This is a genomic window from Streptomyces sp. NPDC001443 (assembly GCF_053597355.1).
The window spans coordinates 57,672-114,157 of sequence record NZ_JBSFIA010000026.1; the positions used below are offsets into that span (position 1 = coordinate 57,672).

Annotated in this window: 51 protein-coding genes (2 of these 51 cut by a window edge); 24 read left to right on the forward strand and 27 right to left on the reverse strand. The window is 69.7% G+C overall.

Annotation, left to right across the window (positions count from 1 at the left end; genetic code table 11):
• The 4 genes from ACWC24_RS25355 to ACWC24_RS25370 all read right to left on the reverse strand — a co-directional run.
• Positions 1–740, reverse strand: the 5' portion of a protein-coding gene (locus ACWC24_RS25355) for a zinc-dependent alcohol dehydrogenase (RefSeq protein WP_450665159.1). Its footprint begins 199 nt before the window's first position; 740 of the gene's 939 nt are visible here — the first part of the coding sequence; the start codon lies at positions 738–740; its stop codon lies beyond the left edge, outside the window.
• Between the two features lie 13 nt (positions 741–753).
• On the reverse strand, positions 754–2,691 hold the full coding sequence (locus ACWC24_RS25360; protein ID WP_450665160.1) for a flavin-containing monooxygenase: 1,938 nt from the start codon (positions 2,689–2,691) through the stop codon (positions 754–756).
• 213 nt (positions 2,692–2,904) lie between these two features.
• Complete coding sequence (locus ACWC24_RS25365; protein ID WP_450665161.1) at positions 2,905–3,642, reverse strand: hypothetical protein; 738 nt, start codon at positions 3,640–3,642, stop codon at positions 2,905–2,907.
• A gap of 581 nt (positions 3,643–4,223) precedes the next feature.
• Positions 4,224–5,018, reverse strand: coding sequence for a FadR/GntR family transcriptional regulator (locus ACWC24_RS25370; RefSeq protein WP_450665162.1), 795 nt, complete (start codon positions 5,016–5,018; stop codon positions 4,224–4,226).
• Between the two features lie 196 nt (positions 5,019–5,214).
• Here ACWC24_RS25370 and ACWC24_RS25375 point away from each other — a divergent pair, with 196 nt between their 5' ends.
• The 4 genes from ACWC24_RS25375 (at position 5,215) to ACWC24_RS25390 (ending at position 9,879) form a co-directional block, all read left to right on the forward strand.
• Positions 5,215–6,345 carry an acyl-CoA dehydrogenase family protein gene (locus tag ACWC24_RS25375; protein WP_450665163.1) on the forward strand — a complete coding sequence of 377 codons (1,131 nt, stop codon included), beginning with the start codon at positions 5,215–5,217 and terminating at the stop codon, positions 6,343–6,345.
• On the forward strand, positions 6,342–7,532 hold the full coding sequence (locus ACWC24_RS25380; RefSeq protein WP_450665164.1) for an acyl-CoA dehydrogenase family protein: 1,191 nt from the start codon (positions 6,342–6,344) through the stop codon (positions 7,530–7,532). Before ACWC24_RS25375 ends, ACWC24_RS25380 begins: the two co-directional genes overlap by 4 nt.
• 87 nt (positions 7,533–7,619) lie before the next feature.
• Entirely contained in the window at positions 7,620–8,810 is a 1,191-nt protein-coding gene (locus ACWC24_RS25385) for an acyl-CoA dehydrogenase family protein (RefSeq protein ID WP_450665165.1), read from the forward strand.
• 139 nt (positions 8,811–8,949) lie between these two features.
• A complete protein-coding gene (locus ACWC24_RS25390) occupies positions 8,950–9,879 on the forward strand; it encodes a cyclase family protein (protein WP_450665166.1) in 930 nt (309 codons plus the stop codon).
• A 107-nt stretch (positions 9,880–9,986) separates the two neighbouring features.
• Here ACWC24_RS25390 and ACWC24_RS25395 read toward each other — a convergent pair whose 3' ends face one another.
• Together ACWC24_RS25395 and ACWC24_RS25400 are read right to left on the reverse strand one after the other, a co-directional pair.
• Positions 9,987–10,757, reverse strand: a complete 771-nt coding sequence (locus tag ACWC24_RS25395) for a crotonase/enoyl-CoA hydratase family protein (protein ID WP_450665167.1) — start codon at positions 10,755–10,757, stop codon at positions 9,987–9,989.
• Positions 10,754–11,521, reverse strand: a complete 768-nt coding sequence (locus ACWC24_RS25400) for an SDR family NAD(P)-dependent oxidoreductase (protein ID WP_450665168.1) — start codon at positions 11,519–11,521, stop codon at positions 10,754–10,756. Before ACWC24_RS25400 ends, ACWC24_RS25395 begins: the two co-directional genes overlap by 4 nt.
• A gap of 222 nt (positions 11,522–11,743) precedes the next feature.
• Between ACWC24_RS25400 and ACWC24_RS25405 the strand changes: the two genes are divergently transcribed.
• On the forward strand, positions 11,744–13,306 hold the full coding sequence (locus ACWC24_RS25405) for a class I adenylate-forming enzyme family protein (RefSeq protein WP_450665169.1): 1,563 nt from the start codon (positions 11,744–11,746) through the stop codon (positions 13,304–13,306).
• Positions 13,303–14,553, forward strand: a complete 1,251-nt coding sequence (locus ACWC24_RS25410; protein WP_450665170.1) for an FAS1-like dehydratase domain-containing protein — start codon at positions 13,303–13,305, stop codon at positions 14,551–14,553. Before ACWC24_RS25405 ends, ACWC24_RS25410 begins: the two co-directional genes overlap by 4 nt.
• A gap of 27 nt (positions 14,554–14,580) precedes the next feature.
• Here ACWC24_RS25410 and ACWC24_RS25415 read toward each other — a convergent pair whose 3' ends face one another.
• A complete protein-coding gene (locus ACWC24_RS25415; RefSeq protein ID WP_450665171.1) occupies positions 14,581–15,384 on the reverse strand; it encodes an enoyl-CoA hydratase/isomerase family protein in 804 nt (267 codons plus the stop codon).
• A gap of 126 nt (positions 15,385–15,510) precedes the next feature.
• Between ACWC24_RS25415 and ACWC24_RS25420 the strand changes: the two genes are divergently transcribed.
• Positions 15,511–16,608, forward strand: coding sequence for an acyl-CoA dehydrogenase family protein (locus ACWC24_RS25420; protein WP_450665172.1), 1,098 nt, complete (start codon positions 15,511–15,513; stop codon positions 16,606–16,608).
• On the opposite strand, the gene ACWC24_RS25425 is transcribed toward ACWC24_RS25420, so the two are convergent.
• The 4 genes from ACWC24_RS25425 to ACWC24_RS25440 all read right to left on the reverse strand — a co-directional run bounded on the left by ACWC24_RS25425 (position 16,589) and on the right by ACWC24_RS25440 (position 21,746).
• Positions 16,589–17,644, reverse strand: a complete 1,056-nt coding sequence (locus ACWC24_RS25425) for an LLM class F420-dependent oxidoreductase (protein WP_450665173.1) — start codon at positions 17,642–17,644, stop codon at positions 16,589–16,591. The genes ACWC24_RS25420 and ACWC24_RS25425 overlap by 20 nt on opposite strands.
• Positions 17,645–17,715: 71 nt before the next feature.
• On the reverse strand, positions 17,716–19,368 hold the full coding sequence (locus ACWC24_RS25430; protein WP_450665174.1) for an AMP-binding protein: 1,653 nt from the start codon (positions 19,366–19,368) through the stop codon (positions 17,716–17,718).
• A 33-nt stretch (positions 19,369–19,401) separates the two neighbouring features.
• Positions 19,402–20,550 carry a thiolase family protein gene (locus ACWC24_RS25435; RefSeq protein WP_450665175.1) on the reverse strand — a complete coding sequence of 383 codons (1,149 nt, stop codon included), beginning with the start codon at positions 20,548–20,550 and terminating at the stop codon, positions 19,402–19,404.
• Positions 20,551–20,642: 92 nt separating this feature from the next.
• Positions 20,643–21,746: a CaiB/BaiF CoA transferase family protein gene (locus tag ACWC24_RS25440; protein ID WP_450665176.1), complete on the reverse strand. Its 1,104-nt coding sequence runs from the start codon at positions 21,744–21,746 to the stop codon at positions 20,643–20,645.
• Between the two features lie 72 nt (positions 21,747–21,818).
• Here ACWC24_RS25440 and ACWC24_RS25445 point away from each other — a divergent pair, with 72 nt between their 5' ends.
• Complete coding sequence (locus tag ACWC24_RS25445; RefSeq protein WP_450665177.1) at positions 21,819–22,988, forward strand: acyl-CoA dehydrogenase family protein; 1,170 nt, start codon at positions 21,819–21,821, stop codon at positions 22,986–22,988.
• Between the two features lie 47 nt (positions 22,989–23,035).
• Here ACWC24_RS25445 and ACWC24_RS25450 read toward each other — a convergent pair whose 3' ends face one another.
• Positions 23,036–23,797, reverse strand: a complete 762-nt coding sequence (locus ACWC24_RS25450) for a TetR/AcrR family transcriptional regulator (protein WP_450665178.1) — start codon at positions 23,795–23,797, stop codon at positions 23,036–23,038.
• Positions 23,798–23,950: 153 nt separating this feature from the next.
• Between ACWC24_RS25450 and ACWC24_RS25455 the strand changes: the two genes are divergently transcribed.
• Positions 23,951–24,817: a mycofactocin-coupled SDR family oxidoreductase gene (locus ACWC24_RS25455; RefSeq protein WP_450665179.1), complete on the forward strand. Its 867-nt coding sequence runs from the start codon at positions 23,951–23,953 to the stop codon at positions 24,815–24,817.
• A 302-nt stretch (positions 24,818–25,119) separates the two neighbouring features.
• The gene (locus tag ACWC24_RS25460; RefSeq protein WP_450665231.1) at positions 25,120–25,572 is read left to right on the forward strand and encodes a MarR family winged helix-turn-helix transcriptional regulator; all 453 of its coding nucleotides are present in this window, start codon (positions 25,120–25,122) and stop codon (positions 25,570–25,572) included.
• On the opposite strand, the gene ACWC24_RS25465 is transcribed toward ACWC24_RS25460, so the two are convergent.
• Positions 25,513–26,220: a TetR/AcrR family transcriptional regulator gene (locus ACWC24_RS25465; RefSeq protein ID WP_450665180.1), complete on the reverse strand. Its 708-nt coding sequence runs from the start codon at positions 26,218–26,220 to the stop codon at positions 25,513–25,515. The two genes, ACWC24_RS25460 and ACWC24_RS25465, sit on opposite strands and share 60 nt — an antisense overlap.
• A 170-nt stretch (positions 26,221–26,390) precedes the next feature.
• Here ACWC24_RS25465 and ACWC24_RS25470 point away from each other — a divergent pair, with 170 nt between their 5' ends.
• A complete protein-coding gene (locus ACWC24_RS25470) occupies positions 26,391–26,948 on the forward strand; it encodes a cysteine hydrolase family protein (RefSeq protein ID WP_450665181.1) in 558 nt (185 codons plus the stop codon).
• Positions 26,949–27,085: 137 nt separating this feature from the next.
• On the opposite strand, the gene ACWC24_RS25475 is transcribed toward ACWC24_RS25470, so the two are convergent.
• A complete protein-coding gene (locus tag ACWC24_RS25475) occupies positions 27,086–28,726 on the reverse strand; it encodes a flavin-containing monooxygenase (RefSeq protein WP_450665182.1) in 1,641 nt (546 codons plus the stop codon).
• A 188-nt stretch (positions 28,727–28,914) separates the two neighbouring features.
• Here ACWC24_RS25475 and ACWC24_RS25480 point away from each other — a divergent pair, with 188 nt between their 5' ends.
• The gene (locus ACWC24_RS25480) at positions 28,915–29,856 is read left to right on the forward strand and encodes an SDR family NAD(P)-dependent oxidoreductase (protein WP_450665183.1); all 942 of its coding nucleotides are present in this window, start codon (positions 28,915–28,917) and stop codon (positions 29,854–29,856) included.
• A 136-nt stretch (positions 29,857–29,992) separates the two neighbouring features.
• On the opposite strand, the gene ACWC24_RS25485 is transcribed toward ACWC24_RS25480, so the two are convergent.
• From ACWC24_RS25485 to ACWC24_RS25500, 4 genes are read right to left on the reverse strand one after another with little or no spacing between them, the layout of a single operon-like run.
• Positions 29,993–30,700 carry a TetR/AcrR family transcriptional regulator gene (locus ACWC24_RS25485; RefSeq protein ID WP_450665184.1) on the reverse strand — a complete coding sequence of 236 codons (708 nt, stop codon included), beginning with the start codon at positions 30,698–30,700 and terminating at the stop codon, positions 29,993–29,995.
• A 6-nt stretch (positions 30,701–30,706) separates the two neighbouring features.
• Entirely contained in the window at positions 30,707–31,162 is a 456-nt protein-coding gene (locus ACWC24_RS25490) for an HtaA domain-containing protein (protein ID WP_450665185.1), read from the reverse strand.
• Entirely contained in the window at positions 31,159–31,767 is a 609-nt protein-coding gene (locus ACWC24_RS25495; RefSeq protein ID WP_450665186.1) for a carboxymuconolactone decarboxylase family protein, read from the reverse strand. Before ACWC24_RS25495 ends, ACWC24_RS25490 begins: the two co-directional genes overlap by 4 nt.
• Before the next feature lie 4 nt (positions 31,768–31,771).
• Positions 31,772–32,527 carry an SDR family oxidoreductase gene (locus tag ACWC24_RS25500; RefSeq protein WP_450665187.1) on the reverse strand — a complete coding sequence of 252 codons (756 nt, stop codon included), beginning with the start codon at positions 32,525–32,527 and terminating at the stop codon, positions 31,772–31,774.
• A 361-nt stretch (positions 32,528–32,888) separates the two neighbouring features.
• Here ACWC24_RS25500 and ACWC24_RS25505 point away from each other — a divergent pair, with 361 nt between their 5' ends.
• The 3 genes from ACWC24_RS25505 (at position 32,889) to ACWC24_RS25515 (ending at position 35,459) form a co-directional block, all read left to right on the forward strand.
• Positions 32,889–33,050, forward strand: coding sequence for a hypothetical protein (locus ACWC24_RS25505; protein ID WP_450665188.1), 162 nt, complete (start codon positions 32,889–32,891; stop codon positions 33,048–33,050).
• A gap of 2 nt (positions 33,051–33,052) precedes the next feature.
• Positions 33,053–34,375 (forward strand): FAD-dependent oxidoreductase, encoded by a 1,323-nt coding sequence (locus tag ACWC24_RS25510; protein ID WP_450665189.1) that lies wholly within the window; start codon positions 33,053–33,055, stop codon positions 34,373–34,375.
• 262 nt (positions 34,376–34,637) lie between these two features.
• Positions 34,638–35,459 (forward strand): IclR family transcriptional regulator, encoded by an 822-nt coding sequence (locus ACWC24_RS25515; RefSeq protein ID WP_450665190.1) that lies wholly within the window; start codon positions 34,638–34,640, stop codon positions 35,457–35,459.
• Positions 35,460–35,686: 227 nt separating this feature from the next.
• On the opposite strand, the gene ACWC24_RS25520 is transcribed toward ACWC24_RS25515, so the two are convergent.
• The 3 genes from ACWC24_RS25520 to ACWC24_RS25530 form a co-directional block, all read right to left on the reverse strand.
• Positions 35,687–36,025 carry a hypothetical protein gene (locus ACWC24_RS25520; protein ID WP_450665191.1) on the reverse strand — a complete coding sequence of 113 codons (339 nt, stop codon included), beginning with the start codon at positions 36,023–36,025 and terminating at the stop codon, positions 35,687–35,689.
• An 11-nt stretch (positions 36,026–36,036) separates the two neighbouring features.
• Positions 36,037–36,951, reverse strand: coding sequence for a VOC family protein (locus ACWC24_RS25525; protein ID WP_450665192.1), 915 nt, complete (start codon positions 36,949–36,951; stop codon positions 36,037–36,039).
• A gap of 130 nt (positions 36,952–37,081) precedes the next feature.
• Complete coding sequence (locus tag ACWC24_RS25530) at positions 37,082–38,584, reverse strand: MFS transporter (RefSeq protein WP_450665193.1); 1,503 nt, start codon at positions 38,582–38,584, stop codon at positions 37,082–37,084.
• A 464-nt stretch (positions 38,585–39,048) separates the two neighbouring features.
• On the opposite strand from ACWC24_RS25530, the gene ACWC24_RS25535 reads away from it, so the two are divergent.
• Both ACWC24_RS25535 and ACWC24_RS25540 read left to right on the forward strand, forming a co-directional pair.
• Positions 39,049–40,587 carry an aldehyde dehydrogenase gene (locus tag ACWC24_RS25535; protein ID WP_450665194.1) on the forward strand — a complete coding sequence of 513 codons (1,539 nt, stop codon included), beginning with the start codon at positions 39,049–39,051 and terminating at the stop codon, positions 40,585–40,587.
• 65 nt (positions 40,588–40,652) lie between these two features.
• Positions 40,653–41,510 carry a mycofactocin-coupled SDR family oxidoreductase gene (locus tag ACWC24_RS25540; protein ID WP_450665195.1) on the forward strand — a complete coding sequence of 286 codons (858 nt, stop codon included), beginning with the start codon at positions 40,653–40,655 and terminating at the stop codon, positions 41,508–41,510.
• Between the two features lie 518 nt (positions 41,511–42,028).
• Here ACWC24_RS25540 and pntB read toward each other — a convergent pair.
• The 3 genes from pntB to ACWC24_RS25555 all read right to left on the reverse strand — a co-directional run bounded on the left by pntB (position 42,029) and on the right by ACWC24_RS25555 (position 46,117).
• Positions 42,029–43,468 carry a Re/Si-specific NAD(P)(+) transhydrogenase subunit beta gene (gene pntB / locus ACWC24_RS25545; RefSeq protein WP_450665196.1) on the reverse strand — a complete coding sequence of 480 codons (1,440 nt, stop codon included), beginning with the start codon at positions 43,466–43,468 and terminating at the stop codon, positions 42,029–42,031.
• Between the two features lies 1 nt (position 43,469).
• Complete coding sequence (locus tag ACWC24_RS25550) at positions 43,470–45,023, reverse strand: Re/Si-specific NAD(P)(+) transhydrogenase subunit alpha (RefSeq protein ID WP_450665197.1); 1,554 nt, start codon at positions 45,021–45,023, stop codon at positions 43,470–43,472.
• 107 nt (positions 45,024–45,130) lie between these two features.
• A complete protein-coding gene (locus ACWC24_RS25555; protein WP_450665198.1) occupies positions 45,131–46,117 on the reverse strand; it encodes a cyclase family protein in 987 nt (328 codons plus the stop codon).
• A gap of 530 nt (positions 46,118–46,647) precedes the next feature.
• On the opposite strand from ACWC24_RS25555, the gene ACWC24_RS25560 reads away from it, so the two are divergent.
• The 6 genes from ACWC24_RS25560 (at position 46,648) to ACWC24_RS25585 (ending at position 51,651) form a co-directional block, all read left to right on the forward strand.
• Positions 46,648–47,940, forward strand: coding sequence for a cytochrome P450 (locus ACWC24_RS25560; RefSeq protein WP_450665199.1), 1,293 nt, complete (start codon positions 46,648–46,650; stop codon positions 47,938–47,940).
• Positions 47,940–48,158 carry a ferredoxin gene (locus ACWC24_RS25565; protein ID WP_450665200.1) on the forward strand — a complete coding sequence of 73 codons (219 nt, stop codon included), beginning with the start codon at positions 47,940–47,942 and terminating at the stop codon, positions 48,156–48,158. Before ACWC24_RS25560 ends, ACWC24_RS25565 begins: the two co-directional genes overlap by 1 nt.
• Positions 48,155–48,550, forward strand: coding sequence for a Zn-ribbon domain-containing OB-fold protein (locus tag ACWC24_RS25570; RefSeq protein WP_450665201.1), 396 nt, complete (start codon positions 48,155–48,157; stop codon positions 48,548–48,550). The genes ACWC24_RS25565 and ACWC24_RS25570 overlap by 4 nt, the downstream gene beginning before the upstream one ends.
• A gap of 11 nt (positions 48,551–48,561) precedes the next feature.
• Entirely contained in the window at positions 48,562–49,710 is a 1,149-nt protein-coding gene (locus ACWC24_RS25575) for a thiolase family protein (protein ID WP_450665202.1), read from the forward strand.
• Positions 49,707–50,933 carry a CaiB/BaiF CoA transferase family protein gene (locus tag ACWC24_RS25580; protein ID WP_450665203.1) on the forward strand — a complete coding sequence of 409 codons (1,227 nt, stop codon included), beginning with the start codon at positions 49,707–49,709 and terminating at the stop codon, positions 50,931–50,933. The genes ACWC24_RS25575 and ACWC24_RS25580 overlap by 4 nt, the downstream gene beginning before the upstream one ends.
• Before the next feature lie 97 nt (positions 50,934–51,030).
• Positions 51,031–51,651, forward strand: coding sequence for a TetR/AcrR family transcriptional regulator (locus tag ACWC24_RS25585; RefSeq protein ID WP_450665204.1), 621 nt, complete (start codon positions 51,031–51,033; stop codon positions 51,649–51,651).
• A 530-nt stretch (positions 51,652–52,181) separates the two neighbouring features.
• On the opposite strand, the gene ACWC24_RS25590 is transcribed toward ACWC24_RS25585, so the two are convergent.
• Positions 52,182–53,738 (reverse strand): MFS transporter, encoded by a 1,557-nt coding sequence (locus ACWC24_RS25590; protein ID WP_450665205.1) that lies wholly within the window; start codon positions 53,736–53,738, stop codon positions 52,182–52,184.
• 307 nt (positions 53,739–54,045) lie between these two features.
• Between ACWC24_RS25590 and ACWC24_RS25595 the strand changes: the two genes are divergently transcribed.
• On the forward strand, positions 54,046–54,678 hold the full coding sequence (locus ACWC24_RS25595) for a TetR/AcrR family transcriptional regulator (protein WP_450665206.1): 633 nt from the start codon (positions 54,046–54,048) through the stop codon (positions 54,676–54,678).
• A 159-nt stretch (positions 54,679–54,837) separates the two neighbouring features.
• Here the strand turns inward: ACWC24_RS25595 and ACWC24_RS25600 are convergent, their stop codons facing one another.
• Entirely contained in the window at positions 54,838–56,064 is a 1,227-nt protein-coding gene (locus ACWC24_RS25600) for an NAD(P)/FAD-dependent oxidoreductase (RefSeq protein ID WP_450665207.1), read from the reverse strand.
• 139 nt (positions 56,065–56,203) lie between these two features.
• Positions 56,204–56,486, reverse strand: the 3' portion of a protein-coding gene (gene mftG / locus ACWC24_RS25605) for a mycofactocin dehydrogenase MftG (RefSeq protein ID WP_450665208.1). Its footprint extends 1,316 nt past the window's final position; the window shows 283 of its 1,599 coding nt (coding positions 1,317–1,599); the start codon falls outside the window, past its right edge; its stop codon occupies positions 56,204–56,206.

Here is a 56,486-nt window from a genome sequence, read left to right on the forward strand (position 1 = left end):
CGGGCCTCCTTCAGGAATGCCGCCATGAAGGGCCAGTTCAGGCCGGGAGGCAAGACGCCGACGGTCACCACGGTGCCCAGCGGGCGAACCAGTTCCACGGCTCTCGCCAGTCCGCTCTCACTGCCGCTCGCCTCGATGACGACGTCGTAGAGACCGGACGGGCAGGTGGCACCGAGGCGTTCACCCGCCTCTGTCTGGAAGAAGTGCTTCGCCACCACTGAGACTTCGACGGCGTCCATGCACTGGGCCGCGGTGACGGCCAGCATCCCGACCGGCCCCGCCCCGACCACGGCGACCCGAGCGCCGGGACCGACCCGGCCCTTGCGGCAGGCGTGCCACGACACCGCGCCCGGTTCGACCAGAGGTGCGTCGTCCAGGCACAGGCCCGGGGGCAGCGGGACCAGCGCCGCCGGTGCAGGCGCCCTGAAGTACTCCGCCATGCCCCCCGGCACCGTCATTCCGACGATGTCCCGGCCCGCGACCGCGCACAGGTTGTACCGGCCGGCCGCGCACCAGGCGCAGGCGCCGCAGCGGGCCACCGCCTCTACGGCGACGGGCCTGCCGTCCGCGGTGGTGGCGGCGATCTCGTGCCCGATGATCTGCGTGGTGCCCCGCTTCAGGTATCTCAGGTCGGAGCCGCAGATTCCCACCGCGGCCACTCGGACCCGCTCCCCCGGACCACCGGGCTCGTCCGTCTCGACGGTCTCGATCCCCGCCGGTGTTCCACGAACCGCTCGCATCGCGTACCGCCCCTCAGTCGAAGCGGTAGTCCTCCGGCCTGAACCGCGCCAGGAGTTCGTGGTACTCCTCGAGCCGCCACGGCACGTTGACCTGCTGGCGCCCGAACTCGTTCACGTAGTAGTTGCGGTCCTTGGAGCCGGGGTCGTACCAGATCAGCGAAAGCATCGCCTCGTCGAGCCGGCGGTTGTACTCCTCGAAGACGTCCTCACGGACCGTCAGGGAGCGATGTCCGCCCTGGATGAGCTGGATCAGCCCCTCGGCGATGTAGCGCGCCCATGTCTCCATCCACACGATGAGGGATCCGGACCGGTTCTGCGAGTTCGGGCCGTACATGATGAACAGGTTGGGGAAGTCCGGCACCGTGATACTCAGGTACGCGCGCGGCCCTCCGCCCGCCGGGTCGTTCCAGCGCTCCTCCAGGGTCGCGTCGCCCAGCCCCCGGTACTTGGTGGGCCACAGGTACTTCTGCGTGGCGAATCCGGTGGCCGTGAAGACGAGGTCGTAGTCGCGCTCCTTGCCGTCCACGGTGCGGATCCCGGTCGGGGTGAACCGCTCGATGGACTCCGTGACCAGCTCTACGTCGTCCTTCAGCAGGGAGGCGTACCAGCTGTTGTCCACGATGAGCCGCCGGGCCATGGGAGCGTGCTTCGGGATCAACTTCTCCCAGAGGTCAGGCCGGTCGCCCAGCTTCGCCTTGATGTACTGGGTGAGGCTCTCCCGGTAGCCGTCGTTGGCCTCGTTGACGAGACCGCCGGCGGCCTGCCACTCGGGGTCGGGCTCCTGGAGGACCTGACCGCCGAGCCGGAGGGTGGCGATGGAGTAGCAATACCAATTCCAGTAGTACGGCATCGTGTCGAGCAGCCAGCGTGTCTCCGGCGAGATGGGCTCGCCGTAACGTTCCCGCGGGCTGATCCACTGCGGGGTGCGCTGGAAGACACCCACCCGGCTCGCGCGGCTGCACACGCTGGACAGCATCTGGACCCCGGTGGAGCCGTTGCCGATGACGGCGACGTTGCGTCCGTCGAGCCGTTCCCGGCCGGTGCACTCGGCGGTGTGGACGATCTCGCCCTGGAACTCGTCGATACCCGGGATGTCGGGACGCTTGGGCGTGGCGAACAGACCGCTCGCGCTGACGACGGCGTTGGCCGTGAGCCGCTGCGACCGGCCGTCGACCACGACGTCGAGCGACCAGGTGCCCGTCGCCGTGCCGAAGGACGCCTCCTTCACATCGCTGTCGAAGCTGATGTGCTCGTGGACGCCGTACTTCTTGGCCACGTGCTCCAGGTACTCGCGCACCTCGCCGGCCCGCGCGAAGTACTCCGTCCATGGATAGTTCTTCTCGAAGAAGAACTGATAAAGGAAGTTGGTGGTGTCCACGCGTACGTCGGGGTAGGCGTTGATGCTCCAGGTACCGCCCAACTCCGGCCGCCGCTCGTAGACCGTGTAGGGGATGCCGAGGCGTTCGAGCTGTACGGCGACCGCGATGCCGCCGAAGCCGGCACCGATGACCGCCACCTGGAAGCCCTCGGGGATCTCCGGCTTGGCTACCGACCACCGGGCCGACCTCGGGTGCTCGTCGAAGGCGGCCAGGTCGCGTCGGTACACCCAGTCCCGGTCGGTGAGTTCCTCGTTCCGGAACGCCTCGTACATGCGGCGCAGGTCGTCGTCAGCCGGCGTTGTCTCGGTGAATCCGACCGGCTTGTTCAACAGGAACTCCACCGCCTTGGCCCGCAGGATCGGCACGGCCTCCTCGGCGAGCACGGTCTGGTTGAGCGCGCCTCCGTACATCGGGGTGGTCTTGAGCGGTAGTTCGAGCAACGTCTCGTCCCGGGTGGCCTGATACAGCGCGAGTCTCAGCGCGTTCAGGTCGGCGTCGTCCAGGGCCCGGTCCACGAACGCCTTGTCCACGCGCCGCGGCGCCTCCGTCGCGAACCCGCCTTCCTCGGTCATGCGGCCCCTCTTCCCTGTCGGCGTGCGTCCGTAGCGACGGACCAACATCCACAGAACTAGATTATTGAGTTAACTTAATCCACTCATCGATTCGACGGCAAGACGCATGCGTCCGGCGATCTCGACACCGTCGCGAAGGCACCCGATGGGCTCCGACAACGACGGCCGGGCCTCCCGCACACCCACGGGAGACCCGGCCGCTTCTCGTGCGTGTCAGGCCGTCGCGGGTACGGCCGTCCGCAGCTCGAGAGCCTCGCGCTCCTCCGACTTGACCGCCCGCAGCAGCACGATGATCATCGAGATCTTCCAGATGATGAACGCGATGGACGGGATCACCAGCGTGTACACCCCGTTCCAGGCGAAGGGGCCGTCGGTCGCCACATAGACGAAGACGCCCGGGAAAAAGGCCGCGGCCAGGACGAAGTTGAGCCAGCCGAACCACCGGGGGAAGATCGGGTCGGGCCGCTTGTCGACAAAGGCCGAGATGCCGATGACCACGACGTTGACGACGAAGATGACGGCGACACCGACATAGGTGAGCCAGAACTGGTCGCTCAGCAGCTGCATCAACTCGGGGCTGCGGTGCGGCCGATAGACCGCGGTGGCCAGCACCGCGAGCGGATAGACCCAACCCGTCGGCGCGACGACGGCCGTCGTCACCTGGATCATTGACAGCAGTCCCCAGCCGCCCTCGATCCGGCGCATCTGCAGGCTCGTGACGACCGCGAACGGATAGAAGAACGGGGCGAAGATGCCCATCGTGACCACGGCCCAGAGGATGCCGGTCCGATGCTCCGTCAGGAAGTCGGCCACCTGCTGGGCGTTGTCGCCCGGCGAGACGGGCGGGGAGAGGTGCCCGAAGACCGAGAATGCGAGCGTGTTGGCCACTAGCACCACCACGCCGCACCACACGGATATCCGGTAGTACCTGAACTTCAGCTTGTCGTCCACAGGGATCTCCCTTGATCCGTCGTGTACTCCTGAGGTACTGCCTGGCTGTCACGCACGAACCACGTCCCGTCGGCGCTCTGGATCGGCGGACGACGGTGCGCCGCCAGGACCCGGAACGGGAGCACAGAGGGGAACGGGACCCGCCTCACCGACCGCGCGGTGGCGGTATCGACGAGCGGGCCGTGCGTGGGGAGGGTCGGTGATGCCGTCGGAATCCGCCCCGAACCGGGGAGATCCACCGGTGTCCCGGCGACGCATCACAGCGGGAGCCCGTGCAGGACTAGCGAGCGCCTCCGGTGGCACTCCGCGACCGCGCGGCCGCGTGGAAGACGTCACTGGTACGGCACTTCGGCTTCGCCGTCACGATGACGTCGTCATCTCGCCGCATCGCGGCCCTCCCGGGATGTCGAAGTCGTCCCGACCGGCGAAAGAGCCGGTCGGCGGGATCCCACAGGAGGAGAGTAGGGAACGACAATCAGCCACCCGAGTCGCATCCCGCTGACCGGGACACATCTTGGCGGCAGTGCCGCCCCCGGACGCGGCGACGGCGCCGCGGGCGGTCCGGGAGGCTGACGGGTGGGTCAGGCGAAGAGGTCCACCACGGGCTTGTTGTGGAGGTCGTCCTTGAGCAGATAGGTGCCGGCGACCTTCATGTGGTTGCGCCAGTGGCGCTCGGCGCCGTCGGCGTCCTTGGCGTCAAGGAGGGTCACGAGGCGCTTGTACGCCCTGATGGCGCGGTGAAAGCGCTCGGGCGACTCCGTCCGGTCGAAGTTGCGCGCGACGCGCAGTTCGAGATGCGTCGCGACTATCTCCTGGAGAACCGCCCCCTGGACCGCCATCGTCTTGTTGCCACAGCGCTCCATGATGAGTTCGTGGAACCGGTAGGTGAGCCGCGACCACAGCGCCGGATCGGGGACGGCGTCGTCCTCGGCGTCCACCGCGGACTGCAGTTCCTCCACTACCTGACTGAGGTCGGCCAGGTCCTGCTTCGTACGACGCTTCGCGAGCATGCGCGCGCAGGCCGGCTCCGCGATCATCCGCGCCTCGTAGACGTCGTCCACGGTCGTCCCCTGCATCTGCAGGAGGAGCCCCACATGCCGGGCCGCGACGGAGAAGTCCGGGGCCATGACCTGAGCGCCGCCCCGACTGCCCCGGCGGACGCTGATGAGCTTCTCCGCTTCGAGAATGCGGAAAGCCTCGCGCAGGGTGGGTCGCGAGACACCGAACTGCTCCATGAGCTGGAGCTCGGGCGGCAGCTTCTCGCCGGCCTGCAGCTGACCCTGGACGATCCGGCGGCGCAACTGCGCGGCGATCAACTCCGCCGTCTTGGGCGCACGGACGGTCTGACCGATTTGCGACCCCAGTGTGGCACTCATGACAATGAGTGTACTTGATCAAAAACCCTCGTCACCGGCCATGTCGGCAAAGGACATCTCGCGGATTTCCCGAGTCTTCGCAGTTCCCGCCGAGTGGACACTTCGGCCGACGCTCCCCGGAAACAGCTTACTGATTTATCCGATAGCTGCTAACGTCCCCGTGCGTGAAGGCCATGACTACGGCGATGGACATGCGATGAGTCTCAGTCTCACCGAGGATCAGGAGGAACTGCGCCTTTTGGTGCGAGGCTTCCTCGACGACAAGGCCACGGGCCGACGACCGCCTCCGGCCGACAGCAGCCCGGAGGACTACGACGAAGACCTCTGGCGAGGGCTGTCCGGTCAGCTCGGACTGACCGGACTCACCGTGCCCGAACGCTTCGGCGGGACCGGCCTCGGGGCTGCCGAACTGGGCGTTGTCATGGAGGAGTTGGGCCGCGCCTTGGGCCCTGTCCCGTTCTTCGGCACGGTGGCCCTGGCCGGGCAGGTCCTCACCCACTGCGGCGACGGGGCGGCCATGGAGCGCTGGCTGCCCGGCATCGCCTCGGGGGCGCTCACCGCCACCCTGGCGATGCACGAACCGGACCGCCGCCCCTGGGACGGGACCCCGCTGACCACGACGGCCGTGCGGGACGCCGACGCCTGGCGCATCTCCGGTGCCAAGACGTACGTCGTCGACGGGCACACCGCCGGCCTGCTGCTGGTGACCGCGCACTGCCCGGACGGCCCGGGACTCTTCGCCCTCGACGCGGGCACCCCGGGCATGTCCGCGACCGCGCTGGACGCCCTGGACCCGACCCGGCCCCTGGCATACGTCACGTTCGACCGGGCCGAGGCGACCCGGATCGGCGACAGCGGGATCTCCCGGAAGCTGCGCACCGGGTACGACCTGGTCCGTTCGGCCGTCGCCGCGGAACAGGTCGGCGGGGCCGCCGCCTGCCTGGAGTCGGCGGTGGAACACGCGAAGACACGGGAGCAGTTCGGCCGGCCCATCGGTTCCTTCCAGGCGGTCAAGCACAAGTGCGCCGAACTGCTCGTCCGCGTGGAGTGCGCCCGGTCGGCGGCCAGATTCGCCGGATCCGTCGTCGGCACACCCGGACCCGAGGCGTCGATCGCGGCGTCCGTGGCCCGTGCCTACTGCTCGGAGGCGTTCACCCTGGCGGCCAAGGAGAACATCCAGATCCACGGGGGGATCGGCTTCACCTGGGAGCACCGCGCGCACCTGTACCTGCGTCGCGCCAAGTCGTCGGAGTTGCTGTTCGGGACGCCCCGCGAGGAACGCGCCCGCATCGCTCGGCTCACCACACTCGGAGGAACCCGCCCGTGACGTCCGATTCCGCCGCCTCCGCGACCGTCCCGGACGACATCGGCGCCTTCCGGGCCGGGCTGCGCGCCTTCCTGGACGGCGCTGGCCCGGGGCCCCGGCCCCGGGATCCCGAGGAACGCTTCGCCTGGACCCGCGCCTGGCAGGCCGCCCTCTTCGACCACGGCTTCGCCGGACCCGGCTGGCCCCGGGAGTACGGCGGGATGGACCTGCCCTTCGCCCATCAGGTCGTCTACCAGGAGGAGCTCGCCCGCGCGCGGGTGCCCGGCCCCGTCGGGACCGGCCTCGGCATCGCCGCGCCCACGATCATCAAGTTCGGCAGCGAGGAGCAGAAACGGCGCTGGCTGCCCGCGATGCTGCGTGGGGACAAGGTGTGGGCGCAGGGCTACTCCGAGCCGGAGGCCGGTTCGGACCTGCCGAGCCTGCGCACCACCGCGCGCCGTGAAGACGACACGTACGTGGTGAACGGCCAGAAGGTGTGGACCAGCCACGCGAGCCGGGCGGACGTCTTCTTCACCCTCGTCCGCACGGGAACGCGCGCGTCGCGCCAGCGCGGGATCACCTACCTCGTCGTCGACGCCCATGCCCCCGGAGTGGAGGTGCGGCCACTGCGCGACCTGACCGGCGGGCACCTCTTCGCCGAGGTCTTCCTCGACGACGTGCGGGTACCGGTCGCCGACCGGGTCGGCGAGGAGAACGAGGGCTGGCCGCTGGTCCGCACGAGCCTGGGCCACGAACGCGCCGCCGGGGCCATGAACCAGGCGGCGACCTACCGGCGGGTGCTCACCGAACTCCGGCAGCTCCTGGAGGAGAGAGGCGCGCTGGAGGACTCGGGGATCCGGGACCGGATGGCGGACTTCGAGATCCGGGTGCGCATCATGCACTACAACGGGCAGCGCACCATCTCCGACATCCTGCTCCGGGGGGAGCCTGGACCGGTCTCCTCCGTCTCGCGTCTGCACATCACCGCGTTCGAGCAGGACGTCCACGAGTTCGCGGTCGACGTGCTCGGCCCGGCCGCGCTGCTCGGCGCCGGATCCGGTGATGCGGTGCAGCGCGGCCGGTGGCTGTACGGCTTCCTGCGCACCCGGGCCTCCACGATCGGCGCGGGCACCTCGGAGATCCAGCGCAACACACTCGCCGAGCAGGTCCTCGGACTGCCCCGCGACCCCGGCATGCCCTCGGTCTGAGCCGGGACGTCAGGTCGCCGGGCGCGGGGCCCGCCCGCCCGCCCGTCCGGCACCGAGGACGCCACCCCATCCCCTTCAGGAGACACGATGCGGCTCGACACCAGCGCCGAACTCACGGCTTTGCGCGAAGAGGTGCGCGCCTTCATCCGCGCCCACGCCCCCGGCCGCAGGACCCACGCGGGTGTCCGGGCACCGGCCCCCGTCCTCGTCCCCGAAATACGGCAGTGGATCGCGTGCCTGCACGAAGCCGGGTATCTGGGCAGGTCCTGGCCGGTGGAGTACGGCGGTCTCGCCGACCCACGCCCCGAGCCCGCCTTCGTCGTCGCGGAAGAACTGGCGAGGGCGAGGGCCTGGGGGCAGATCGGCGCCGGCGCACTGGCCTCGGGGGCGCTTCTGGCCCACGGGACCGACGAGCAGAAGGCCCACTTCCTGCCCAGGCTGCGCTCGGGCAAGGACCTGTGGTGCCAGTTGTTCAGCGAACCCGAGGCGGGCAGCGACCTGGCGGGGCTGCGGACCCGGGCCCGCCGCGAGGGCGACCACTTCGTGGTGGACGGCCAGAAGGTGTGGACGACCAACGCCCAGCACGCCGACGTCGGCTACCTGCTCGCACGGACGAATCCGGAGGTCTCGAAGACCCGGGGCATCACCGCGTTCGCCCTCGACATGCGCAGCCCCGGCATCGAGATCCGTCCCCTCAGGGAGATCACCGGCACCGCCGACTTCAACGAGGTGTTCCTGGACGGCGTACGCATCCCAGCAGACCGGGTGATCGGCGAGGTCGACGACGGATGGCGGGTGGCCGGTGCGAGTCTGGCCCAGGAACGGGGTTCGGTCGCCGCGCGCAGCGCCGAACTCCTCCACGATCTGGACGAGCTGCTCGACCTGGCCTCCGCGACGGGTCCGGCCGGAGCGCCGGCCCTGGACGACGGCGCCCTGCGCGCGGATCTCGGCCGGCTGGCCACACAGGTGTACGTCGCCGACCTGATGAGCAAGGCCGTGCAGTCCCGGATGGCGGCGGCCACGGACGAACCGTCCGACCCGGCGGCGGTCAAGGTCTTCTACAGCGAGACCAACCTGGACGCCGTCTCGCTGGCCGTGCGACTCCAGGGCGAGGACGGGATCCTCGTCGAGGGCGACGACCGCGCGACGGCCGGAGGTTACTGGCAGGACGCCCTGCTCTACGCCCGCGCCTACACCATCGCGGGTGGAGCGAACGAGGTGCTGCGCACCACCATCGCCGAACGCGCGCTGGGCCTGCCTCGGGAGCCACGCGGCTGACCCACTTCCCTGCCCCTCCCCCGCTATGGCCGACGCGTGCGGGAGCGGGCCACCGGACCGTCGACGCCGGGCTGTCGCCGACCGGACCACCACGTCGTAACGAACCGAGCCGAGTCACCACCGACGAGAGGCGGACACCGTGCTGAGCGTTGCCGAGTTCGACACCCTGGCCGAGCAGGTCAGCAACTGGAAGCGCTGGGGCGCGGACGACCAGCTCGGGACGCTGAACCTCATCACCCCGGCCGTGGTGCGCAAGGGGACCGCGGCGGTGGTCACGGGTGAGGCGTTCTCGCTCTCGATGCCGCTGTCGCTGGACGGCCCGCAGAACGGCGTGGGTGTGCCCGGACGCATCAACCCGGTCCGGACCATGCTCGCGATCAACACCGTCATGGGGGACTCCCCCGACTCCGTCGCCTACAGCGACGACATCGTGGTGACTCCCACGCAGGCGGCGACGCATTGGGACGCGCTGTCGCACTGCAGCCACCGCGGTGTGATGTACAACGGTGTCCCGGCCGACGCCGTCGACGCGTCGGGAGCCACCCGGCTCGGCATAGAGGCGGCGGGCACTATCGTCTCGCGCGGCATCCTGCTGGACGTGGCCCGGCACGAGGGCGTCGACGTCCTGCCGGGCAGGTACCCGGTGACCCGAGCCGTCCTGGAGGCCGTCGAGGAGGCCCAGGGCACCCCCGTGGAAGAAGGCGACATCGTCCTGATCCGGACGGGCCAGGTGTCACACTTCCTGGCCGGGGACGTTCCGAGCTACCGGCGGCCCGTGCCGGCGCTCGACTACGACGCTCCCCTGTTCCTGCACGAGCGCCGGGCCGCCGCGGCAGCCATCGACAACATGCCCATGGAACTGCTGCCGTCGAACGTCGCGGACGTCATGCTGCCCGTGCACATCCTGTGCCTGGTCATGATGGGCATGATCCAGGGGCAGAACTGGGTGCTCGAGGACCTGGCGGCCGCGTGCGCCCTCGACCGCCGCTACACCTTCCTGCTCAACGCGACACCGGAGCGTTTCCCGCGCAGCACCGGCGGGCTGGTGAACCCCGTGGCCGTGCGCTGACGCACGGCCCGCCGGGCGGCCTGTGCCGCGGCAGCCCTCGGGCACCGCGGCACAGCCCGACGTTCATGTCCCGCCGACGTCCTGCGACGTCGGCCGGATGACGGGCCCTATTTCCCCACCCACACGGGATCCCTGCGCTCCACGAAGGCCCGCGCCCCCTCGACGGCGTCCTGGGAGGCGAACACGGCGTCGGAGAGCGGGGCCTGGCGGCTCCACACCTCCTCCTGGGGCCATCCCGGCGCCGCTCCGGCCACCGCCTTCGCACACCGGACGGCCAACGGCGCGTTCCCGGCGATCCGTCCGGCGAGCCCGAGCGCGGCCTCCAACGCCTGGCCATCGGGCACCACGCGGTTGACCAGTCCGAGCCGTTCGGCCCGCTCGGCGTCGATGGGGTCGCCGGTGAGCAGCATCTCCATGGCGACCGAACGCGGCAGGCGCTGCGGCAGCCGGATCATTCCGCCGCCTCTCGCCACGAGACCGCGCCGCACCTCGGGCAGGCCGAAGCGCGCGCCCTCGGCGGCGACCACCATGTCACAGGCCAGAGCGAGTTCGCAGCCGCCGCCAAGCGCCCAGCCCTCCACCGCGGCAATGATCGGCTTCTCGGGGGGTGCCTCGACCAGCCCGCCGAAACCCCGGCCCGGCAGCGCCGGTCTCTCCCCCTGAGCGAACCTCTTGAGGTCCATGCCCGCGCAGAAGGTCCCGCCCGCGCCCGTGAGCACCGCCACGGACAGGTCCGGAGAGGCGTCCAGCAGGTCGAGGGCCTCGGCGATCAGCCGGGAGGCCGCCAGAGTCATCGCGTTCTTCTGCGCGGGCCGGTTGACGGTGATCACCATGACCCCGTCCTGGTGCGAGACGAGGACTTCGGGCGCGGCACTCATCGGGGCCCCATGCGCAGAGCGCCGTCGATCCGGACGGTCTCGCCGTTGACGTAGGGGTTGCGTACGAGGGCGAGCGCCAGGTCGGCGTAGTCCGAGGCGTGGCCGAGACGCCTGGGGTGGGGGATGGTCTCGGCGATGCTCTGGCGGATGTCCTCGCGAAGCCGGGCGAGCATGGGGGTGTCGAACGTGCCGGGTGCGATGGTGTTGACCCGGATGGCCCAACTGGCCAGGTCGCGGGCGGCCACGAGGGTCATCGCGTGCACCCCGCCCTTGGAGGAGGCGTAGGAGGTCTGGCCGATCTGCCCCTCGAAGGCCGCCGCGGAGGCGGTGAGCACGATGGCGCCGCGGTCCCCGTCCTCCACGGTGTTGCCCGCCATGGCGGCGGCGGCCAGCCGCAGGACGTTGTAGCTGCCGACCAGGTTGACCTCCAGGACCTGCCGGTAGCTGTCCAGTCCGGCGGGCGCTCCGGACTTGTCGAGGATGCGCAGCCGGTCCCCGCCCCGGCCGGCGCAGTGCACGACGGCCCGGAGATTGCCGCTCTCCTGGGCCGCTTCGAGGGGTGCTCGCAGGCTGGCCTCGTCGGTGATGTCGGCCGCCACGAAGCGCACCGCGCCGCCGAGCGCTGCCGCCGTCTCGGCGCCGGGCGATTCAGGGAGGTCGGTGATCACCACCTTCGCGCCCGCGTCGACGAACGCCGCGGCGGTGGCGGCTCCCAGGCCGGACGCGCCGCCGGTGACGAGTGCGGTGATCGCGTCTAGTCGCATGCTGTTCTCCCGGGGTTCGGCCGGCGCGCGGGCCGGCACTTGGGCACGGTCTGTCTCTCCGATGGTCCGGTCATCAGGCATTTCAGATAGAAGATCTAGCTCTTCGCTGGCTCGTTTCGACACCTGACGGCAGGTCTCCCCTTGGCCCAACCTGGACAGCATCGGTAGAATCAAGTAACTAATTTACCTCAAACTCCAGACACGACACCCGTAGAAGGTGCCATGACGAAACAGGCCCAACTGCCTTCAGCAGGGATCCCGTTGCCCACGCTCTCGAACTGGCTCCGTCGCGTGATGGTCATCGACCCGGCCGCAACGGCGCTGACCTTCGCGGAATCGAGCTTTCCGTGGTCATACCTCGCCGACGTCACCGCCGACCTGGAAAGGCTGCTGGGAGACCTGCCTGCCGCCCGACGCATCGGACTCGTCCTGCGCAACAGGCCCGCCCAACTGGCCGCCCTGCTGGCGGTGATCGCCACCGGACGGCAGGTCGTCACGCTCAGCCCGCACGTCGGGGACGAGGGCCTCGGGGACGACATCCGCTCGCTGCAACCGGACGTGGTGATCGCCGACGAACAGGACTGGGCCCGGGCTCCGGTGCGCGCCGCCGCGGCGGACACCCGAGCCGTTCCGCTGCTCGTCACCCAGGACGCGGGCCTGGAGCCTCTCCCCGTGTCATGGATTCCCCGCCCCGCGGGACTGCCGACGGACGACATCGCCGTGGTGATGATGACCAGCGGCACGACCGGCCGTCCCAAGCGCGTCTCCCTGTCCTACACGCAGCTCACCGCCGCCTTCGACGCGGCCGGAACCGTGCTGGACGACAACGCCGGACCACGCCTGCGCAACGGATACGTCATCCTGTGGTCGTCGCTCGCCCACATCAGCGGGCTCTACTTCGCCATCGCCCACGCGGCCGACGGCCGGTCCGTCGCGCTGATGGAGCGGTTCCAGGTGGACGAGTGGGCCCGGCTGGTGCGCACGCACCGGCCGCGTCAACTGCGCCTGCCGCCGACCGCGATCCGTATGGTGCTGCGCGCGGAACTCCCGCCCGACACGTTCAGCAGCGTGCGCGCCGTCGGCTCGGGCACGGCTCCGCTCCCCCCGGACCTCGCGGAGGAGTTCGAGCAGCGCTACGGAGTGCCCGTACTCACCACCTACGGCGCCACCGAGTTCGCCGGTGCCATCGCCGGCTGGTCCGTCGCCGATCACCGCCGCTGGGCCGGCACCAAGCGGGGCAGCGTGGGCCGGGCGCACCGGGGCATCGAGCTGCGGATCGTCGACCGTACGACCCACGAGGTCAAGGCGCCCGGCGACACCGGCCTGCTGGAGGTCCGCGGCCCCCAACTGCCCTCCGCAGGAGAGGAATGGCTGCGCACCAACGACGTGGCCTCGCTCGACGAGGACGGCTTCCTGTTCATCCACGGCCGCGCGGACGACGCGATCAACCGCGGCGGGTTCAAGATCCCGCCGAGTGTGATCGAGGACGCCCTGCACCAGCATCCGGCCGTCAGCGACGCGACCGCCGTCGGGCTGCCGGACGAACGCCTCGGACAAGTACCCGTCGCCGCGGTCACGTTGTGCGGCCAGGCGAGCGAGCAGGACCTGCTGGACCATCTGGCGGCGCGCCTGACCCGCTATCAGATGCCGGTGCACCTGCGCATCCTGGACACCCTGCCGCGGACCCCTTCGCTCAAGGTCGATCGGCCCGCGCTCCAGGAGATCTTCACCGGCGAGCAGGCGGCGTACGAGCACCCTTCATCGAACCTGGGAGAGACAAGGTGACGATCCCGACGGACCGGCCGGACTACGGCCTGCTCACCGACGAGGCGGTCGAACGCTCACGCCGCCGCATCGGTGTCCCGCAGCGCCGCCTCCCCCCGCACAACCTGGAGGTGACGGCTGACGGGGTCCGTCACTTCGCACTGGGCTACGGCGACGACAACCCCCTGTGGTGCGACCCCGAGCACGGGCCCGCCACCCGCTGGAAGGGCGCCATCGCCCCGCCGAACTTCCTGTACACCATGGGCGAGAACGCCGTCGAGCAGGACGCCCGGGCCAAGGCGATCCTCAAGGGTGACCCGTTCGCCGGGCTCGGCGCCTACCAGGCGGTGATGGAGTTCGAGTACTACCGGCCGCTAAGGCTGGGTGACCGCTGCTCCTGCCTGCGCGCCCAGGTGGGTGTCCGGGTCAAGGCCAGTTCCTTCGGCGGCAAGGCCGCGCACGTGACCAACGACTTCCTGTTCGCCGACGGAGCGGGCCAGGTGGTCGCGGTGCAGCGAGGCACCTGGATCCACGCGGAACGGCACACCAGCCGGGAGAGGTCGGGCGGCAAGGACGCACTGGACTTCCCGCCGTACACCGCTGAGCAGCTCGCCGAGATCGACGCGGCCTACGACGCCGAGGAACGGCGCGGCACCCGCACCCGCTACTTCGAGGACGTCCGCGTGGGTGAGGAGATCCAGCCGCGGGTCAAGGGACCGCTCACGGTGACCGACGTGGTCGTCTGGCACGTGGGCTGGGGGATGCAGCTGACACCGCCGGGGGCGTTCTCCGTGGCCCGGCGGGTCAGGCGCAAGGCCCCGGGGCTGTACCCGCCGAATCCCCGGAACATCCCCGACACCGTCCAGCGGCTGCACTGGGAACCCGAACGCGCCCGGGAGCTGGGCATCCCCATGAGCTACGACTACGGCGGGATGCGCGAGACCTGGCTCACGCACGCGCTCACCGACTGGATGGGCGACGACGGCTGGCTCTTCAAGCTCCGCTGCGAGCACCGCAAGTTCAACTACATCGGTGACACCACCTGGGTGCGCGGCACCGTGGTGGACAAGGTCCAGGTGAACGGACGCAACGAGGTGCACCTGGAGGTGTCCTGCCACAACCAGCGCGGAGAGGTCTCGACGCCCGGCCGGGCCGTGGTGCTGCTGCCGACCCGCGAGTCCCCGGTACGGCTTCCGGAGCCGCCGGCCGGCGGACTGCGCGACCTCCTGGAGGTGGAAATCGCGCGGTTCGCCGACGGCACGGGCTGAGCGGGCCCAGCCGAGCGAGCGGGCTGATCAGCGCAGCGTCCACCGGGGCTTGACGAAGGTCTCACGCGAGACCTGCGGCTTGCCCAGCGGATTGCCGATCGTCGTGTAGTGCCAACCGACCGCCTGGGCCGTCTCACGGTCCAGGCCGTGGGTCTCCCAGATCGCTCGCACGGTGCCCTGGACCGCAGCCGGCGGCTTGGCCGCGATGGTGCGCGCCAATTCGTCGGCACGCTCCCACAGTTGCGGGTAGGGAACCAGCTCGGAAACCAGCCCGATCTCCCGTGCCCGCGCAGCCGACATCCGTTCGTCGAGACCCACCAGCGCCCACCGCAGCGCCTCCCCCAGCGGGATGCGCCGGGCCAGCCCGATGGGTTCCAGGGCGGACGTCATGCCGTAGCTCACGTGCGGGTCGAAGAAGGTGGCGTCGTCTGCGCCAATCACGATGTCGCAGTCGTTCAACCAGTAGAAGGCACCGCCGGCGACCATGCCGTGCACGGCGGCGACGACCGGCTTCCACACCCGGTTCTGCTTGGGGCTGAGCCCCCGGCCCGGATCCTCCTGGCTCCAGACGTTGTCCGCGAGGTGGATCCGGTCGTCGACGTCGGTGCCCGTGCAGAAGGCCCGCTCACCGGCGGCCCGGAGGACCACCACGTGGACGTCGTCATCGGTGCGGACACGTGCCCAGATGTCGCGGAACTCGTCCACCATGGCCTGGTTGAACGCGTTGAGCTTGTGCGGGCGGTTGAGCGTCACCGTGGCGACGTGTCCCGCCACCGCGTACAGGACGGTCTCGTAGGCGGGCTCGGCAAGGACGGGTTCCTGCTCGGGCATCTTCGCCCCTCTCCCCCTCGGTCGCCCCGGGGGTCTCTGGAAGCTGACATCCCAGATAGCTTAATCATTACACTGAATGGCAGGCTAGTGATCCATAGTCAGTACGACCGCGGAAGGACCGGCCCGATGGTGGATTTCGAACTCTCCGAGGAACAGGCAGCATTGCGCGAGGTGACGCGCGACCTTCTGACCTCGACCTGCCCTCCACAGCTCGTCAGGTCGGTCGTCGAGGAGGGCCAGGACACGGACGGCAAGCTGTGGGACCGGGGCACCCGGATGGGGTGGACGGGCCTGGCCACTCCCGAGGACCGGGGAGGTGCCGGGCAGGGCATGGCCGAGCTCTGTCTGGTGGCCGAGGAGCTGGGGCGCGCCGCGGCACCGGGCCCCTTCCTGGAGACCGCGGTGGCTTCCGCGTGCGCGGCGCGGATCGGCCCTGACGAGGTCCGCTCCGGCCTGGCGACGAAACTCGGCGAAGGGAGGCTGAAGGCGGCCTTCGCACACGGCGGCTCCCTCGAGGTACGCCAGGAGGAGCGGGGTCTGGTGCTGTCCGGCCGGGCCACGGCCGTCCACGCGGCCGGGTGCGCCGACCACCTGCTCACGGTGCTCACCGGAGAGGACCCGTATGTGCTGCTGCTACCCGCGTCGGCCGCGCACGTCGAGCGCCGCGCCACCCTCGACCTGACCCGGTCCTGGTACGAGGTCGTGTTCGACGATGTCGTCGTCGAAGCGGGGCAGGTGCTGTCCGACCGGCTCGACGAGGTTCTGCGGTGGACGGACGCGATGGCCGTGCTCACCGCCGCGGACGCCCTGGGCGCGGGCGAACGCCTGCTGGAGATGACGGTCAGCCATGTCACCGTGCGCGAGCAGTTCGGCCGGCCGCTCGGCGGTTTCCAGGCGGTCAAGCACCACGCGGCGGACATGCTGACCGCACTGCGCGGCCTGCGGGCCGCCACCTACTACGCGGCCATGTCCTTCGACGCCCGCCGCGAGGACGTCGGCCTGGCGACGGCCGTTGCCAAGGCATTCGCCAGTGAGCGGATGCCCGCCGTGGCGGGCGCGGCCCTGCAGTGCCACGGCGGCATCGGCTTCACCTGGGAACACGACCTGCATCTGTACCTGCGGCGGGTCACGGTCGACTCTCTGGTCCATGGCACCGCCGCCCACCATCACGAGCAGGTGGTGCGCCACCTCGAACGTGTGCAGGTCACCCGGCGAGCCGCTTGAGCAGGGCCATGTCCTCGACGCGCCGGTCGTGGGTGCCCGCGACCGGCGCGGCGTTGAGGCCCGTCACGCCGCTCTCGCGGAAGGCCGCCACCCGTTCCTCGACCAGGCCCGGCGGACCTACGAGGGCCAGGCCGTCGACCAGTTCCTCCGGCACCGCCGCGGCGGCCTCCGCCTTGCGGCCGGACTGGTACAACTCCTCGATGCGCGCCGCCGGTTCCTCGAAGCCGTACCTGGACACGAGTGCGTTGTAGAAGTTCCGGCCCGGGGCTCCCATGCCGCCCACGTACAGGGCGATGTAGTCACGGACCTGTTGGCGGCCGGCCTCGATCTCGTCCGCGTCCTCGCTGATGAGGACCTTCACGTCGGCGATGATCCGCAGCGGAGGCAGTCCGGCTTCCCGTAGGGCACGACCACGTTCCAGGGGCAGCCCGAAGACCTGTTTGGCGGCCTCCGGCAGGTAGAGCGTCGGCTGCCATCCCTCGCACAGTTCCGCGGCCAGCTGCACGCTCTTGGCGCCGAGAGCGGCCAGAACGATCGGGACGGCGGGCCGTACCGGATGGTTGATCAGCCGCAGCGCCCGCCCACCGCGACCGGTGCCGCCGCGCTCCGCGGTCAACGGCACCTGGACGAGCAGGCCGTCGTGGCGCAGCGGCTCCCGCCGCCAGACGGTCCGGCAGATCTCGATGACCTCGCGGACCCGGGTGAGCGGGGCGGTGTACGGGAGCCCGTGAAAGCCCTCCACCACCTGGGGTCCGGAGGCCCCGATGCCCAGCTCGAACCGTCCGTCCGAGACGAAGTCGAGCCCCGCGGCGGTCATCGCGAGCAGGGCGGGGGTGCGTGAGTACACGTTGAGGATGCCGGAGGAGATGCGCATCCGCTCGGTCCGGGCCGCGAGGTAGCCGAGCTGGCTGACCGAGTCGAAGGTGTACGCCTCGGGCAGCAGCACCGTGTCGACTCCCGCCTCCTCGAAGTCGCCCAGCCGCCGGGCGGCTTCGGCGAAGCCGCCCGAGTAGCTCATCAACAGGCCGATGTCCATGCGGTGCCTCTCGTCGTCCGAGCCGGAGCGGTCCGGCTGCGATCACTCTGCAAAACCCTCGTCCCGCCGGGTCAGGGACCGGGCTCCGGTTCGGTGGCGGCATCCGCTGCCCGGCTCCGGAGCCGGTTGCGGAGTTCGAACTTGCGGACCTTCCCCGACGGGGCGCGGGGCAGGTCGGCCACGACCTCGATGCGCTCGGGGGCCTTCTGCGGCGCGACCCGATGCCTGGCGAACAGCTCGCGCACCTCCTCGACCTCCAGCGCACCCTCGTCGAGCACCACGAAGGCCGCGACCCGCTCGCCGTAGCGCGGGTCGGGTTCGGCCACCACGGCGGCGTGCCGTACCCGGGGGTGGGTGGCGAGGATGTCCTCGACCTCCTTGGAGGCGATGTTCTCGCCGCCGCGGATGATGATGTCCTTGATCCGGTCGGTGACGGTCAGATGCCCGTCCTCGTCGAGGCGCCCCACGTCGCCGGTGCGGAACCAGCCGCCGGGCAGGAACGCGGACGCGTCGAACGCGGGGTTGCGGTAGCCGACGAACTGGCTCGGGCCCCGGGTGACGATCTCCCCGGTCTCCCCCAGCGGCAGGGGAGAGAGCCGGTCGTCGAGGATCTGCATCTCGTCGCCGAAGCGCACCAGACCGTCGGTGGTCGAACGCTGGCGCGCCGACGCGTCCAGGGGCGAGGTCGCACACCGCGGGTGTTCGGTGCTGCCGTACGCACGCGCGACGACCATGCCCGCGGCGTCGGCACGGTCGACCAGGGCGGGCGGTACGTTGGCCGCGCCGATCTGGACGAAGCGCAGACTCGAGATGTCGTGGCCGCTCTCCTCCGCGGCGGTCAGGAGGGCCTCCACGTGCAGCGGCGTGCCGCTGGTGATGGTGCACCGGAACTTCTCGATCAGCTCGACCGCGCGCGCCGGGTTCCAGCGGTCCATGTGCACGGTGTCGGTGCCCGAGACGATCCCGCTGCACGCCGCCAGGAGCCCGGCGACATGGCCCGAGGGCCAGGGGATGAGCCGGGTGTCCTCGGGGCCGGCCTCGTTCATCAGGTCGCCCTTGCGCAGCTCGTACAGCAGTGTGTTGTGGGTGTGCTGGACGCCCTTGGGCACCCCGGTCGTCCCCGAGGTGTAGATCACCGCGCACACGTCGTCGGCGTGGACGGCGGGCGTCGGCCCGTCCTCCGTCGCCGCCGAGAGCAGATCGGTCCAGGGGGTCGCACCGGGCGCCACCCGCTCGCCGATCATGACCACGTGTTCGAGGTCAGGACCGGCGTCGAGACCTGCCAGTCGGTCGACGAAGTCGATGGAGCGCCAGGCGTCCGGCAGGACGAGCACCTTGGCCCCCGCGTCCCGCAGGATGGCGCCCACCTCGGCCGATCCGTAGATGTGGGTGATCGGCAGGACCACGGCGCCGGCCAGCCAGGCCCCGAAGTACGAGACCACCAGCTCCAGCCTGTTCGGGATCTGCACCGCGACCACGTCGCCGGGTTTCACTCCCAGGCCGCGCAGCCCCGCCGCCGCGCGCCGGCCCAGCGCAAGGGCCTGCTCCAGGCTGCACGAGGCCGCCTCCGCCTCCGAGGCGAACACGAACCGCGTCTCGGGCACACGGCGCCCCGCGTCCTCGAGTGCCTCGGCCATGGTCCGCGAGGAGTAGTGGCCCTGCAGGTACCAGCGTTCCCGCAGCTCGGCGAGGTCGCGCCGGCGCTGCTCCGGTGTCACGTTCACTGCCGTCCCTTCGCTGTACGCGTTGCGGTCATGTCAGTCGGCGAGTTCGAAGACGGTGGCGTTGGCGGTGCCGCCGCCCTCGCACATGGTCTGAAGGCCGAAGCGGATGCCCTCGCGACGCATGTGATGAAGCAGCCGGGTCGCCAGGATCGCGCCGGAGGCGCCGAGCGGATGCCCCACGGCGATGGCGCCACCGAGCGGGTTGACCCGTTCGAGGTCGGCCTTCACCTCTGCCTGCCAGGCCAGGGGCACCGGCGCGAAGGCCTCGTTGACCTCGAAGGCACCGATGTCACCGATGGACAGGCCGGCCCGGTCGAGCACCTTGCGGGTCGCGGGGATCGGCGCGGTCAGCATCATCACCGGGTCGTCGCCGACGACGGCGCCCGCCCTGATCGTCGCCAGCGGACGAAGGCCGTGGTGACGGGCCAGGTCTGCGGTGGTGACGAGCAGCGCGGCCGCCCCGTCGGAGATCTGGGAGGCGTTGCCCGCGTGGATGACTCCGTCCTCCCTGAAGGAGGGTTTGAGTTTCGCCAGGGTCTCGGGCGACGTGCCTCGGCGCAGCCCCTCGTCCTGCTTCAGGTCCGGAGCCGCGGGCACGGTGACCAACTGCTCCTCGAAGACGCCCGCGTCGATGGCGGCGGCGGCGAGTTCGTGCGAGCGCGAGGCGTACTCGTCGAGGCGGTGCCGGCTCAGCCCCCACTTCTCGGCGATCATCTCGGCCCCCGGTCCCTGCTCCAGGCGGTCGGTCTCGTAACGGTCCAGGACGGTCCGGCCGTAGGGCTCGCCGGTCGCGCGGGCGGCGCCGAGCGGTACCCGGGACATGGTCTCGACGCCGCCGGCGACCACCCAGTCGCAGGCGCCCGCGACGACGGCGTGCACCGCCGACTCCAGGGCCTGCTGGCTCGATCCGCAGGCCCGGTTGAAGGTGACCCCCGGGACGCTCTCGGGCCAGCCGGCCGCGAGGGTGGTGAAGCGCGCGATGTTGCTGGACTGGTCGCCGAGCTGGGTGACACAACCCCACATCACGTCGTCCACGATCTCCGGCGGGATCCCGGTGCGGTCGACGAGAGCGCGCAGGACCACCGCCGACAGGTCCACGGGGTGGACCTCGCTCAGCGAGCCGTTGCGCTTGCCGATGGGAGTGCGCACCGCGTCCACGATCACTGCCTGACGTGCCGTCATGTCTCCTCGCTCCCAGTTCACGGATCTCGGGGTCCCGGCGCGTTGGGGGTCGGCCGGGACGATGGGTCGGTCTGAGGAAGCCGGATCGCTCCTCAGCCCTTCGTGTCTTGCCGTCTTTCGTCCGCCTGCCACCGTGCGAGTGCGTCCTCCACCGAATAAGCGGGCAGGCCCCCGGCGGCCCGCTCCCGTGTGAACCTCACACCGAGCGTCGGCCGCCAGCCGGCTTGGCCCTCCGGCGCGGGCGCCAGGACTCCCCTGGCCGCGAGCTGCTGGTGGTCCGCCGCCTCGGCGAGGGACAGCACCGGAGTCAGACAGGCGTCGGTCCCGGCTGCGGCGGCGGCCCACGCATCCCGGGTGCACCGGGAGACGGCTGCCGCGATGTCCCGGCGCAGTGCGGGCCAGTGGGCGGGGTCCTCGCGGATGTCGACCCACGCGGGGTCCAGGCCCAGCAGCTCGACGAGCGCGGCGAAGAACGGCGTCTCGAGCGCTCCGATGGCGACATGCCCGCCGTCGGAGCACCGGTAGACGTCGTAGTACGGCGCCCCCGTGTCCAGCCGGTTGGTGCCCGCCTCGTCCGACCACGTGCCCCGGGACCGGTACTCGTGCAGCATGGTGGTGAGGTAGGTGGTGGCATCCACGATCGCCACGTCCAGCACCTGGCCCGTGCCGGTGCGCCGGCGTTCGTGGAGCGCGGCCAGGACCGACGTAACGAGGTACATTCCGCCGGCGCCGAAGTCTCCGAGCAGGTTGGCCGGGGGTACCGGGGCTGCGTCCTGCCGTGCCGCGTGGTGCAGGGCCCCGGTGATCCCTATGTAGTTGATGTCGTGCCCGGCGGCGAAGGCGAGCGGACCTTGCTGGCCCCAGCCGGTCATGCGTGCGTAGACCAGACCGCGGTTGGCTTCACTGACCTGCTCCGGTCCCAGCCCCAGCCGTTCCATGACACCCGGGCGGAAGCCCTCGATCAGTACGTCGCACCGCTCGGCGAGACGCAGTGCCGTCTCCCGCCCCGCCTGCGACTTGACGTCCAGTTCGATGACGGGACGGTTCTCGGCGAGCGCGGGTCTCGCCGCTCCCGGCCGGGCGACCGCGAGTACGTCGGCCCCGAGATCGGCAAGCAGCATGCCGCCGAACGGACCGGGCCCGAGACCCAGAAACTCCAGAACCCGCAGATCGCTGAGGGGTGGAACCGGCGGCATCGACCCTCCTATGCTGACTGGCGGATAGGGTATATCAGTTAACGATTTTAGATAATGACTTGGAGGCGACCGATGCCGTACAGCTTCTACGACGAAGATCACGAAGCCTTCCGCGGGACCGTGCGCGGCCTGGTGGAACGCTCGGTGCTGCCGTACGCGGAGGAGTGGGAGGAAGCCCGGATCATCGACCGCTCCGTTTGGAAGGCCGCGGCCGAGGCGGGCGTCCTGGGCCTGCGAGTTCCCGAGCGGCTCGGCGGGGCGGGCAGCGACGACTACCGGTTCCGGTGCGTGATCCAGGAGGAGTTGGCCGAGGTGGGGGCCGCGTCGCTGGCCTCCGGGTTCTCCATCAACGAGGACATCGTCGGCTCCTACCTGGTCAGGTTCGGCACGGAGGAACAACAGGCCGCGTGGCTGCCCGGGATGACGGCGGGCGAGGTGGTCACCTCGATCGCCATGACGGAACCGGGCGGCGGCAGCGACCTGCGCGGCATGCGGACCACGGCGCGGCGCGAGGACGACGGCTGGGTGCTGAACGGCGCGAAGACCTTCATCACCAGCGGGTCCGGCTCCGACCTGGTGATCGTGGCCGCCCGCACCGGCGAGGAGAACGGCCGGGCAGTGCTCTCCTTGTTCCTGGTACCGTCCAAGACCCCGGGGTTCCAGCGGGGTCGGAAGCTCAAGAAACTGGGACTGCACGCGCAGGACACCGCGGAGCTGTTCTTCGACGACCTCCGGCTGCCTGCCGAGGCGCTGCTCGGGCAGGCGGGCGACGGGTTCCGCCAACTCACCGCCCAACTGCCTCTGGAACGCCTGTCGATCGCCTGGCGGGCAGTGGTGGCGGCCGAGGCTGCGGTGCGCTGGACTCTGGAATACACGCGGGAACGGCAGGTGTTCGGACGACGGCTCGTGGACCTGCAGAACACTCGCTTCCGGCTCGCCGAGCTGACCACAGAGGTCGAGATGACCCGCAGTTACCTCGAACGCTGCGTACTGGCCCTCAACGAGGGCACGTTCGACGCGGTCACCGGCGCCAAGGCCAAGTGGTGGGCCACCGAATTGCAGAACCGGGTCGTCGGAGCCTGCCTGCAACTGCACGGCGGCTACGGCTTCATGGACGAGTACAGGATCTCCCGCGCGTACGCGGACGCCCGGGTGCAGACACTCGTGGGCGGGACGACCGAGATCATGAAGGACATCATCGGCCGTCACCTGGCCGGGCCTAAGCCGGACGCAAACGCCTGACCCGGGCCCGTCCCGGCCCGGTAGGCGGAGGTGCCGGGCGTTAGCCGCTACGGCACTGCGGCGCCCCTGAGGGCGTCGGCGGAGCGCGCCGTCGCGTCGCCGCCGACGATCCGCGGTCCGATCCCGGCGGCGGGCAGCTTTTCGGGGACGGCCGTCTTGCGCCGGTCCAGGTACACGCCCATCCGGTCCTCGATGCCCTCGAACCGGCATCCGGGTGCGGCGAAGCCTCGGAAAAGGGTCGCGCAGTACTCACGGGAGAGGTACCCGGCGTCCCAGTCGCCGTCCGGCTCGATCCACTGGTAGGTGTGGTTGTGCATGTTGAGGAACTGCAACGTGGCCAGTCTCGGGTCGAGCCGGCGGAACGACCCCTCCTCCATGGCGGCGATGAGGAGCAACTCGACGACGTCCTCGAACTCCCGGCGTTGGCTCAGCAGTCGTGTGCGGTTGGCACCCCTCAGGTCCCGGCAGTCGTGCTCGTACACCCAGACATGGTCCAGCCGGGCCAGGATGTTCTCCAGCAGTGTCTGCGAGAGCATCCGAAGCTTGAGGACAGGATCCTCGTCCAGCGCGGCGATCCGATGTGCCGAGCCCAGGATGGGACGCAGGACCCGGTCCTGGATCTCGACCAGCACATCTTCTTTGGAGCCGATGTAGTAATAGAGCGCGCCCCGCGCCAGCCCGGCCACATCACCCAACTCGGCGATGCCGGTGGCGGCGTAGCCCTTCTCGGCGAACAGCGCCGCCGCCTTGTCGATGATCTCCTGACGCTTGATCTCGTAGCCCGGCCCGTGCCCTGGTGGTCTCGCCATAGCGCAGCATCCTAAACGCCGTCCGCTGCGAGGGAAGGGTCGCGGGACGACCTGACCCGCAGGTTCTGTTCCGCTGAGCGGGCACCGGTCACGTCCGACGCCATGACGGCACCCACACTGGCCGACGTCCCCATCTGCGCGAGGAGGTCCCGTATGAGCGGGCGAGTCGAGGGCAAGGTCGCATTCATCACCGGAGCCGCGCGCGGGCAAGGCCGCAGTCATGCCGTGCGGCTCGCCCAGGAGGGGGCCGACATCATCGCGGTCGATCTCTGCCAGGACATCGACTCAGCCCACTACCCCTTGTCGCGCGACGCCGATCTCGCCGAGACAGCCCGCCTGGTGGAAGCGCTCGGGCGCAGGATCGTCGCTCGGCGGGCCGATGTCCGAGATCGTCCCGCGCTCGCGGAGGCCGTGCGAGCCGGGGTCGGCGAGCTCGGCGGGCTGCACATCGTGGTGGCCAACGCCGGAATCGCCCCGGTGGGCATGGACGTGCCGCCACAGGGCTTCCTCGACGCCGTGACGGTCAATCTCGTCGGCGTCATCAACACGGTCGAGGCGTCCTACCCCCATCTCGACCGCGGCGCCTCCGTCATCTGTGTGGGGTCCTCCGCGGGCCTGATGACAGGAAGCGTCGACGCCCCGGAGTCGGGCCCGGGCGGCGCCGGCTACTCCCACGCGAAACGGGGAGTTGCTCGGTTCGTGCACGACCTGGCCCTGCAACTCGCGCCGCGTCACATCCGGGTGAACGCCGTCCATCCGACGAATTGCGACACCGACATGCTCCACAGCGAGCCCATGTACCGGATCTTCCGCCCCGACCTGACAAACCCCGGTCGCGACGACGTCACGGACGCTTTCCGCAGCACGCAGGCCATGCCCGTCCCCTACGTCGATCCCTCGGACGTGAGCAACGCGGTGCTCTTCCTCGCCTCCGACGAGGCACGCTTCGTGACCGGCCTGCAGATGAAGGTCGACGCCGGAGCGATCTTGAGAAGGAGCAGCTCGGGGGCGCCCGCCTGACCGATCGGTCGGAGCAGGGGGCACGCGAGCAAAGTTCGCGCCCACCTCGCCCTCACCCCCCGTGCCCCCCGTGCCCCCCGTGCCCCCCGTGCCCCCCGTGCCCCCCGTGCCCCCCGTGCGGCATGGTCACGCGGTAATCAGCCGGTGACTCACAGGCGGCTGCCCGCTTTCGGCTGTGTCTGATGCACAATTTATGCATCATGCATGACCAGCAACGCATCCGGAACGCAGAGGGCGACACCCGGGTGGCCGGCGGTGCTTCTCCGGACCGCGGCAAGAAGGGACAGGAGGTGGGTCTCTCCATGGGCGGGCCTACACACGAGGTCGAGTACGAGCAGATGCTCCTCAGCCGACACAGCCTGCAGCGACGCGGCGGGCGCCGCCAAGGCGGCCTGATGGAGCACAGCGCCTACATCATCCTCAGCCGCCTGCGTGTGCAGGGACCGATGTCCATCGGCGAACTGAGCGAGGCCTTCGGCCTCGACTCCTCCACCCTCAACCGCCAGACCGCCGCCGCCCTGCGTGAGAAGCTGGTGGAGCGTATCCCTGACCCGGACGGCGGCATGGCCCGGAAATTCCGGCTCACCGACCGCGGCAGACAGCTCCTCGACGAGGAACGCGAAGCCGTGGTCGAATCGCTGGGCCACGTGATGGCCGACTGGACCGACGAGGACATCACCGCGTTCGCGGCCTACCTACGACGCTTCAACACCGGCATCGAGCGCCTGGCCGGGCGCCCCTGGCCGCGGCCCTGATCCAGTCCGCCCCTGGTACCCACCGGGCTCGTCGCACGGCTCCTCCAGCAGCGCCCGCAGCGCGAGCCGGAGCAGCGGCGCCAGTTCTGCGGACCCCACGTCGCCGAGCGGCTGGACGGAGACCGCCGAGCGCAGCACCGCCACACCGATTCCGAGGGCGACCACCAGTTGGGACCGCAGCCCCCGCTCCGCCGCGCCGGCCTCGGGGAGCGCGGCCCCGGCGGAGGCGAGCACGTTGCGCGCGAACTCCTCCAACGCGGCCCGCCGCATGGCGCTCACCTCGGCGTCTCCCGGGTCCCGCAGCAGCATCAGCACCGGATGCTCACCGAACTCGGGCCAGGCGTCCGCCGAGAACTGGTCCGCGAGCGCGTCGGCGAGTTCCGCGACGCCGCTCGGCAGGTCCGCGCCCGAGCCGAGGAATCTCGGATTGGCGGCGAGCGCGGCCTTGAACAACCCCTCTTTGGAACCGAAGTAGCGCTTCACGAGCGCGATGTTGACACCCGCGTCGCCCGCCACGTCACGCAGAGTGGTCCGCTCGTAGCCGAGCCTGATGAAACGGCTGTGCGCGGCCCTCAGCAACGCCTCACGCGTAGCGGCCGAGTCCCTGCGCCGCGTCGCAGGGGTGGCGCTCGCCGTCTCGCTTTCCATGAGCACAACCTACTGCGCTCCGATCAGCGCCGGAACGACACCGACCGGCTTTGTAATCACTCGTTGACATCGACTCACGCCGTGTTCTAACTTCCGGAGTCGTAAGTCATCATCTGTTGACATGCTGGTCGACGAACCAGGTCGCCACTGCAGGAGAAGGCAGGCCCCCTGTGCCCCGAAGCGCGCTTTTGGTCATGGACGTACAGAACGTCATCGTCGAGCGGTACGCCGACCCGGAGTACCTGGGGCGGGTCCGGGAGGCGATCGAGGCCGCCAGAGCGGCCGAGGAGCCGGTCGTCCATGTCACCGTGGGTTTCCGTCCCGGCCGCGCCGAGATCAACCCGCGCAACAAGATGTTCGGCCGCCTCGCCGGGCGAGCGGCCTCGCCCCAGGAGGAGCAGGCCAACGCCATCCACCCGGCCGTGGCACCCCTCCCCGGTGAGCCCGTCGTGGTCAAGCGCCGGGTGAGCGGCTTCGCGGGCAGCGATCTGGACATGCTGCTGCGTTCCATGGACATCAGCCATCTGGTCCTCACCGGCATCGCGACGAGCGGTGTGGTCCTGTCCACGCTGCGCCAGGCAGCCGACCTCGACTACGGGCTCACGGTGCTCGGCGACGGGTGTGCCGACGCCGATCCCGAGGTCCATCGGGTTCTGCTGGAGAAAGTCTTCCCGCAGCAGGCGGAGGTCGTGACGGTGAAGGAGTGGGCCGCGGCCCGACGGCCGTGACCACTGCCGACCGCTCGGCAGAACGGTCTGGCGGCACCCAGCACTGAAGGGCGGTGCCCCGCTCTGACGCGGGGAACCGCCCTTCGTTCACCGGTTCGATCCGACGGCTCCACCCGTCCAGGCCGACGGTTCGACCGCTACAGGTCGGCCCCGACTGCCGCGGCCGAACGCGAGAACGCGCCGCCGTAGTTCTCGGTGGAGGACACCTCGTCGAGGATCTCGTGGAGCTTTCCGCGCCCACCGGGGTTCAGCAGGAACTTGCGCGGCTTCCCCTGCACGTTGGCGCCGTAGTAGTGGCTGTGCTCGGCGGAGAAGATCGACTTCGGCGCGAGGGTCTCGACCATCGTCATCCACAGCTCCTCCTGGTCCGCGGTCGGCTCGAAGACGTCGAAGCCGTGCTCCCGCGCGTGCTTCAGCGTGTCGACGATCCAGTCGACCTGGTCCTGCGAGTAGCGCGGGTAGTTGCCGCCGCCGGCGCCGTGCGGGCCGCCCGGGAAGAAGAAGTTCGGCAGGCGGTGCGCGCTGAAGCCGGCGAAGTCGGAGGGGCCGTCCTCCCAGTCGGTGGAGAGGTCGAGGCCCTCGCGGCCGAGGATGCCCATCCGGGTGAGCGCGCCGGTACCGAAGTCGAAGCCGGTGGCGTAGACGATGATGTCGTAGTCCCGGTGCTTCTCGGTGGTCTCGATGCCGGTGGCGTCCACCCGGAGGATGGGGGTCTTGCGCAGCGAGATCAACCCGGCGTTGGGCTTGTTGAAGGACTCGTAGTAGTCCGCGACGAACGGCGGGCGCTTGGCGCCGAAGAGGTGGTCCGTCGGGATGAGCAGTTCCGCCGTCTCGGGGTCGTCGACGATCGAGCGGACCTTGCCGGCGAGGAACTCGCAGAACTCCTGGTTCACTTCGCGGTTCGTCGTCATGTCGTAGTAGTTCGAGGTGAGCTTGGCGAAGCCGGGGCTCTTCCAGATCTGCTCGTAGAACGCCTGCCGCTCCTCCGCGGAGTCCGCCGTGGAGAACTTGCCGGCCGGCTCGTGCAGGAAGCCGGACGGGGAGGTGGTGAGCGTCCGGACGACGTCCTCGAAGTTGTCGTTGAGCCACTGGTGGCGCTCGTCCGTGAGGGGCGCGTTGTTCAGCGGCGTGGTCCACGTGGGGGTGCGCTGGTAGAGGTCCACCGCGGCCACGGTGTCCACGATCGCCGGGAGGAGCTGGGCCCCGCTCGGACCGTTGCCGATGATGGCCACGCGCTTCCCGGCGAAGTCCACGGGGGTGTGCGGCCAGGCGCCCGTGTGATGGGCGATGCCCTGGAAGTCGTCGAGGCCATCGATCTCCGGGTAATGCGGGACCGAGAGGCCACCCGTCGCCGAGACCACCCAGCGGGCCCGGACCACGTCGCCCTTCTCTGTCTTCACCACCCAGACGTTGGCGCCCTCGTCGTACACGGAGGAGACGACGCGCTCGCCGGTACGGATGTGCTTGCCGAGGTCGAAGCGCTCCACGACGTGGTTGAGGTAGCTCTCGATCTCCGGCTGAGTCGCGAACTCCTCCTTCCAACGCCAGTCCTCGAACAGCTCCTTGGAGAAGAGATAGCCGTAGGTGTAGCTCTCGGAGTCGAAGCGGGCGGACGGGTAGCGGTTCCAGTACCAGACACCGCCCACACCGTCGCCGGCTTCGAGTGTCAGGGCCGAGAAGCCCTCGTCCAGCGCCCGGTAGAGCGCGTAGATACCGACCACCCCGGCACCGATCACCAGCACCTCGACATCAACGTCGTTGTCGACCCGCTCCGTCATCCCGGCTCACTCCCACTCAGTTCGGACTGCCCGATCGGCAGTGACTCAGATATAAGCACGAGTGTCGAAAACTGACAACAGTCAGCCCTTCGTCGCTGATCAAGGCCGCAAGCGATCTCTCCGAGGGCCGTTGTAGGAAGTGAGCACGAGTGATTAAATGCGACGACGATCACCTTCAAAGGAGAATGATGAACGCCACCCCTGACTTCCGTTTCGACGGACGCGTCGCGATCGTGACCGGTGCCGGACGGGGCCTCGGCCGAGCCCATGCCCTGCTGCTCGCGCAGCGCGGCGCCAAGGTCGTCGTCAACGACCTCGGCGGCACCAAGGAAGGCGACGGAAGTGACTCCGGACCGGCCACCGATGTCGTCCGGGAGATCACCGAGGCCGGCGGCATCGCGATCGCCGACACCAACAACGTCGGACTGGAAGAGGGCTGCAAGGCACTCGTCGAGGGCACCGTCAGCGAGTTCGGGCGCGTCGACATCGTCGTGAACAACGCCGGTATCTCCCGCTTCGCCACCTTCCCCGAGGCCGACGCGGAGAACCTGGAGCGGACACTCGACGTGCACCTGCGCGGGACGTGGCACACCACCCGCGCGGCCTGGCCGCACATGGTCGAGCAGGGCTACGGCCGAGTGGTGACGACGACGTCCACGGGAATGTTCGGGCTCCCGGACAACCTGGCGTACGCGACCGCCAAGGGGGCGCTGATCGGTTTCACCCGCAGTCTCGCCCTGGCCGCGGCTCCTCACGGCATCCTGGTCAACTGCCTCGCGCCGAACGCGATCACCCGCCCCAGCACCTCGGCGGGCAAGCCGAACATCACCACCACGCAGATGGACGAGGCTCGCATGGAGGCGATGCGCACCGATCTCGTCTCACCCATGGTCGCCTACCTGTCGCACGAGGAGTGCAAGGTCAACGGCGAGATCCTGGTGGCCGGCGCCCGCAAGTTCGCGCGCTGGTTCCTCGGGGTCACGCCCGGCTACCGCTCCACCGCCGAGGGAGTGCCGACCGTCGAGGAGATCGCCGCACACTGGGACGAGATCAACGAGCAGTCCGGCTACCAGGTGCCCGAGAACCTGTACGACTGGGCCACGAACTTCATGTCGCACCTCGGTGGCTGAGGGATCCGGGAGATCCAGCGCAGCGCCCCGTCCACATCTCTCTGTGGGCGGGGCGCTGCGCGTGCTGTGCGCCACGAAGCGGACGCAGACAGACAGGTGCCCGCCCCGGTCGGTACCGGGGCGGGCACAGCCGCCGTCAGCGTGGCGAAGCCGTCCTCGGGTCGCCCGGCGTCGGGGCGGCCACCAGTCCGGCGCCGAGAAAGGTCACGAGATCCTCGACGAGTACGTCGATCTCGGCAGGCATCGGCAGGCGCTTGCGCTGGGCCGAGTGGTAGCGCGCCAGCGCGTGCACGGCGCTGGTCATTACCGTCAGCCACCGCTCGTCCAGAACGGCCTCCGGAATCTGCGGCGCCAGCCTGCTGAGCAGCGCGCGCAGCGTGATGACCGACGCTCCGGTGCGCACCCCCACCAAGCCCTCGTAGCCGCCCTCCTCTGTGATGTAGAGCGACAGGAAGGCCAGGTAGTGGTTGTCGGGCTGAAGGTGGATAGCGAGCGGTCGCACGAAGGCCCTGACCACGTCGACGACGGTGGGGGGCGAGTCCCCCACCGCCAGGTCGGCGACGACGTCGGCGCGCTTCGCCTCGCTGTCGGCTCCACGGAACTCCATGATCGCCTTGACCACTTCGTCACGGTCCCCGAAGTGGTACTGCACGGCCGCGTGGTTGCGTTGGCCGGCCGCGATGCCGATGTCCCGCAGGGGGACGGCGGAGATTCCGTGCTCGGCGAAGAGGCGTTCGGCTGCGGTGAGGATGCGCTGCCGGGTCACCTCTCCCCGGGCGTTGCGTTGCCCGCTGGAGCGCGGGCCGGCGCGCCGCGCCGGCCGCTCAGGCGAAGTTTGTGACATGACCTCTCAATCTAGCAGGGCGCCGAGATCGAGCGGGGCGAGCTCGGTGCCCGGTACGTAGACATGCCCGAAGACCGCCGCGCCCGTATCGGTGAGCAGCGGAATAATTCCGTCCCTTTGACCGGGGCGGAGCGGTCCTGTCGTCGCCAGCGCGATCCGCTCCTGGTCGGCGCCCCGGACGGCCAGGTGGCCGCCCTCTTCCGTCAGCCAGAGTTCGAGACCGTGCAGCTCGACGTCGAGGTGGCCGGCGTGGGCGTAGAACTTGGCTCCCCCGCCGAAGGCGAAGACCTGGTTGCCGGCCTCGTGTTCACTTCCGATCAGAGGGAAGGCGAAGACGCCGTCGGCGTCCAGTGTCGCCTCCCCCGTGGCCTCACAGGTGCCGGCCGCCAAGACCTGGACGTACCGGAGGAAGGACTCCTTCACCGCCCACCGCAGCGATGCCACCGGTGCGGCGGCGGTCATGGTGCGGTCCGGTGGCTGTCGGGGAACCCTGTCATCCCTGGCTCCAACTGCAGCCCCAGCGTGTTGAACGAGGTGCAGTGCATGTCGTAGGTACCGACCGTGAAGACGAAGTCGATGAGTTGCTGGCGCGTGAGAGCCGTCTCCAGCACAGCCCATGTACCGTCGGTGACGTTCTTCAACCCGTACAGCTCGTCGACCGCCCTGACCACGGCGGCGTCCTCCGCCGTCCAGACGTCGGCGTCGGGCCCCTCGGCCAGAGCGTCGATCTCGGCGTCGGTGAGCCAACCGGCCGCCCGGCTCATCCTGACGTGCTGAGCCCACTCGTACTCGCCGAAGCCGAGCCAGGTGGTGCGGACGATGGCCATCTCCCGCACGCGGTCGGACAACGTGGAGTGGCGCAGGTGGTTCGAGAAGGGCATCCAGCCGCGGACGAAGTCCGGATGCCAGGCGTAGATGCCGAGGATGTGAGACTGCGGACGCTTGGGCGGCTCACCGATGTCGGCGGCCTGGCCGCCAGGGGCGTGTGCGCGCAGTACGGAGAAGGCCTCGTCGACCTCCTCGGTCCAATCGTCGACAGGGCGGGGCGGAATACGTGACTCACTCATACGATCACCCGATGAAGGAGCCGCCGTTGACGCTGACGGTCTGCCCCGTCACGTACGACGCCTCGTCCGAAACCAGGTAGGAGACGGCCGCGGCGATGTCCGCGCCGGTCCCAGTCCTGCCGACAGGAATGTACTTCGCCATGTCCTCGGCGGACGGCATGGCGCCCGCGTCGCGCTTCTTCTGCACGCTCGGCGTGTCGATGGAGGACGGAGCGACGGTGTTGACCGTGATACCCGACTTCGCGAACTCGACGGCGAGCGCCTTGGTGAGCGCCATCTGCCCGCCCTTGGACGCCGCGTAGTGGGCCATTTTCGGAGCACCGCGCTGCGCGCTGGACGAGGAGATCAGCACAACCCGGCCCCACCCCGCCTCGACGAGATCGGGGAGCGCGGACTGGACGACATGGAACGTCCCGGTCAGGTTGATCTTGATGGTCTGGTTCCACTGCTCGGTCGTCATCTCGAGGAACGGCTGCTGCAGGGCGACCGCGGCGTTCGCGACCACCGCGGACAGCGGCCCCAGGTCGGTCCGGGCAGCGGCAAGCGCCGCGTCGACCATGTCGCGGTCGCCCACATCGGCCCGGTAGCCCCGGGCCGTGCCGCCCGCCTTCTCGATGGATGCCGCGGCCTCCTCGGCCGCACCCTCGGCGACATCGATGACGGCGACCTTGAATCCGTCGGCTGCCAGGCGCTCGGCGATGGCACGGCCGATGCCCGCGGCACCGCCCGTGACCACGGCGACCCGGCCTTCGGCGGTCATCGGCCGGCCCGCTGACCGGTGCGTGCGCTCTGCCCCTGTGTCATGGGAATGCGTCCTCATCCCTCCGCGACTGTTCCACATACACGAACAGTCGTTCCGTTTGCGATAGCGCGCTCAGCTTCCATGGCGCAAATCTGGATGTCAACCCCCCTAACTGACCCCGGAAACCAGGGAACGACATGGCGACACTTCACCACCCCCTACGCCTTGACACTGCACACGTCGACCCAGGAAACTCACTGAAAGGATCGCGTGTTCCGTTATACGAAATAGGCAGGTGTTCCACACGCTGTCGCCGGGCACCGCCCACAGTGCGGCCGCCTCCGACGGGACCCTCATGCAGAACATTCAGGGAGTAGTCGTGACGCACGCAATGACGCAGGAGCGCGTCCACATCCGGAACGGGAGCGGCCTGCGGGCGCACCCGGCCCTCGCCACCTTCATGGCCGACAGGGTGGCGCGCGCCTACGGCACCGACCACGACACCCGGCACGCCGGTACGCCCTTGCGTAAGGCGGTCTGAGGATGCGCACCCTTCGCACAGCCGTGGTCGGCTCCGGGCCGGCCGGGGTCTTCTGCGCCCAAATCCTCACCGAGACCCCTGGCCTCGACGTCCAGGTCGACGTCTTCGAGCGCCTCCCCACTCCGTTCGGGCTGGTGCGCTACGGCGTCGCGCCCGACCACCAGAAGATCAAGTCGATCATCGCCTCGCTGTCCGAGGTGTTCGACACCCCGGGCGTCCGCTTCCTCGGCAACGTCACGGTCGGCTCGGACATCACCGTCGACGAGCTGCGTCAGCACTACGACGCGGTGATCATGGCCCACGGTGCGCCGCTGGACCGACAGTTGGGCGTCCCCGGCGAGGAGCTCGCCGGGGTCATCGCCGCCCGCAACTTCGTCTCCTGGTACAGCGGCCACCCCGACGCGACCTTCGACCCGTCAGCGCTCTCGTCCGAACGCGCGGTGGTGATCGGGGTCGGGAACGTCGCCCTCGACGTGGCGCGGATGCTGGTCCGCACTCCAGACGAGCTGCGCCGCACCGATGTGCCGGAGCATGTCGTCGAGGCCCTGGACGGCCACGCCGTGCGCGAGGTCTGCGTGATCGGACGTCGAGGCCCGGAGTCCGCCAAGTTCACCCACAAGGAACTGCTGGAGCTCGGCGGCGTCGAAGGCGCGGACATCATCGTCGACCCGGAGGAGTTGCGACTGACGGAGGAGCGGCGGGCGGCCCTCACCGGGCGCCCCGCTGCCACGCGGGTGCTGTCGACCCTGGAGAAGCTCGCCGCCCGGCCGCCGGCTCACCGGCCCCGCTCCGTCCGCTTCCTCTTCGACCGCACGCCGGTCGGGTTCCTCGGGGAGGGTTCCGTGGACGGCATCTCCCTGGTCCGCACGTCGGACCCCGCGCAGACCGAGGTCCTCCCGGCCGGCCTGGTACTGCCGGCGGTCGGTTACCGGAGCGCGCCATTGGAGGGTGTCCCGTTCGACGAGGCTTCGGGCACGGTCCCCCACCACGACTCGCGCGCCCTGACCGGGGACGAGACCGTGCCGGGCCTGTACGTAGTGGGCTGGGCGAAGCGCGGACCGAGCGGCGTGATCGGCACGAACAGGCTTTGCGCGAGCGAGACCGTGGAGGCCGTCCTGGCCGACACGGCGACGGCGCCAGGACACGGAACCACTCCAGATGCCGTGGACGATCTGCTGCGCTCGCGCGATGTGGCGGTCGTGGACTGGAAGCGCTGGCTGGCGATCGAGGCGGTGGAGGCGTCGCTCGGCGAGCGGCAGGGACGCGGCCGCGTCAAGCTCCACGACCGCACCGACATGCTCACCGCGGCCGGCCTCACAAACTGAGCCCAGCACGTACACAGAAGACCGAGGGCCGGGCGGCCACACCTCCCCGACGAGGCGACCGCCCGGCCCGAGGGCTCGCCCTATGCTTTACGTGCCCGGACCGAGGCACCCCAACGTGCACACGTCAAGGCATCGCTTGCATTGCAGCACTGATATCGTCCCCTTAAACGGAATGTTCATTCGGTTGAACGGATCGAATCCGCTCGACCGCTTGCCGAATACCCAAGCCGCTGTCCAGCCGGCGAGCAGTGAGGAGCACAGCGTGGAGACGCAGGCAACCGAGGCGGCGGCGAGTGCTCCCGACCGCCAGCGGCATCCACTGGCCCGGGGATTCGAGATCATCACGGTCATGGTCGACGGGGGCAAGCAGACCTACGGCGTGAGAGAGCTGGGCAACCGCCTCGGCGTCAGCGCAAGCACTGCCCACCGCCTCCTCAGCGACCTGGAGGAGCTGGGCATGGTGTCCCGCACCCCTGCCGGAAGCTACCGGCTCGGCATGGAGTTCCTGCGGCTGGCCTGGACCACCAACACCCGGTTCCCGCTCCGGGAGGCCGCCAACGACGTCCTGGCCGAACTCACGGAACGCAGCGGCGAGTCCTCCTTCTTCGCCATCTACAACGACCAGCGCCGCGAGATGATGTTCGCCCTGTCAGTGGAGAGCAACCACCCGCTCCGCTACACGGTCCCCCGGGGCGTCTGGCTGCCACTGCACGCGGGCGCGAGCGGCCTGGCGATTCTCGCCTTCCTGCCCGAAGAGGTCCAGGACGAGATCGCTCACGCGGGCCTCGATGCGCTGACCAAGCGCACGGTCGTCGATCCCGAACGGCTTGCGGAGCGCCTCGCCCAGATCCGGCAGGAGGGATACGCGCTGTCCCATGGCGAGCGGATCGACGGGGCGATCGCCATCGCCTCTCCCGTACTCGGGCCGGGCGGCTCGGTCATCGGAGACGCAGGAATCACCATCCCCGAGAGCCGCTTCAACGCGGCCACCACATCCGAGTCGATCGCCCTGGTCAAGCACGCGGCAGCGCGCCTGACGGCGCGCTTTACAGGCGCCGAGAGCCCGTACGGCACAGGGCAGTAGCGGAGGCTTCGCCGCTCGGCGGGACGGCGCCGGCCGGTACGCGTGATCGCGTGTCGGCCGGCGCCGTTCGCTGTCCGGGGTCCCACATCTCGCGTGCCGCCAAGGGCGCGTCGCGACAGGGCCGCCGTCCGGCCGCCTCGCGGTCATACGAAAAAGGCGCCGCCCGAGAACCGCGGTTCACGATCCTCGGACGGCGCTCTCGGCTCCTCGTAACAGCTCGGCCGAACTCAGTTCGCGGCGGGATCGTCCCCGCCGGCCACCAGCGGCACCATCACCACGGACGTCACGTCCAGGGCGTCGCTGGAGCTCAGTCCCGCGGTGAACAGGACGTCACGCGCGCTCTCGGCGGACCCCTCGACCTCGTAGAGCGTCACATAACGGTGCGGGGCGCCTGCCTCCGGACCGGTCGCCTGGTACCGGCGCGCCGAGAGGAAGCCAGGGAGTTCGAGGATCTCCGGGATATGGGTCCCCCAGTACCAGGTCCGGAACTCCTCTTCCCGTCCTTGCACGGGGTTGGTGAGCGCCATCAGGAGCTCGTGTCGGGGCTGCGCAGTGTTGTCGGACATGAGATGTCTCCTCAGAGGGAAGCAGTGGTGAAGCCCCAGGGAACGCCGAGGCTGGTGTGGGGGTCGGTCACAAGGGCGGTGTCCGATCGGTGTGCGATACGCACGCCTTCGGACTCCAGGTGTTTGGCCGCACGCTCGAGGTCGGCGACCTTCCAGGTGATCGCGTGATAGGTGTCCAGGGAGACCTCGCCCACGCCCTCGCCGTTCGCCTCGTCGTCGGCCTGCGGTGACGCGAAGTGCAGGACGGTGCCCGCGAGCCTGACGAACGGCCCGCTCAGGTCGCGCAGTTCGTCCTGCCCCGTGCGGACGATCTCGCCGCCGAGCACGCCGACCGTGAGTTCGACCGCGCGCTGCGGACGGTTCGTCAGCACCGTGTGGTGCGAGGCCCGTTCGATGCCGAGCGGATCGTCCTGCGTGACCTCCGGGACGGTCCAGCCCTCCTGGACCCTGGGGTCGAGGGGGAAGGGGTAGGTCTCGAAGAAGGCGTACCTCAGACCGGAATCCTCACCCACGGTGTGGAACGGCGACGGACCGCCGCGCCACTCCTCCTCCGAGAGGGGGTTGTCGTGGGAGTCTACGAGCCGGTATCCCCGGGAACGGAGCTCCTTGTAGAGCTCCTTGACGCCGTCAACGTACCAACCGGTGCTCGTCAGACGCGGGTTGTCGACATCCGGATAGCGCTGGACTCCGCCGGTGAGGTAGAGGCGTGGCGCGAGGGAGTCGATCAACACGTCACTGATCGAGGTGAACGTCGAGTAGCCCACGGAGTGCCCCGGAACGGGCGGGTTGGGCATGACGACGGAGAAGTTGGTGCTGGGTCTGCCGAACACGCGGGCGAAGAAGTCTTCCGCTTCTTCGAGGCTCGGCACGTGGATCCGCGGGTGGTACAGCATCCGCACGCGGAACTCGGCATCGGTCCGGTTCAAAAGGTACTCCTTGCAGGTGCGTGCGCCCCTGCAGAACGGCCACGGCCCCGGCCGTGTTCCGGCCCGGACGACGGTGTCGTCCGGGCTCGGGATCACAGACGGGGTCGCAAGCGTCCTGCTCCGGGGCGGATCAGATGGTGTCGGGCGTGATCGCCACGGCGTCGGCCAGCCCCTCGGCCCGGGCCGTACGCATCTCGTCGCCCTCGGGCTCCGTGCGCTCGCCACGCCTGATGAAGAAGGTCACGGCCATGGCCGCGACGGCTGCCACCCCCACCATGATGAACAGTTCGGTGTACCCGGCCCGGGTGGTGAACGGAGTGCCGGCGACAAGGTGCTGCGACAGCAGCACGGTACCGATCGACGTGCCGACACCCGAGAACGCGGTCTGGGTGACCATGTAGACGCCCTGCGCCTCACTGGTGTTCTCGCTCGGCGCCCCCTCGACCACCAGGTTCGGCAGGGAGCTGAGCAGGAAGCCGGTCGCGCCGGTGAGCACGATCTGCGAAATCGTGAAGCCCACGACCGTGCCGAGCAGCAGTCCGGAGAGAACGGCTGCGGCAATGGCCAGAATGGTGCCCACCAGGAGGGCGTTGCGGGCCCTGCCGTTGCGGGAGATTCGGCCGCTCAGCGGGGAGAGCATAAATCCGAGGAGGCCGATGGCGAAGGACAGGTCACCGGCGGTTCCGGCGCTGAGGCCGAGGCCGACCGGGGCAGCCTCCGGCATCTGGTAGATCAGCTGGCCGGCAAACCCGGAGACGCCCAGCGTGCCGAAGGACACCAGCGCCGTGACGACCAGCGTGAGCCCGAGCTTGCGGTCGAAGAAGAACCGGATGTTGATCAGCGGCTTGTCGACGCGCAGTTCCCACAGGACCCACAGGACGAGGACCACCACGCCGCCGACGATGCAGCCGATCGTCTTGCCGCTGGACCAGCCCCAGGTGGCGCTCTGGTGGACGCCGTACAGGGCGAGCGCGATACCCGGCGCGAACAGGACTGCACCGAGCCAGTCCACCCGCTCGATCTTCGACTTCACGGTGGGAGCCGGCAGGAAGAACGCCCCGACCGTGGTCACCGCGGCGAGCGCGGCGGCGACGACGAACACCTTGTTCCAACCCCAGGCATCGACGATGTTGCCCGAGACCACGTTACCGGCGGCGCCGCCCCACATGGCCGCACCCGCGACGGTCGCGACGGCGACGGGAAGGCTCTTCTTCGGGAGGGACTCCCGCAGGATGCCGACGCACAGCGGCACGAGGCCGCCGGCGAGGCCCTGGATCGAGCGGCCGGCGATGAGCCCGCCCAGACTGTTCGACCACAGGCTGACGAGGGAGCCGATGATGGAGGCGGCCAGCACCACGATCATCACATTGCGGCGGCCGTAGGCGTCCCCGAGACGGCCACTGATGGCCGCCGAAACTGCGCCCACCAGCAGAAACCCGGTGAGTACCCAACCGGCGTCGCTGGGGGTGGCCCGGAACTGCTCGATGATGCCCGGCAGCGCGGTGTACATCATCGTTGCTTCGAACGAGCTGACTATCGCAGCCAGTATCAGGATCCCGATGATGAACGGGACGGGGCGCGTTGAACGCGTGCCCTCTCCTGGGGTGATGGGGGGCATCTTTGCCTCTTTCATCCGTGGACCTGGGACTTCATGAATGGCTGCACGATGCAATGAGGTGGAGAGCACCAGCGGCGCTCTGCTACTGTTCCGTTTAAAGGGACACTCGATCGCTACAGCGTCCTGAGTGTGATCCCGCCACCATGGCGCGTCAAGAGGTCTGCACGCGCTATTCCCCGCTTTCGCAAAATCGGTCCCCGAATTCACGGGCTACCAGGTCAGGCGCTCATGGCGCGACATCGGAGACGGCACCCATCGGCCTTCCGAACGTGGCGCGTACACCTCACCCCGAGATCGAGCGATGCGGGACACCCCGCCTCACCGAAGCACCGCACTCCGTCCCTTGACAGGCGCAGTGGCGCGAGGTGATGCTGACCTCACTGCATAAGGCAACGATCGTTCTGTTTAACGAAATCATGCCTCTCCACTTGTTCACCCCCCGCGGGCCCACGCCCGCGGTCCGGATCACGGAGGCTTGCTTGTCCAGCCACATCAGCAGTGCCCAAGACACCCCGTCCGGAGCGGCGTTCTCTGCCCGGGAGCAACCACTGCCCCTGCGGCATCCCGACCGCTTCTTCATCGACGGACGCTGGGTCGCGCCGATGTCGACGGCTGGCTTCGACATCGTCGACCCGGCGACGGAGGAGCACTATTACCGCGCCGCCCTCGCCGACGCGGACGACATGTCGCAGGCCATCTCCGCCGCACGGCGCGCATTCGACCACTCGGACTGGCCGCTGCTGCAGCCAGCGGAGCGAGCGGAATGGCTCCGCAGGATCGCCGACGGACTGCGCCGCCGCTCCCCCGACGCCAGCCTGCTGTGGACGCGCCAGGTCGGCGTGCTCTACTCAATGTCCCGCGCCGCCATCGAGCGGGTGGGCGCGACCTACGACTACTACGCCGACGTGGCGGAGGACTTCCCCTTCGAGGTCCGGCACCAGCCCATGCAGGGCGCCTTCGGCGCCGTGGTGCACGAGGCGGTCGGTGTTGTGGGCGCGATCGTCGCCTGGAACACGCCGATGTCGCTGGCGGCCTACAAGGTAGCCCCGGCACTGCTGGCCGGTTGCACGGTAGTCCTGAAGGCCCCGCCCGAGGCGCCCGGCGAGGCGTACGTGCTCGCCGAGGTGGCCGAGGAGATCGGACTGCCGGCCGGCGTGCTCAATGTCGTCACGGCCGACCGTGAGGTCTCCGAGATGCTGGTCCGCGACCCGCGCGTGGACAAGATCGCCTTCACCGGTTCCAGCGGCGCCGGCCGGCGGATCGCGAGCCTCTGCGGCGAGCGCATGGCCCGCTACACCCTGGAGCTCGGCGGCAAGTCCCCCGCCGTCATCCTCGACGACTACGACCTCGAGGACGCGGCCAGGCAGCTGGCCGCCGCCGAGTGCACGCTCAACGGTCAGGTGTGTTCCTCCCTGACCCGCATCATCGTCAGCCGCCACCGCCACGACGCCTTCGCGGAGGCACTGGGCGCGGCCTTCGCCTCGGCCCGGGTCGGGGACCCCTTCGACCCCGCCGCGCAGCTCGGCCCGCTGGCCATGGAACGCCAGCGCGACCGGGTAGAGGACTACATCGCCAAGGGCATCGCCGAGGGCGCGCGGCTGGTCACGGGTGGAGAGCGGCCGAAGGGGCTGGACTGCGGCTTCTACATCGAACCGACCGTCTTCGCGGGGGTCGACAACTCGTCGGCCATCGCGCAGGAGGAGATCTTCGGCCCGGTCCTCAGCGTCATCCCCGCCGACAGCGAGGAGCACGCGGTGGTGCTGGCCAACGAGACCGTCTTCGGTCTCAACGCCGCCGTGTTCACCGACGACATCGACCGCGCGTACCACGTGGCGCGCCGGATTCGAGCGGGCACGGTCGGACACAACGGGTACCGGACGGATCCGCGGATGGGCTTCGGCGGTTTCAAGCAGTCCGGTGTGGGACGTGAGGGAGGCCGGGACGGCCTGCGCCCCTACCTCGAGGCCAAGAGCTTGATCCTCGATGCCCTCCCGAGCGGGCACGAGCCGCTGAACTGACAGCACCCGCCCACCGGGGCAGCACACGAACGTTCGCACCACCATCAACACACCAGGAGAGATTCATGTCGGGACGCGTCGAGGGCAAGGTCGCCTTCATCACGGGTGCGGCGCGGGGTCAGGGCCGCAGCCACGCCGTCCGTCTGGCCGAGGAGGGCGCGGACATCATCGCCGTCGACCTCCTCGACGACATCGAGACGGTCCCCTACCCGCTGGCCACCAAGGAGGACCTCGCCGAGACGGTCCGCCAGGTGGAGGCCCTGGGGCGGCGCATCGTCGCGCGGCAGGCCGACGTCAGGGTTCTGTCGCAGCTCCAGTCGGCCGTCGACCAGGGCGTCGAAGAACTCGGCAAGCTCGACGTGGTCATCGCCCAGGCCGGCATCCTCACCATGGGTTCGAACACGCCTCAGGCGTTCTACGACGTCGTCCAGGTGAACCTCAACGGCGTGATCAACGCGACGACGGCCGCCGCACCCCACCTGCAGCCGGGCGCCTCGATCATCCTCACCGGCTCGACGGCGGCTCTACTCAAGGGCTCCGTCGACATCACCGGCGCGGGCGGCCTGGGATACGCGCACTCCAAGCGCCATGTGGCCCGTCTCGGGCACGATCTCGCCCGGATCTACGCCGACCAGAAGATCCGGGTCAACGTCATCCACCCGACCAATGTCGAGAGCGGGATGATGGACAACGAGTTCATGTACCACGCGTTCCGCCCGGACCTGGAGAACCCGACCCGGGAGGACATGATCCCGTCCCTCGAGACCAAGTCCCCCATGGGCGTGCCGTGGCTCACGGCCCGGGAGATCTCCGAGGCGGTGCTGTACTTCGCCTCGGACGAGTCGCGATGGGTGACCGGTCAGCAGCTGAAGCTCGACGGAGGCCAGCTGCTGCCGATGTCGGATGCGGGCGTTCCTGCCTGATCACAAAAGCCCGGTCGGGGAAAGGGCGGTCGCCCCACGTGCGGATGCGCGTGGGGCGACCGCCTCTTTTGCGTGAGCCCGAACCTCGGCTGGCGCGTCCCGGATCGCAGGAACCGTGCAGCACCGACTCATCGGCGTCGCCGCCCGAGGGCCGGCCCGGTCGCGTCAGGCGTGTGCTGCGGGGACCCGACCGAAGCCTGGAGGGATCGGCCCCAGGCCCGCGTACCGGACGTACTCGGGCCTGGGGCCCTTGCCGTGAGTGGGAGAGGCCGTCCTGCTCGACGAGCCCGAAGGAACGTGCCGGGTGCCGCGGGACGGGCGGGCGTCCAAGGACAGGGAGCCGTAGGCACGTAGGACCGGCAGGCATCCGCTGACCAGTCCGGGCTCGGCGGGGACGGAGCGGCACTCGCTGATCCGATCCCGACCTCCCCCGGAAACGCCGAAGGCCGCCAGGTATCGCACCTGGCGGCCTTCGTGGCACCACTCGCATGCTCGGGGAGGTCTCCCCCGCGTATGTCCTAGACCGGGACCGGGACGGGCCGGACCGCGGCCAGAGCGCTCACGATCTCGTCCACTCCGGCCTTGGCGTCGCCGAAGAGCATCGCAGTGTTCTCGCGGAAGAAGAGCGGGTTCTGCACACCGGCGTATCCGCTGGCCATCGATCGCTTGAAGACCACCACCTGAGCGGCCTCCCACACCCGCAGCACCGGCATGCCGGCGATCGGGCTGCTCGGGTCGTCCGAGGCGGCGGGGTTCACCGTGTCGTTGGCACCGATGACCAGGACGACGTCGGTGTCGGCGAAGTCGTCGTTGACCTCGTCCATCTCCAGGACGATGTCGTAGGGCACCTTCGCCTCGGCGAGCAGGACGTTCATGTGGCCCGGCAGACGGCCGGCCACCGGATGGATGCCGAAGCGCACCTCCACGCCCCGCTCGCGCAGCAGCCGGGTCAGCTCTGCAACCGGGTACTGCGCCTGAGCCACGGCCATGCCGTAACCCGGGGTGATCACCACGCGGGAGGCCCCTGCCAGCAGCTCCGCGGTCTCCTGGGCAGAAGTCTCCCGGTGCTCGCCCTGCTCGCCGTCCCCGCCGCCCCGCGGTGCCTCGATACCGAAGCCGCCGCCGATGACCGAGAAGAAGGAGCGGTTCATCGCCTTGCACATGATGTAGGAGAGGTAGGCGCCCGACGACCCGACCAGGGCCCCCGTGACGATCAGCAGGTCGTTGTTGAGCAGGAAGCCGCTCGCGGCGGCGGCCCAGCCCGAGTAGCTGTTGAGCATCGAGACCACGACCGGCATGTCACCGCCGCCGATCGAGGCCACCAGATGCCAGCCGAAGAGCAGGGCGACGACCGTCACCGCGGCGATCGACCACACGGCCGGGTGCACCACGAAGACGACGGTGAGCGCCACGAAGGCGACCAGTGCGGCCAGGTTGAGGAGGTTCTTGCCCGGCAGCACCAGCGGGGCGGACTTGATCCTCGCGCTGAGCTTCAGGTTGGCGACGATCGAGCCGGTGAAGGTGACGGCGCCGATGAAGATGCCGATGAAGACCTCGGCGTGGTGGATGCGGAGCAGGGACCCCTCGAAGCCGCCGAGACCGTGGCGTTCGACCTCGATGTACGACGCCCAGCCGACCAGCACGGCGGCCAGGCCCACGAACGAGTGCAGCAGGGCGATGAGCTCCGGCATGCCGGTCATCTGCACGATCCTGGCCCGCCAGAGGCCGACCGCGCCGCCCACGACGATCGCACCGGCCAGCACCAGCACGGTGGTGCCGCGGACCGGACTGTCGTGCACGGTCAGACCGACGGTCGCCACCAGGGCGACGACCATGCCGGCTACGCCGTAGGTCCAGCCCTGCCGGGCGGTCTCGTGCTTGCTCAGCCCGGCCAGGGAGAAGATGAAGAGCAGTGCGGCGGCGAGGTACGCCGCCGTGGCGATTGAGGCTGCGGACACGTCAGTTCCCCTTGCTGAACATGGCGAGCATGCGGCGGGTCACCGCGAAACCGCCGAAGATGTTGATCGCGGCGAGCAGGGTCGCCGCTCCTGCCAGGACCTGGACCGCCGGAAGGTCGAGCCCGGCCTGCAGCAGCGCGCCGACGACGATGACACCGGAGACCGCGTTGGTGACGCTCATCAGGGGCGTGTGCAGGGCGTGGTGGACCTTGCCGATGACGTAGTAGCCCACAACCACCGCCAGGGCAAGGACCGTGAAGTCCGCCGGGATCGGCGCCGGCGCGAAGGCAATCACCAGCCAGAGCAGGGCGACACCGCCGAGAACGGAGGTGACCTTGGCGGCCGTCGACCGCTCCTTGCGGGGCTTCGGCTCGGGCCGCGCCTCGGCTACCGGTTCCTTCGCCGGGGCCGCGCTCGTGCTTACCGGCGGCGGGGGCCACATCTTCTCACCACGGCCGTCTCCGGTGGCCCGGACGACGGTGATGCCGCGCTGCACGGGGTCCTCCAAGTCGAGGACGACCACGCCGTCCTTGCCCGGGGTCAGCAGCTTGATCAGGTTGACCAGATTGGTTCCGTAGAGCTGGCTGGCCTGGGTGGGCAGCCGGCCGGCGAGGTCGGTGTAGCCGAGGATGGTGACGCCGTTGTCGGTGACGATCCTCCGGCCCGCCACGCTGCCCTCGACGTTGCCGCCCTGCCCGGCGGCCATGTCCACGATCACCGATCCGGCCTTCATCGACGCGACGTCGGCGGCCGTGATCAGCCGGGGTGCCGCGCGCCCGGGGATGAGGGCGGTGGTCACGATGATGTCGACGTCCGCCGCCTGGTCGGCGTACAGCTTCGCCGCGGCCTCGTTGTAGAGGTCCGAGGTGGCCTTGGCGTATCCGTCCGACGACTGCTGCGCCTCCTCGTCCACGACGACCGGGAGGTACTCCCCACCCAGCGACTTGACCTGATCGGCCACTTCGGGGCGCGGGTCGGTGGCGCGCACGATGGCCCCGAGGCTGGAGGCGGCGCCGATGGCGGCCAGGCCGGCCACGCCGGCCCCGGCCACGAGCACCTTGGCCGGGGGAACCTTGCCGGCGGCGGTGACCTGGCCGGTGAAGAAGCGGCCGAACTCGTGGGCCGCCTCCACGACGGCCCGGTAGCCGGCGATGTTGGCCATGCTCGACAGCACGTCGAGCGACTGGGCGCGGCTGATACGCGGCACCGCGTCCATGGCGAGAACCGTGATGTCGCGCTCTGCCAGCGCGTCGACGAGTTCGGGGTGGGTCGCGGGCGCCAAGGTGGAGACGAAGTACGCCCCGTCCTTGGGCCGGTCGATGTCCTCGGGCGAGGGACCGTTGACGCGGAACACTATGTCCGCGCCCCAGGCCACGTCGGCGGAGACGACGGTCGCCCCCGCCTCCGCGTAGCTCGCGTCGGAGAACGACGACAGCCGGCCGGCCCCCGCCTCTATGACCACGTCGTAGCCGAGGGCCACGAGTTGCCTGACGGTGGCGGGTGTGGCGGCCACCCGGGTCTCCCCGGTCGGCTCGCAGGGCACTCCGATGAACATGCGAGTAACTCCTTGGGAACGTGAACCGCTGTGCGCGGGCGGCGACACAACAAGGGCCTGACACCGACCGGGTGTACCGGCCGGCATCAGGCCTGGTTCAGAGCGGATCAGTAGAGCAGGAGCGGGTTGACGAGCACACCGGTCGACCGGTGGATCGCCGTCGGCGCGGCCACCAGCAGACCGGTCGAGACGCCGGCTGCCTTCAGAGTGGCGGCGGCCGGTCCGAGCAGGCAGTTGTCGACCAGGCACAGCCCGATCGAGTAGATGAGCTTGTGGACCTCCAGCGAGCCGGAGGGGTTGTTGCGCGCGTCGTGGAAGTCCCAGAGCACCAAGCCGACGTCCTTGGAGGCGATCCACTTCGCGCCGTCCTCGCCGATCCCGGGGCGCCGCACGGCGGCGGCACCGCTCGGGTACACGTGGCCCGCGGCCTCGTACCGGTCGCGCCCCTGGTAGACGATGAGCGCGTCGCCCGGTTCCAGCGTGACGCCGGTGGCGGTGAGCGCCGCGTCGAGGTCGGCAGCGGTGACCGGCTCCTCCGCGGGAATCCAGTCCACGCCCCGGGCTGCCGCGACGTCGAGCAGGACTCCGCGGGTGGCGATGCCGTGCTGCGCCCAGTTCACCATCGTGTCCTCGTCGGTCTCCGACGCGGCCGCAGGGATGGAACCGTGCCACCCGCCGTCGGCGCCGATGTGCGCCAGTCCGTCGAGGTGGGTGTTGTGGACGCCGTGCGGGTCGTAGCTGATGACCTCGCCGCCGTGGGCGTTGCGCCCGTAGAGGCCGACATGCACCTTGAGGTCGACCGAGCCATGGCCCTGGGGCAGTTCGGCGTTGCCGAGGCGCTGCCAGTCGCGCTTCTCGGCCTCGGCCTTCACGCTGCCCGCGGCAAGTTGGTGCGGTCGCGTCTCCACCTCTCGTTCGAGGGAGACGGCCCGGCCCAGCCTGACCTGGGCGACGCCGCGCAGCCGCGCCGCCTCGTCGATGAGCGCCACGGAGCCGCGGCATTGCACACCGTCGACATGGCGTGCGGCGGCGTGCGCGTCCGCGATCTCCCGCTCCCAGGGGGCGAGCGGGTCCGGTCCGAGGTCGTCAGTCATCCGTGGAACTCCATGTCTGCCAGGACTCGTTCCCGAGTCGTTTTGCGGCGTGCGGCTCACTGGGCCTGAAGGGGTCCTCCGGTCGGCGCAGGCCCGCTCGGGCACCGGGTCGCCAGCTGAGAACCGAGCGGAAGAAGAGAAGGACGTACGCACGGTTCGGATGTACGGCCCCGCGTCGGCGTCTACGGCCGGAAGGGAGGCCGGATTCCCCGTCGATGAAGCCCACCGGCGGGTCCGCCCTCCACATTCCATCACGCAGAACAGAACATTCAGGCTCTACAACGCAACACAGCGGGGATTCTGCTCCGGCCGCCAACCCACTGTCAATGGCTCGTCACCCTTCACTGGAGCTCCGCATTCACCTGCGACTCCTTGACACGCACCCAGGGCGCGTTCATCCTATGGCTAGCGCATAACAGTACGATTGTTCCGTAGAACGAAACGACAGCGACGCTGCCGCACCAGAACGGTTCCGCAGGCCAGAACGGCTCGGAGTACGGGGCCGAAAGTACGTAAGGAAAGGGGTGCGGATGAGCACCGTGGACATCGACCCGACGGAGATCGACTTCTTCACCAACGCCGCGGTCGCGGCGGACTCGGTCCCGTACTTCGACTACATGCTCGCCAACCATCCGGTCTGGCGGGAGGACAAATACGGGGTCGTCATCGTCACCGGCTACGAAGAGGCCCTGCAGGTCTATCACCAGCCCGAGGTCTACTCCTCGATCAACCGGACCGGCGGCCCCGTCCTCGACCTGCCGGTGGAACTGGTCGGCGACGACCTCACCGAGCTGCTCGAGAAGTACCGGAAGCACTTCCCCACGAACGACCAGATCGTGACGTTCGACCCGCCGATGCACACCGACCACCGTGCGCTGCTGATGGGGCTCATCACGCCCAAGCGGCTCAAGGAGAACGAGGACTTCCTCAAGGCCACGGCCGACCGGTTCCTCGACGAGCTGCTGCCGGCGGGCGCCTGCGACTACATCTGGGACTACAGCAAGCGTTACGCGGTGCTCGCCGTCGCCGACCTGCTCGGGGTTCCGGTGGAGGACCACCCGATGCTGATCGAGCTCCTCGCCACCCGGCAGGGACCGATCCTCGGCAACCTCCAGCTCAAGAGCTCTCACCAGAACTCTCTGGAACGGCTCTACGACTACTTCGTCCAGAAGATCGAGGAGCGGCGGGCCACGCCCGCGGACGACCTCCTCACCGGCATGGCCGTGGCCACCTTCCCCGACGGCTCGCTCCCGGAGCCCATCGAGGTCGCACGGATCGCCTCCAACCTGTTCGCCGCGGGCAACGAGACCACTGTCCAGCTGCTGGGCATCTCGCTGGCACGCATCGCCGAGGACCAGGAGCTCCAGGACCTGCTGCGCCGCGAGCCCGCCCTCGTCCCGAAGTTCATCGAGGAGGTCCTGCGGGTCGAGGCGCCCATTAAGGGTTCCTTCCGGCTCACCAAGGTGGCCACCAGCATCGGCGGCCTGGACCTGGCGCCCGGCACGGTCGTGATGCTGCTGCACGGTGCGGCCGGCCGCGACGCCCGACTGTTCGACAACCCGGCCGAGTTCGACGTGAAGCGGCCGAACGCACGGCAGCACCTGGCCTTCGGCCGGGGCATCCACACCTGCCCGGGCGCTCCGCTGGCGCGGGCCGAGGCGGTCTTCTCGATCAACCGCCTGCTGGAGCGCACGGAGAGCATCCGCATCTCCGAGGAGCACCACGGCTCCGCGGGCGAGCGCCGCTGGGACCTGATGCAGAGCTACAAGTTCCGTGGCCACAACCACCTGCACCTCGAGTACACGCAGAAGGAGAACGACTGATGTCCGGCGAGCTCACGGTCGACCGTGATCGCTGCATGGGATCGGGGCAGTGCACGTTCTACGCGCCGAACACCTTCGACCTCGACGACATGAGCATCGCGATCGTCGTCGACGATCACGGTGACGGCGAAGACAAGATCCAGATGGCGATCACAGTGTGTCCCACACGGTCCATCGCCCGCACCGCCGGGGGAACCGGCCATGGAGGAGCTCGATGACGGTCAAGGACGAGGCGACGGTCTCCGCGCCGGTGGCAGATCTGGAGAGCGACAGCCTCCTCGGTGACTTCCCCGAAGGCCCGCGCCTGGTGGGCACCGTCTGCGACCAGTGCGGCGCGACGATGATCGGGACGCGCGTGGTCTGCAGCGCGTGCGTGAGCCGGGACGTCTCCCGGATCGCGCTTCCGACCAGAGGGGTCCTCTACTCGTTCACCCGGCTCCACGTCGGCGGCGACGGCGGCCCCCGCGCCCTCGGCTACGTCGACCTCGACGACGGCGTGCGGACGCTCGCCGATCTGCGCGAGGCTTCCGGCCCCCTGCGTCCGGACGGGCTCGTGGAGCTCGGCACGGACGGCGACGACTGGTTCTTCGCGCCTGTCACCGGCGAGTGAGGAAGAGATTCATGAGTGAGAACGTGTTCGTCGTCTCGGCGGCGATGATCCCCTTCGGCAAGCACCGCACCTCGTCCTACGTCGGACTGGCCGTGTCCCCCCTCGTCGACGCGCTGCGGACGGCCGGCATCGACAAGAAGGACGTGGACGCCGTCTACGTCGGCCACTCCTACGGCGGCATGATGACCGGTCAGCGGATCACCAAGGAGATCGGCCTCGGCACCATCCCGACCGTGAACGTCGACAACGCCTGCTCCAGTGGCGCGACGGCCGTGCACGAGGCGGCCACCGCCATCGCGCAGGGCCTGATCGACGTGGCCGTGGTCATCGGCGTCGAGAAGCTGACCCAGTTCGGCGGCGGAACGCTTCCGCTGTCGCCTGAGGACCGCGAGGTCAAGCAGGGCCTGGTCATGCCGGCCGTCTACGCCATGCGGGCGACGCGCTACCTGCACGAGAACGACGCCACCGCCGAGGACCTGGCGCGGGTCAGCGTCAAGGCCCGCAAGCACGGCGCGCTGAACCCGTTCGCGCAGTTCCGCAAGGAGGTGACGGTCGAGGAGGTACTGGCCGCACGTCCGGTCGCCGATCCGCTGACGCTGCTCATGTGCTGCCCCACGGGTGACGGCGCGGCCGTCATCGTGCTGGCCTCCGAGCGGGCCCGTGAGCGCCTGGGCACCCCGAACGGGATGCGCGTGGCGGCCTCCGTCCTGCACTCCGGCCAGGTGGCCGAGGGATACCGGGACATGACGAAGCCGGAGATCTCGTACGAGTCCGCGCGCGACGCGTACGACCAGGCCGGCATCGGCCCCGAGGACCTGGACATGATCGAGCTGCACGACGCGTTCTCGATCGCCGAACTCGTCTACTACGAGGCCTTCGGCCTCACCGAGAAGTACAGCGCGGCAGCGCTTCTGCGGGACGGCCGGACCACCTTCGGCGGCGACGTCGTGGTCAATCCGAGCGGCGGCCTGCTGGCCAAGGGCCACCCGGTCGGCGCCAGCGGCGTCGCCCAGATCGCCGAGGCTTTCTGGCAGCTCACCGGCACCGCCGGCGCACGCCAGATCGACGACGCCCGCTGGGCCCTGACCCACGTGACCGGCGGCGGCACCGCAGGACTGGACCACGGTGCCTGCACGATCCACATCTTCGAGGCGGCATGACGAACATCGAACGTCCGCCCCTGGAGGGCCTGCGGGTCATCGACCTGACGACCTTCCTGTCCGGGCCCTCGGCGACACAACTCCTCGGCGACCTCGGCGCGGACATCGTCAAGATCGAGGCACTGCAGGGCGACTCGAGCCGCGCGATCGTCGGACCCGAACTCGACGGCGACTGCGCCTACTACCTCGCCAACAACCGCAACAAGCGCAGCATCGCGCTCGATCTCAAGTCCCCCCGGGGGCGCGAGGTGCTCATGCGTCTGGTGGCCGGCGCGGACGTGGTCATCGAGAACTTCCGGCCGGGCGTCACGGCCAGACTGGGCATCGCCCCCGAGGAGGTGCTCGCCGAACACCCCTCCCTGGTGTGGGCGTCCATCAGCGGATTCGGCCAGGAAGGGCCGATGCGGGACCGGCCAGCGTATGACATGGTCGTCCAGGCGCTCAGCGGCGTGATGAGCATCAACGGCCATCCCGGCGCCCCGTCCGCGAGGCTCGGGATTCCCGCCGGTGACGTGGTGGCCGGGCTGTTCGCCGTGATCGGTCTTCTCGCCGCGCTGCAGGCCCGCCAGGAGACAGGGCGAGGGCGCATCGTGGACGTGTCGATGCTCCGTGGGCAGCTGGCCATGCTGTCCTACCAGGCGCTCTACACCTATCTGCGGGACGAGTCGCCCGGCCCGCAGGGGGCCGGCCACGATTCCATCGCCACTTACCGCTCGTTCCGTGGTGGGGACGGCCGCGAGCTGGTGGTCACGGCGAACACGCCGCGCATGTGGGAGGGCCTGTGCAAGGTGCTCGGGCTCGAGGAGCTGATCGGTGACGAGCGCTTCGTCGACGCGGCCGCCCGGCTGCGGAACAAGGAGTCGCTGTGGGCGGCGCTGGAGGCCCGGTTCGCGACGCGCCCGGCCGCCGAGTGGGTCGATCTCCTCGCGGCGGCGTCGGTGCCCGTCGCCTCGGTGAAGAACGTCCTCGAGGCACTCGCCGATGCGCGGGAGGCCGGTGACGGCAGCCTCGTGGAGGTCAAGAACGGCACCGTGTCCTTCGAGAACGTCGCCGCGCCGATCCGTTTCGTGGACACCGCCGAGGTCGAATCCGTCTATCCGCCGGCCCTCGGCGAGAACGTCTTCGACATCCTCGTCGGCGAGCTGGGCATGCCGCAGTCCGAGGTGGAGGCACTGATCGCTGACGGCGTCCTGCACGCGCCTCTGGGCGAGCGGGTCGCGTGAGCCCGGTCGGGCGGTGCCTCCCGAACCGCACCCGGCCCTCATGGAGGGCCGGTCGGGGGGCACCGCCCGGCCGTCAGCGGCGGCAAGGAGCACGAGGATGAGTGCCACCAGCAGCAAGGACACCTCGCTGCAGCGCCGAAGTGACACCCGCAGGCGGATTCAGGAAGTGGCGCTCGACCTCTTCTCCGAGCAGGGCTACGAGAAAACTTCACTGCGCGAGATCGCCGAACGTCTCGACGTCACGAAGGCGGCCCTCTACTACCACTTCCGGACGAAGGAAGACATCGTCGTCAGCCTGTTCGAGGATCTGACGAAGCCGGTCGAGGACCTGATCGAGTGGGGCAGGCGGCAGGAGCCCACCCTCGAGACCAAGCAAGAGGTAGTACGGCGCTACAACCGGTCGCTCCTCGACGCGGCGCCGCTGTTCCGCTTCGTGCAGGCGAACCAGGCGACCGTGCGCGAGCTTTCCATCGGCGCACCCTGGAAAGGGTGCCTGACCGGGTTGCATAGCATCCTGGCTGACCCCGAGACGGATCTGCTCGACCAGGCCCGCTCCCTCAGTGCGATCCTCACGCTGCATGCGGGGGCGTTCGCCCTGCACGATCTGGAAGGCGATCCGGAGGCAAAGCGTGAGGCCGCGCTCGAAGTTGCCCTGGATCTGGTCGAGCAAGCACACAACCGTGTTCGCTCGCGACCTACCATCTCCGGTGAGCAGTGACGCCTCGCTGGAAAGATGTCTTGGGCCAGCCTGAAGTGGCCTCCGGCACCTCCAGCGAGACTTGTCCTGCCCACGATGGGGGCCACGGGCCTCGACGCCGTCATACCGGTGGTGGTCACCCGCGAGGACGTGACCCGCGGCAAGCCTTCCCCCGAACTCTTCCTGGCCGCCGCCTGGAGGTGCCCGCCACGGAGTGCCTCGTCCTCGACTACAGCGACGAAGCCCTCGAAGCGGCGCACAGGGCCGGGGTGCCGATCGTCAACGTCCGCGGTCGATGACCGGCCCCGACGGCCGCCGACGACCGCGCAGGAACGGGCGGTTGATCGTCACGTCGTCCCGACAGCCCGTCCCGCTCCCCGACATCGTCGCCGGGCTCGCCGCGGGCGGCCGACTCGGGCCGTCCGGCGCAACGAGCTCGGCGGGCCGACGTTCCGGCTCCGCCACCTCGGCGGCGCGGGGCGCGCGCTCGACCTGCTCGCCGCTGTGAGCCGACACCCCGGGGTGTCGGCTCACGTCATGGTTCGGTCGGATCACCCGTAGGTGCGGGCCAGCGGCTCGTCCTCCGGTACGGCCACATCGAGGGCCGCCGTCCCGCCCGCGGGCGGCGAGCGGCGCGCGGGTGCCATAAGCACGGTGACCGCGACCGCTGCCAGCGCGGCGGCCGTGGCTCCGCCGAGGAACGCGACGTGCATGCCGTCGATGAACGCGCCGCGGGCCTGTTGCGCGACCGGACCACCGATGGCGTGCGCGGCGGCCAGCGAGGAACGGGCCGCGTCCGTGACGGGGCCGGGGGCGCTGTCGAGGTGCAGGTGGCTGCGGTAGGAGGCGCTGAGCAAGCTGCCCAGGACGGCGATGCCCAGGGCCCCTCCTAGTTCGCGGGACAGGTCGTTCATCGCGGACCCGACGCTCTGCAAAGACCGCGGCAGGGCGTCGGTGATGGCGGTCGTCGCGGGCGTCATGGCCAGCCCCATGCCCGCACCGAGCAGGAGCAGCCCGCAAGCGATCAGCCCGTACGAAGTGTCCGCCGTCACCTGACACAGGACCGTCATGGCCCCGGCGACGGCCACCAGACCCAGAGCCCAGGGAGCCCGGGGGCCGAACCTCGACACCAGACGCGGCGAGAGCCGTGAGGCCGGCACCAAGGCGAAGGTCATCGGCGCCATCGACGCGGCCGCCACCAACCCGCTGTCACCGCGCACCAGTTGCAGGTACTGCATGGTCACGAAGATGAAGCCGAAGAACACGAAGAACTGGAGTGTGATCGACAGCGAGCCGGCCGTGAAGTGCCGGTTACGGAAAAGGCGCGGGTCCAGCAGGGGGCTGGGCCGGCGCAGCTCGTAGAACACGAACCCGGCCAGCACCAGCACGCCGACGGCGATTCCGGCCAGTGTGACGGGGTCGCCCCAGCCGCGCGTCGGCGCCTCGATGACGGAGTACACGAGCGCGACCAGTCCGATGACGGCCAGCAGCGCGCCGCCGACATCCAGCTTCGGACGGTCCGCCTCGGCCGACTCCGGCACGAACACCAAGGTGCCGACGAACGCCACGGCGGCCAGCGCCACGTTCAGCCAGAACGCCGACCGCCACGACCACTGCTCCAGCAGGAGTCCGGTGGCGAACACGCCGACCAGCGCCGAGGCACCGGCCACGGCCGCCCACACGCTCACCGCACGCGCCCGCTGGGCCTGCGGGAAGGTGCTGGTGATGGTGGACAACGTGGCGGGCATGACCAGTGCGGCCCCCAGACCCAGCACGCCGCGCAGGGCGATCAGTGACGCCGGGCTGGTGGTGGCCACCGCGGCGGCGGATCCGACGCCGAAGACGGCGAGCCCGGCCAGCAGCGCCCTGCGTCGGCCGATCCGGTCGCCGAGCGCTCCCGCGGGCAGCAGCAGTGAGGCGAACACAAGGCTGTATGCGTCGACGATCCACGACAGATCCGTCTGCGACGCCCGTGTCTCCCGCGCGATGCCGGGGAGGGCCACGTTCAGCGATGCCATGGCGGCGACCACGGCGCCGAGAGCCAGGCAGGTGACTGCCAGGACGAGGCCGTGCCGTACGACCGGCGGGGCGGCGGTGGGCGAGTCCATTTGTTCCTTCTCTCCTCGGCCCGGGACTGTCGCCCCCGGGCGGCCAGGGCAAGACTCGCTTCAGCAGGACTCCGAGAGCCACTCTGATGAAATAGGGAAGTGACGGCGAGCCACTTCGGCCGCAGGTCGTAGAAGGATCAGTAAGGGCCCTATGAACTGGGCTTATGTAGGTCTCCAGGAGCCCGCGCGGTCTCGGGCCACGGTCGCGTTCCGAGGTATCGGTGCCATGTCGGCGCACCGCGATGAATTCGGCCGCACGACGGCCGTCAAGGGAGCGGACCCGTCGTGGCCGGTTAGCATCGGGATCGTGACGAGCGAAGAAGCAGTCCGGCGCGGGCGCAGGCCGGGACGGCCCGACACCCGTCGCGCGATCCTGGACGTGGCACGTCGGCGCTTCCTCGAGGACGGCTACCGCTCGGTGACCCTGCGGTCCATCGCCGCCGAGGCCGACGTCGACCTGGCGCTGCTCAGTTACTACTTCGGTTCGAAGAAGGGCCTGTTCGGGGCCGCCCTGGCGCTGTCCGCGAATCCGGCCGAACTGCTCGCCCGGCAGATCGAGGAGAACGACCTCGACTCGTTCCCCGAACGCGCCCTCGGACAGCTGATGACGGCGTGGGAGGCTCCGCAGTCCGGTGCCGCCCTCATCGGGATGTTCCAGAGCGCTGTGACGGACCACTCGGTGGGCGGGCTGGTCAAGGAGGCGCTGGAGGGCGAGATCGTCAACCGGCTCGCCGACCTGTCGGGCGGAATCAACGCCCACCGGCGTGCAGCGGCGTTCTCCTGCGTGCTGGCGGGACTGATCACCACCCGCTACGTACTCCGGCTGGAGCCGCTCTGCTCCATGAGCCGACCCGAGGTGGTCCGGCTGTTCGTCCCCCAGCTCCGCCTCGCCCTGGGCCTGCCGTTGCGGCGTACGTCGTCGCGGTCCACGGCCCGGTGACCACCACCGCCGGTTGCACGATCCTTTTCGCGCGGCCCCGCACGATGCGCTGCCGAGGCGGTCGCTGTGACGTCAGAAGCCGCGGCAGTCGCCGTGACGGCACAAAAGGACGCCGGACCCTCGGGGGTCCGGCGTCCCGGTGTGTTTGACGGCTGTCGGTCAGGGCAGCCGGCCCACCGCGGCGACAGCCTCTTCGCCCGAGGCGCCTGAGGCGCTGAGCCGACGTACCTGATTGAGGGCCCGCACCCAGTTCACCGTGACGGCTCCGCACAGCGCGCCGTCGACATCCGTGTGGACCACCGCCGCACGCCCGTCGCCTTGGAGGTCGCCGATGAGGTGGGAGCGGCCCAGCGGGTCGCGCCAGCCGAAGGCGTTCACCTTCCAGTCGTACTGGTCGGACCAGACGTAGTCCGTGGACGTGTATGCCTCGGCCGTCCCCCCGGTGATGGCGGAGGCGACGTAGCGTGCCTGGTCACCGGCGTTGGTCCAGTGCTCGGCGCGGACCGCGGAGCCCTTGCCGGGATGAGGCCAGCGCGCGACGTCTCCCACGGCGAACACGTTTTCGTACCCCACCGCCCTCAGGAAGCCGTCGGTCACCACTCCGTTGTCGAGCAGGAGACCGGAGGAGACGAGCCAGTCCGTCGCCGGGACGGAGCCGATCCCGACCACGACGGTGGCCGCCTGGAGCCGTCCGCCGTCGTCGAGTTCGACCGTGAGGTCTCCGGCCTCGCCCTCGATGCCCACCACACCGGTGCCGAAGCGCGTCTTCACGCCGTTGCGCAGATGCAGGTCCACAAGGCTGCCCGCGATCTCGGGTCCGACAAGCCTGGTCATCGGCTCCGGCAGCGGGTCCACCACCGTGACCTCGCAGCCCCGGGCGCGTGCCGCCGCGGCGATCTCGGTACCGATGAAGCCCCCGCCCACCACGACGATCGGCCGGCCGAGTGCCAGCTGTTCGGAGATGGCGCGGGCGTCCTGCAGCGTCCTGAGCTGCAGGACACCCGACTTCGGCTGCCACGGTGAGGGCCGCGCGGCGGCTCCGGTAGCGATCACGAGTACGTCGTACCCCACGCTTGTGCCGTCGGCGAGCCGGAGCACTCCGGCGGGCGCGTCGAGCGCGATCGCCGCGCAACCGAGGCGCAGCTGGATGTCGAGCTCGTCCAGCTCGGCCTTCCCGGCCAGCCGGATCTCGTCCACCGAGGACTCGGACCACTCCTGCAGAAGAAGCTGCTTGGACAGCGGCGGCCGGTCGTAGGGGAGCTCGTCCTCGGCGCCTATGAGGGTGATGGGGCCGGTATGGCCGAGCGCCCTCAGGTTCTGCGCGGTTCGTGTTCCGGCGAGCGAGGCGCCGACTATGACGACATGGCGGGCCACGGCTTCGACCATCGTCCAGGTCCTTGTCTGTCGGGGGAGATGGGTGAGATGTCAGCGTCGCGGACTGTCGAGTCTCGACCGGCCTGCACTGAAGAGAACAGGCAACCCATTCAACGCAACACCTCTATCCTGGGCCTCCCTCCGCGGGGTGTCAATGGCGCTCGGCGGAGGGACCTCGGCGGAACGCGTCGGCGACGACCTCTCCCACCAGCACGGCCGTGGCAGCGGGTCCGCGCTGCGGCGCGTCGGGGAGGATCGAGGTGTCGGCCACGGTCAGCCCCGGCACCCCGTGCACCCGGCCGAACTGGTCCACGACCGCGTCCGGGCTGCCCTCGGGTCCCATCGGAACCGTGCCGCAGGTGTGCTGGGAGGTTCCGAGCCTGGCTCCGATCCAGTCGTCGAGTACGTCGTCGTCGTCCAGTACCTCCGGCTTG

Excerpts from the sequence above, each read along its gene's own strand:
- ACWC24_RS25465 (WP_450665180.1), bottom strand. The coding sequence starts at position 26,220 with ATGGAAAGCGAGACGGCGAGCGCCACCCCTGCGACGCGGCGCAGGGAC.
- ACWC24_RS25415 (WP_450665171.1), bottom strand. The coding sequence starts at position 15,384 with ATGCCCGAGCAGGAACCCGTCCTTGCCGAGCCCGCCTACGAGACCGTC.
- ACWC24_RS25370 (WP_450665162.1), bottom strand. The coding sequence starts at position 5,018 with ATGAGTGCCACACTGGGGTCGCAAATCGGTCAGACCGTCCGTGCGCCC.
- ACWC24_RS25570 (WP_450665201.1), top strand. The coding sequence starts at position 48,155 with ATGACGGTCAAGGACGAGGCGACGGTCTCCGCGCCGGTGGCAGATCTG.
- ACWC24_RS25490 (WP_450665185.1), bottom strand. The coding sequence starts at position 31,162 with ATGACCGCCGCCGCACCGGTGGCATCGCTGCGGTGGGCGGTGAAGGAG.
- ACWC24_RS25530 (WP_450665193.1), bottom strand. The coding sequence starts at position 38,584 with ATGAAAGAGGCAAAGATGCCCCCCATCACCCCAGGAGAGGGCACGCGT.
- ACWC24_RS25560 (WP_450665199.1), top strand. The coding sequence starts at position 46,648 with ATGAGCACCGTGGACATCGACCCGACGGAGATCGACTTCTTCACCAAC.
- ACWC24_RS25480 (WP_450665183.1), top strand. The coding sequence starts at position 28,915 with ATGAACGCCACCCCTGACTTCCGTTTCGACGGACGCGTCGCGATCGTG.
- ACWC24_RS25555 (WP_450665198.1), bottom strand. The coding sequence starts at position 46,117 with ATGACTGACGACCTCGGACCGGACCCGCTCGCCCCCTGGGAGCGGGAG.
- ACWC24_RS25395 (WP_450665167.1), bottom strand. The coding sequence starts at position 10,757 with ATGAGTGCCGCGCCCGAAGTCCTCGTCTCGCACCAGGACGGGGTCATG.
- ACWC24_RS25450 (WP_450665178.1), bottom strand. The coding sequence starts at position 23,797 with ATGGCGAGACCACCAGGGCACGGGCCGGGCTACGAGATCAAGCGTCAG.
- ACWC24_RS25385 (WP_450665165.1), top strand. The coding sequence starts at position 7,620 with ATGCGGCTCGACACCAGCGCCGAACTCACGGCTTTGCGCGAAGAGGTG.
- ACWC24_RS25400 (WP_450665168.1), bottom strand. The coding sequence starts at position 11,521 with ATGCGACTAGACGCGATCACCGCACTCGTCACCGGCGGCGCGTCCGGC.
- ACWC24_RS25440 (WP_450665176.1), bottom strand. The coding sequence starts at position 21,746 with ATGCCGCCGGTTCCACCCCTCAGCGATCTGCGGGTTCTGGAGTTTCTG.
- ACWC24_RS25425 (WP_450665173.1), bottom strand. The coding sequence starts at position 17,644 with ATGGACATCGGCCTGTTGATGAGCTACTCGGGCGGCTTCGCCGAAGCC.
- ACWC24_RS25420 (WP_450665172.1), top strand. The coding sequence starts at position 15,511 with ATGGTGGATTTCGAACTCTCCGAGGAACAGGCAGCATTGCGCGAGGTG.
- ACWC24_RS25495 (WP_450665186.1), bottom strand. The coding sequence starts at position 31,767 with ATGAGTGAGTCACGTATTCCGCCCCGCCCTGTCGACGATTGGACCGAG.
- ACWC24_RS25455 (WP_450665179.1), top strand. The coding sequence starts at position 23,951 with ATGAGCGGGCGAGTCGAGGGCAAGGTCGCATTCATCACCGGAGCCGCG.
- ACWC24_RS25550 (WP_450665197.1), bottom strand. The coding sequence starts at position 45,023 with ATGTTCATCGGAGTGCCCTGCGAGCCGACCGGGGAGACCCGGGTGGCC.
- ACWC24_RS25565 (WP_450665200.1), top strand. The coding sequence starts at position 47,940 with ATGTCCGGCGAGCTCACGGTCGACCGTGATCGCTGCATGGGATCGGGG.
- ACWC24_RS25600 (WP_450665207.1), bottom strand. The coding sequence starts at position 56,064 with ATGGTCGAAGCCGTGGCCCGCCATGTCGTCATAGTCGGCGCCTCGCTC.
- ACWC24_RS25460 (WP_450665231.1), top strand. The coding sequence starts at position 25,120 with ATGGGCGGGCCTACACACGAGGTCGAGTACGAGCAGATGCTCCTCAGC.
- ACWC24_RS25360 (WP_450665160.1), bottom strand. The coding sequence starts at position 2,691 with ATGACCGAGGAAGGCGGGTTCGCGACGGAGGCGCCGCGGCGCGTGGAC.
- ACWC24_RS25435 (WP_450665175.1), bottom strand. The coding sequence starts at position 20,550 with ATGACGGCACGTCAGGCAGTGATCGTGGACGCGGTGCGCACTCCCATC.
- ACWC24_RS25375 (WP_450665163.1), top strand. The coding sequence starts at position 5,215 with ATGAGTCTCAGTCTCACCGAGGATCAGGAGGAACTGCGCCTTTTGGTG.
- ACWC24_RS25585 (WP_450665204.1), top strand. The coding sequence starts at position 51,031 with ATGAGTGCCACCAGCAGCAAGGACACCTCGCTGCAGCGCCGAAGTGAC.
- ACWC24_RS25445 (WP_450665177.1), top strand. The coding sequence starts at position 21,819 with ATGCCGTACAGCTTCTACGACGAAGATCACGAAGCCTTCCGCGGGACC.
- ACWC24_RS25590 (WP_450665205.1), bottom strand. The coding sequence starts at position 53,738 with ATGGACTCGCCCACCGCCGCCCCGCCGGTCGTACGGCACGGCCTCGTC.
- ACWC24_RS25520 (WP_450665191.1), bottom strand. The coding sequence starts at position 36,025 with ATGTCCGACAACACTGCGCAGCCCCGACACGAGCTCCTGATGGCGCTC.
- ACWC24_RS25500 (WP_450665187.1), bottom strand. The coding sequence starts at position 32,527 with ATGACCGCCGAAGGCCGGGTCGCCGTGGTCACGGGCGGTGCCGCGGGC.
- ACWC24_RS25510 (WP_450665189.1), top strand. The coding sequence starts at position 33,053 with ATGCGCACCCTTCGCACAGCCGTGGTCGGCTCCGGGCCGGCCGGGGTC.
- ACWC24_RS25575 (WP_450665202.1), top strand. The coding sequence starts at position 48,562 with ATGAGTGAGAACGTGTTCGTCGTCTCGGCGGCGATGATCCCCTTCGGC.
- ACWC24_RS25475 (WP_450665182.1), bottom strand. The coding sequence starts at position 28,726 with ATGACGGAGCGGGTCGACAACGACGTTGATGTCGAGGTGCTGGTGATC.
- ACWC24_RS25485 (WP_450665184.1), bottom strand. The coding sequence starts at position 30,700 with ATGTCACAAACTTCGCCTGAGCGGCCGGCGCGGCGCGCCGGCCCGCGC.
- ACWC24_RS25540 (WP_450665195.1), top strand. The coding sequence starts at position 40,653 with ATGTCGGGACGCGTCGAGGGCAAGGTCGCCTTCATCACGGGTGCGGCG.
- ACWC24_RS25580 (WP_450665203.1), top strand. The coding sequence starts at position 49,707 with ATGACGAACATCGAACGTCCGCCCCTGGAGGGCCTGCGGGTCATCGAC.
- ACWC24_RS25405 (WP_450665169.1), top strand. The coding sequence starts at position 11,744 with ATGACGAAACAGGCCCAACTGCCTTCAGCAGGGATCCCGTTGCCCACG.